This window comes from Ruegeria sp. YTSC230, from assembly GCF_059609665.1.
In genome coordinates, this window is record NZ_JBXWMC010000002.1 from 567,612 (window position 1) to 609,940 (window position 42,329).

The window sequence follows — 42,329 nt, forward strand, 5'->3', positions numbered from 1 at the left end:
CCCGCAAATGGCGATGCGTGCCGGGTTCGCCCCGGGTGAGGCGAAAGAGAATTGGGCCATCTTGCGGGCTTTGTCGGCACAGCTGGGCGCTACGTTGCCTTTCGACTCGCTGGCGCAACTGCGCACAGCGTTGATCGAAGCTGTCCCGCATCTGGCCCAGATCGACCACGTGATCGAGAATGAGGTCCAGCCGTTGGATGCCGGTCCTTTGGGTCAGGCAACGTTCCGCAATGTGATCAAGGATTTCTATCTGACCAACCCGATTGCACGGGCGTCGCAGTTGATGGCCGAGCTTTCTGCTCAGGCGCAGTCTCGGAATACCGGGAAGATTGCGGCAGAATGAACCAGACCCGTTTCATATCGCTTTCAGAAGCCAACATCGCTTGCGGTGCGGGCACCAGGGAACTGCGCATGAAACGCAATGAAAAAGGTAGCGCGATGGCTGTGGATGCTGTTTACACCTATGCGCCGACCCAACCGCAAGATGCGCAGGCACTTGGCCTGACCATCACCCGCGAAAAATTGAATACCCACGGTGTGAGGACCAATGGCTGATTTCTTTAACACCCCAGGCGGAATAGCCATCATCATTCTGGCGCAAGTGCTTGCAGTTGTTGCCTTCGTGATGATTTCGCTGTTGTTCCTTGTTTACGGCGACCGCAAGATCTGGGCCGCCGTCCAAATGCGCCGTGGCCCCAACGTGGTCGGCGTCTATGGACTGCTGCAATCGGTGGCTGACGCCCTGAAATACGTGGTAAAAGAGGTGGTCATACCCGCCGGGGCCGACCGCACTGTGTTCATCCTCGCTCCGCTGACCTCATTCGTATTGGCGATGATCGCCTGGGCCGTGATCCCGTTCAATGATGGCTGGGTGTTGTCGGATATCAATGTCGCAATCCTGTATGTCTTTGCCGTATCCTCACTGGAAGTTTATGGCGTGATTATGGGCGGTTGGGCCTCGAACTCAAAGTACCCTTTCCTTGGATCATTGCGCTCTGCGGCTCAGATGATTTCTTATGAAGTTTCCATCGGTCTGATCATTATCGGCGTAATCATCTCAACCGGTTCGATGAATTTCGGCCACATTGTCGAGGCGCAGGACGGTCGGTTCGGGTTCTTCAGCTGGTACTGGCTGCCGCATTTCCCGATGGTTTTCCTGTTCTTCATCTCGGCGCTGGCGGAAACCAACCGGCCTCCGTTTGACCTGCCCGAGGCGGAGTCGGAATTGGTCGCCGGTTATCAGGTCGAATACTCGGCCACGCCCTTCCTGCTGTTCATGGCCGGCGAGTATATCGCGATCTTCCTGATGTGCGCGCTGACCACGCTGCTGTTCTTCGGCGGCTGGCTGTCACCGATCCCGGGCCTGCCGGATGGCGTGCTGTGGATGGTCGCCAAGATGGCGTTCTTCTTCTTCCTCTTTGCGATGGTCAAGGCGATCACCCCTCGCTACCGCTATGACCAGCTGATGCGTCTGGGCTGGAAAGTATTTCTGCCGTTCTCGCTGGCCTGGGTGGTCTTCGTGGCCTTCGCGGCAAAATTCGATTGGTTCTGGGGCGCGTTTGCGCGTTGGAGCGTAGGAGGCTGATATGGCAAACATAGACTACACCCGCGCTGCCAAATACTTTCTGCTTCAGGACTTCTGGGTCGGCATGAAGCTGGGGCTGAAGTATTTCTTCGGCCCGAAAGCCACCATCAACTACCCGCACGAAAAGGGCCCTCTGTCCCCGCGTTTCCGCGGTGAGCACGCCTTGCGCCGTTATCCCAACGGCGAAGAACGCTGCATTGCCTGCAAGCTGTGCGAGGCGATCTGCCCGGCGCAGGCGATCACCATCGACGCCGAACCACGCGAAGACGGCAGCCGCCGCACCACGCGATATGACATCGACATGACCAAGTGTATCTATTGCGGCTTCTGTCAGGAGGCCTGCCCGGTCGATGCCATTGTCGAAGGTCCGAATTTCGAATTCGCCACCGAAACCCGCGAAGAGCTGTTTTACGACAAGGAAAAACTGCTGGATAACGGCGAACGCTGGGAAGCCGAGATCGCCCGCAATCTGGAAATGGACGCGCCGTACCGATGATGAATGTGCTCTTGTCCAGGCGAAAATTCTATCTTGCAATAATTGCGGGATTTTCGCTGTTCTCTGGTCTTAATTGGTACATGGGTTTCGATAGGCCCTTCGATGCGTTCGTTGGTGGGATTCTCCTTTGCACTTTGTACTTTGCCGCTGATCTAGTGCTTTCGAAATTCAAAAAGCCGGGATTGGACGTCCTTTTATATATTCTCGTCTTTGCGACGTGGACAGCATACTGGTTGCGCCCCCAATGACTGATAATCCTACAAATCCGTTCGACCTAATGATGAAGCAGGCTCAGGACATGGCCAAGGCGATGAACCCGGCGATGGAGAATTTCTCGCCCAAAGGGTTCGAAGCGCTGTGGCCGACCATGCCCAAAGAGGTCATGGAGATGATGTTCGGCAACACCGTCAACAAGGACGGGTTGGATGCCAAGACGCGCCTGCTTCTGACGCTGGCCGGGCTGACCTGTCAGGGCGCGCAGGCGGATGCGGCCGTAAGGCAGACCGTGCGCCATGCACTGGAGGCGGGCGCAAAGAAACAAGAGATCGTGGAAACGATCGGTCAGATGTCGGTCTTTGCCGGCATCCCGGCTATGACCCGCGCGTTGGAACTGGCGCAAGAGGTCATGGGCGACAACGAGGATGAGGATCAATGACCGTCTTTGCCTTCTACCTGTTTGCAATCAGCGCCATCACCGGCGGGCTGTTCACGGTGATCAGCCGTCAGCCGGTGCACTCGGTGCTATGGCTGATCCTGTCGTTCCTGTCAGCGGCGGGGCTGTTCGTGCTGCTGGGGGCCGAGTTCGTGGCGATGCTGCTGATCATCGTCTATGTCGGCGCGGTCGCGGTGCTGTTCCTGTTTGTGGTGATGATGCTGGATGTTGACTTTGCCGAGCTCAAGGCCGAGATGGCGCGCTATATGCCGCTGGCCCTGCTGATTGGTCTGATCATCCTGATGCAGTTCGTCATGGCCTTCGGGGCTTGGGACAGCGCGCAGGGTGCAGCGGCCAACTTAGCGCAACCGGTCCCGGCGGACCGTCACAACACCGAGGCCCTAGGTGTTATCCTTTATGATCAATACTTCCTTCTGTTCCAACTGGCGGGCCTGATCCTGCTGGTGGCCATGATCGGCGCCATCGTTCTGACGCTGCGCCACCGCAAGGACATCAAGCGTCAGGACATCGTCGGCCAGATGATGCGCGACCCGGCCAAGGCGATGGAGTTGAAGGACGTAAAACCGGGGCAGGGGCTTTAAGACGATGATCGGACTTGAACACTATCTTACAGTCGCGGCGACGCTGTTCGTCATCGGCATCTTCGGTCTCTTCCTGAACCGCAAGAACGTCATCATCCTGCTGATGAGCATCGAACTGATGCTGCTGGCGGTGAATATCAACCTTGTGGCGTTCTCAAGCTTCCTCGGCGATCTGGTCGGGCAGGTGTTTACGCTGTTCGTGCTGACCGTGGCGGCGGCCGAGGCGGCGATCGGGCTGGCCATTCTGGTCTGCTTCTTCCGCAACCGTGGCACCATCGCGGTTGAAGACGTCAATATGATGAAGGGGTAAGAGAACATGGAAACCACCATCCTCTTTGCCCCGTTGGTGGGCGCGCTGATCTGCGGGTTCGGCTGGAAGTTCATTGGCGAGAAAGCCGCCATGTGGACCGCCACTGGCCTGCTGTTCCTGGCTTGTCTGCTGTCCTGGATCGTGTTCTTCTCGTTCGACGGTGTGACCCAGCAGATCGAGATCATGCGCTGGATCGAAAGCGGTTCGCTGTCGACAAGCTGGGCCGTTCGACTGGATCGTCTGACCGCGATCATGCTGATCGTGGTGACGACGGTTTCGGCGCTCGTGCACCTCTATTCCTTCGGCTACATGGATCACGATCCACAGTGGCGCGAGGGCGAGAGCTATAAGCCGCGTTTCTTTGCCTATCTGTCGTTCTTCACCTTCGCCATGCTGATGCTGGTGACAGCGGACAATCTGGTTCAGATGTTCTTTGGCTGGGAAGGTGTGGGTGTAGCCTCGTACCTGCTGATTGGGTTCTATTATCGCAAGCCCACGGCCAATGCGGCAGCGATGAAAGCGTTCATCGTGAACCGGGTTGGCGACTTTGGCTTTGCTCTGGGCATTTTCGCGTTGTTCTTCCTGACGGACAGCATCAATTTCTTGGACATTTTTGCCTCGGCCCCTGCGCTGGCCGAAGAAAAGCTACACTTCCTGTGGGGCGAGTGGACCGCCATCGAAGTGATTTGCGTTCTGCTGTTCATCGGCGCGATGGGGAAATCGGCACAGCTGATCCTGCACACCTGGTTGCCGGACGCGATGGAAGGCCCGACGCCTGTGTCGGCGTTGATCCACGCCGCAACCATGGTGACCGCGGGTGTGTTCCTGATCTGCCGGATGTCGCCATTGATGGAATTTGCGCCTGGTGCCACCGGGTTCATCACCTTCCTTGGGGCCTCGACCGCGTTTTTTGCTGCAACCGTTGGTCTGGTTCAGACCGACATCAAGCGCGTCATTGCCTATTCAACCTGTTCTCAGTTGGGCTACATGTTCGTGGCCGCGGGTGTTGGCATGTATTCGGCAGCGATGTTCCACTTGCTGACGCACGCCTTCTTCAAGGCGCTGTTGTTCCTTGGCGCAGGTTCGGTGATCCACGCGATGCATCACGAGCAGGAGATGACCGAATACGGTGGCCTGCGGAAGAAAATCCCCTATACATTCTGGGCGATGATGATCGGCACCCTGGCGATTACAGGCGTCGGCATCCCGCTGACCCAAATTGGGTTCGCCGGGTTCCTGTCCAAAGATGCCATCATCGAAAGCGCTTTTGCCGGCGGCACCGGATATGCCTTCTGGATGCTGGTGATCGCGGCGGCGTTCACGTCATTCTACAGCTGGCGTCTGATTTTCCTGACCTTTTATGGCGAAGAGCGTGGCGACAAGCATACGCATGAGCACGCGCATGAAAGCCCGATGACCATGCTGGTGCCGTTGGGTGTTCTGTCCTTGGGTGCGGTGTTTGCCGGGATGATCTGGTATGGCAACTTCTTTGGTCACACAGACAAGGTCGGCAAGTTCTACGGAATACCGGTGGCTGAGGCGTCCGAGCATGCTGAGACCGGTGATCACGGTACTGCTGATGCGACCCATGGTGACGATACGCATTCGGATGAGGCGCACGCGGATGAAAGCCATGGTGATGACGCCGGACACGAAGAAAAAGCGGCGCACGGCGACGACCACCATTACGTCTTCGCGGGTGAGCCGGGCGAGGGCGCGATTTACATCGCGCCGGACAACCATGTTCTGGACGATGCGCATGCTGCCCCCAAGTGGGTCAAGGTTTCGCCTTTTGTCGCCATGGCTTTGGGCTTTATCGTGGCCTTCTGGTTCTACATCGTGAACACGTCGCTGCCGGCGCGTTTGGCGCAGAACCAGCGTCCTCTGTACCTGTTCCTGCTGAACAAGTGGTACTTTGACGAAATCTATGACGCGGTCTTCGTCAAGCCCACCATCGCCCTTGGCCGGTTCCTGTGGAAACGGGGTGACGGCAACACCATTGACGGTTTCCTCAACGGGGTGGCCATGGGTGTTGTACCCTTCTTTACCCGCCTCGCTGGCAAGGCGCAGACGGGCTACATCTTTACTTACGCCTTCTGGATGGTTCTGGGTATCGCTGCCCTTGTCACCTGGATATCGATCGGCGGAGGCGCACACTAATGGATAATATCCTCTCCATCGTCACCTTCATCCCCGCTGTGGCAGCAGGCATTCTGGCCCTGTTCCTGCATGGCGAGGACGTGGCGGCTCAGCGCAATGCCAAATGGGTCGCACTGGTGGCAACCACGGTGACGTTCCTGGTCTCGATCGGCATTTACACTGGTTTTGATCCGTCCAACACCGGCTTCCAGATGGTGGAAGAAGGCGAATGGCTGCTGGGTCTGAAATACAAGATGGGCGTGGACGGTATCAGCGTTCTGTTTGTCTTGTTGACCACCTTCATCATGCCCCTGACCATTCTGGCCAGCTGGCACATCACGGACCGCGTCAAAGAATACATGATCGCCTTCCTACTGCTGGAAACGCTTATGCTGGGCGTGTTCATGGCGCTGGATCTGGTGCTGTTTTACCTGTTCTTCGAGGCAGGGCTGATCCCGATGTTCCTGATCATCGGCATCTGGGGCGGCGCGAACCGGGTTTATGCCAGCTTCAAGTTCTTCCTCTATACCTTCCTTGGATCAGTGCTGATGCTGGTGGCGATGGTCGCGATGTATGCGGACGCGGGCGCTACGGATATCGAAGCACTGATGAGCCACCACTTCTCGTCCGAAGGGTTCAGCGTGCTTGGTATCTATATTGTCGGCGGCATGCAGACACTGATGTTCTTGGCATTCTTCGCCTCTTTTGCCGTGAAGATGCCGATGTGGCCAGTACACACCTGGCTGCCGGATGCGCACGTTCAGGCGCCGACCGCCGGGTCGGTCGTTCTTGCGGCGATCCTGTTGAAGATGGGCGGCTATGGCTTCTTGCGGTTCAGCCTGCCGATGTTCCCCGTGGGCTCGGCAGTAATGACCGATGTAGTGTTGTGGATGTCGGCGATTGCTGTCGTCTACACCTCGCTTGTGGCGCTGGTGCAGGAAGACATGAAAAAGCTGATCGCGTATTCTTCGGTCGCGCATATGGGCTTTGTGACTATGGGCATCTTTGCTGCGAACCAGCAGGGCATTGACGGCGCGATCTTCCAGATGCTTAGCCACGGGTTCATCTCGGCTGCGCTCTTCCTGTGTGTTGGCGTGATCTATGACCGGATGCATACTCGCGACATCGAGGCTTACGGTGGTCTGGTCATTCGCATGCCAGCCTATGCGCTGGTCTTCATGTTGTTCACCATGGCCAATGTAGGTCTGCCGGGCACCAGTGGATTCATCGGAGAATTCCTGACACTGATGGGAACCTTCCAGGTCAACACATGGGTGACAGCTGTTGCGGCTTCTGGTGTGATCTTCTCGGCAGCATATGCGCTATGGCTGTATCGCCGAGTGGTCTTTGGCGATTTGATCAAGGAAAGCCTCAAGGCGATGACGGATATGAGCTCGCGCGAGCGGCTGATCTTTGCGCCGCTGATCGTGATGACCCTCTTGCTGGGCGTCTACCCGTCGCTTGTGACCGATGTAATCGGCAACTCGACCGCCGCGCTGATTTCGAACTATGACATGGCTCTGGCCGCGGCTGAGGCCGCGACCCAGTCAGCCGCATCGCATTAAGGGGGCTTTGGAGACATGATCCAGGCTGATCTGACGATAATCCTGCCAGAGATTGTTCTGGCCGTATATGCGATGGCGGCGCTGTTGGCGGCTGTCTACACGACGAAAGACGGGCTGGCACCTTTGCTGGTCTGGACAACCGCTGGGTTGATGGCGCTGCTGGCGATTTGGATCGCGACCAACGGCGATGGTACCAATGTCGCGTTCAATGGCATGTTTGTCGATGACGGGTTCGCAAGGTTCTCGAAGGTGGCGATCCTGCTATCAGCGGCTGCCATTCTGGTGATGAGCCAGGAATATATGGTGCGTCGGGATCTGCTGCGATTCGAATTCCCTCTATTGGTTGCGCTGGCCGCTGTCGGCATGATGATGATGGTCAGTGCTGGCGATCTGATGTCGCTGTACATGGGGCTGGAGCTGCAGTCACTGTCGCTGTACGTCGTGGCCGCGCTGCGCCGGGATAGTGCCAAATCGACCGAGGCCGGTTTGAAGTACTTCGTGCTTGGTGCGCTCAGCTCGGGCCTGCTGCTGTACGGTGCCTCGCTGGTTTATGGGTTCACAGGCACCACACTGTTCTCGGGTATCATCCAGACGGTTCAGGATGGTGAGATTTCGGTTGGCCTGCTGTTTGGTCTGGTGTTCCTGATCTCAGGTCTAGCGTTCAAAGTGTCCGCTGTGCCGTTCCACATGTGGACACCGGACGTGTATGAAGGCTCGCCCACGCCAATCACCGCTTTCTTTGCCACAGCGCCGAAAGTGGCGGCCATGGCCCTGTTCGCACGCGTAATGCACGACGCTTTTGGTGGTGTGATCAAGGATTGGCAGCAGGTGATCGTCTTGCTCTCGGTCCTGTCGATGCTGTTGGGTGCGGTCGCGGCGATTGGCCAGCGTGACATCAAGCGGCTGATGGCGTTTTCGTCGATTGCCCATATGGGCTATGCGCTGATCGGACTGGCTGCGGGAACCGAGTTGGGCATCAAGGCTATGCTGATGTATCTGGCCATCTATGTGACGATGAATATCGGCACTTTCGCTTTCATCCTGATGATGGAGAGAGACGGCAAACCGGTCACGGACATCGACGCCCTACGCCAATATTCCAAACGCGAACCGGGCAAGGCGCTGGCGGTGCTGATCCTGATGTTCAGCCTGGCGGGTGTCCCACCAATGCTGGGCTTTTTCGCCAAATTCGGTGTCTGGCAGGCTGGCGTAAGCGCGGGCCTGACCGGGCTGGTGATCGCCTCAGCCATCGCCTCGGTCATCGGCGCGTTTTATTATCTGCGGATCGTGTTCTACATGTATTTCGGAGCTGAAAACGACGACCCGATCGAAACGCATTCTTCGCCGGTTCTGTGGGTTGCTCTAATGGGCTCGGCTGCGTTGATGCTGGTGGGTGTGTTCTATCAGTTCGGTATTGAAGGCGCGGCGGCAGCTGCGGCGGCCACTCTTGTCAATTGATCAGCGTAACACAGCAAACTTGGGGGCTCGGTCAGCAGACCGGGCCTTTTTGACATGACAGACTGGCCACAGGGATACGGCCTGCACGTGCTGCAAGAGGTCGACAGCACATTGAACGAGGCCACCCGCATGGCCCCGACCACGACCGGTCCGGTGTGGATCATGGCGCATCACCAAACGGCGGCGCGTGGGCGACGGGGTCGGGCATGGGCAAATCCCAAGGGAAATCTTGCCGCGACCCTTTTGATGCGGCCACAGGGAAATCCGGAACAGGCCGCACTACGCAGCTTTGTGGCTGCGCTGGCGCTGTTTGACGCCTGCGTTGCGGTGACCGGTCGGGCGACAGGCTTGTCCCTCAAATGGCCCAACGACGTACTGCTTAATGGCGGCAAACTGGCGGGTATCCTGTTGGAAAGCACAGGGCAGGGGCGCGGCGTTTCGCACCTGTCCATCGGCATCGGCGTGAACCTGTCAGAGGCACCCGGAGCAGATCAGGTAGAACCCGGCGCCGTCCGACCGGTTTCCCTATTATCGGAAGCCGGAGCCAACGTAACGCCCGAGGATTTTCTGACCGAACTGGCTGTCGCCTATGCCAGATACGAGAACCAATTCGTGACTTACGGGTTCGAACCGATCCGGACCGCGTGGTTGGCCCGGGCTGCCAAGTTGGGTGAGGTCATCACCGCCCGTACCGCAGCGTCGGAAACGGTTGGAACCTTTGAAACGGTGGACGCAGCGGGCAATCTTGTCCTAAACACCGCCAAAGGCCGCGTCAGCATTCCGGCGGCGGATGTGTTTTTCTGAAGGAGGCCCAGATGCTTCTGGCTATTGATTGCGGCAACACGAACACTGTGTTCTCGATCTGGGACGGTGAAAGGTTTCTGTGCACCCTGCGCACATCGACCCACCATGCGCGCACGGCGGATGCCTATTTCACGTGGTATTCGACGCTGGTGAAACATTATGGGATCGAGGCTGAAATCACTGATGTGATCATCGCCTCGACCGTGCCGCGCGTTGTGTTCAACCTGCGGGTCTTTGCGGATCGGTTCTTTGGGTGTCGGCCGCTTGTCGTGGGCAAACCCGATTGCCTGTTGCCGATGAATCCGCGTGTTGACGAGGGTACAGTGCCCGGCCCGGATCGTCTGGCCAACGCGGTGGCTGCGTTTGACCGGCATGGCGGCAACGTGGTTGTTGTGGATTTTGGCACGGCGACGAACTTTGATGTGGTTGCGGCGGATGGGGCCTATGTCGGCGGGATCATTGCGCCGGGCGTAAATCTCAGCCTCGAGGCGTTGCACCAGGGCGCGGCTGCCCTGCCGCATATCGATATCACCCGCCCTGAAAATGTGATTGGCACGAATACGGTTGGCTGTATCCAATCCGGCGTGTATTGGGGCTATTCCGGATTGATCGAGGGGCTGATTTCCCGGATCAAGGCGGAATATGGAATGCCGATGAAAGTCGTTGGAACCGGTGGGCTCGCGCCGCTGTTCGATCAGGCGGACGTGGGGTTTGACGCAATCGAAGATGATCTGACGATGCACGGGCTTACCGTGATACATCGCTATAACAAGGACAATGGCTCGACATGAGCAGCGAAAGATTGATCTACCTACCGCTGGGCGGTGCCGGCGAAATTGGCATGAACGCCTATGTCTACGGCTATGGCAAACCCGGTCAGGAACGGCTGATCCTTGTGGATCTGGGCGTGACATTTCCGGACATGGACACCACCCCGGGCGTTGACCTGATCCATGCCGACATTTCTTGGCTGCGCGAACGTGCCGACCGGCTGGAAGCCGTGTTCGTTACCCACGCACACGAGGACCACGTGGGCGCTGTGGCGCATTGCTATGAGGCGCTGGGTGCGCCTGTCTACGCACGGGCCTTCACCGCCAACATCGCGCGCCGCAAGATGGAAGAGCACGGACACCCCGAGGATGCCGTACATACTGCATCGGCCTGGCCCGAACAGATTTCAGTTGGTCCGTTTAAGGTGGGTTTCCTGCCGGTCTCGCATTCGATCCCCGAAAGCGCTGCCCTGGTGATCGACACGCCAGAGGGGCGGATCGTACATACCGGCGACTTCAAGCTGGATGAAAATCCGATCGTGGGTGAACCTTTTGACCCCAATCTCTGGGCTGAGGTTGCCAAGTCTGGCGTCAAAGCGCTGGTGTGTGACAGTACGAACGTGTTTTCCCCCCATGCAGGTCGTTCGGAATCCGAGGTCGGCCCCGAGATCACCAGGCTGGTTGAGGAAGCCAGCGGCATGGTTGTTGCCACCACATTTGCGTCGAATGTCGCACGTGTGAAAACACTGGCCGAGGCGGGTGAACGGGCGGGGCGCTCGGTCGTTCTGCTGGGTCGCGCGATGCGCCGGATGATCGAAGCCGCGACCGAAACGGGCATTCTGACCAGCTTTCCACGCGTCGTCAGCGCCGAAGAGGCTGTGGACATGCCGCGCCAGAACCTGATGCTGATCGTCACCGGCAGCCAGGGAGAACGCCGCGCGGCCAGCGCACAACTTGCGCGGGGCAAATACCGCGGGTTGGAACTGAAAGAAGGCGATCTGTTTCTCTTCTCGTCCAAAACCATCCCAGGCAACGAGCGTGGCGTGATTTTCATCATGAACCAGCTCAGTGAAAAGGGCGTGGATGTGGTCGATGACAGTGCGGGCCTGTACCATGTGTCTGGTCACGCCAACCGTCCGGATCTTGAGAAAGTACACGGGCTGGTCGATCCGCAGATGATCATTCCGATGCACGGTGAACATCGTCACCTGCGCGAGCATGCCAAACTGGCCGAAGCTGGTGGGCGTACCGGTATTCTGGCCGTAAACGGAACCATGCTGGATTTGACAGGGAATGCGCCGCGAGTTGTCGACTATGTCGAAACCGGTCGGACCTACCTGGACGGCACGGTCAAAGTTGGCGCCCTGGATGGGGTGGTGCGTGACCGGATTCGTATGGCGCTGAACGGGCACGTCACTGTCACGGTCATTCTGGACGAAGAGGACGAACCACTGGGCGAGCCGTGGTGCGATACGATGGGTCTGTCCGAGATTGGATCGTCCCGGGCTGCATTGGTTGAAGTTCTAGAAGAAGACCTGAATCAGTTCCTGATGCGGGCCGATGCCAAGACCCTGCGCGATGATGACAAACTGGAAGAGGCAATACGCCGGATCGTTCGCCAAACAGCAAAGACCGAGATTGGGAAAAAGCCCGAAGTCACCACGGTAATCAGCCGCATGAAATAACGTGTCTGAGGGCCACCGGCCCTCAGTCTGCTTCTGGCATGGGATAACCGCGAAGTTTGAGGAAAAGGCTTTCCTCCTCACTGTTCAGAAAGAACGGAACAGTTTCAGGTGGCGTTGGGTCTGTCACCCGAGCGGCGATTTCGGCCAGCACGACTTCTGTAATGAACGGCAGGTCGAATTCGCGCGCCCGGTCCAGCGGCACCCATTGCAGATGTGACAGCTCGTCCGAGGCGTGGCTGAAATCATCCAGATCGCCCTGTATTGCGGCGGCGTCTACCAGGAAAAAGCGTGCATCGAACCGGCGGGGTCGCCCAGGCGGGGTGACGGCACGAAAAACGAACTGAAGTGCTTGTGCCGATGGGCGGTATCCTATCTGCGCAAATGTCGCCCAATCTTCGGTCCGCGGGCCCGCCCAATCACCTGGTTGGCCCAAAATCAGTCCGGTTTCTTCCCAAAGCTCTCGGATCGCCGCCGCCGCCAAGGCATTTTGCAGCCCGGCTTGTGACCGCTCCGCAAGGCGATCACAGCACACAGCGGGCAGATCTGTTGACAGTGCAACATCTGCATCAGACGCATCGACAGCGCCGCCTGGAAAGACAAATTTGTTCGGCATGAACGCGGCTTTTGCACCGCGTTGCCCCATCAGGATGGATGGATTGGTCAGACGATCCCGCAAAACGATGACTGTCGCCGCGTCGCGTATGGCTGTTTTGTCCACCGTCATCCGTTGCTCAACTTGCGGTCCAAGATCACGCGGACTGGCCAAAGCCGTGCATGCGACGAGCCCATTGATAGGCGACAACTGCCCCTTTCAATCGTGGCAGCAGGAATAGTGACAGGGCAGTACAGCCAATTGCCAAAACCAGGAACATCGTCAGGGGCTCAGGGCGCCAATGGACATAAGATAAGTGCAGCGCCGGTGCCAGCAGGTGACCCACCAGAAGAATAGTCAGATAGGCCGGCCCATCATCGGCGCGATGGTGAAACAGCTCTTGCCCGCAATTCGAACATTCGTTGTTAACCTTGAGGTAGCTGTGCAGCAGTTTGCCCTCGCCGCAATTTGGGCAACGGCAACGGAACCCTTTGACCAGTGCTGGCTTTGTCGGGCGGTCTTCTACATCGTGGGTTTCGATCGTCTGATCTGTCATGTTGATACTCGCGCGTTCCAATGATGAGGATATAACGCTTGTTTGCAGCTTCGGGAAAGGGGGTGCGTCGCTTTGCATCGCTAAGACGTTTCTAAAAAAGTTTCACTTCCTGCGACGGAATGGGATGCCTGCCCCGTTTGAACCTATGTAAGCAGCGGCAATGGCGCCGCGAAAACAAGGGAAAAACGTTATGAAAAGCGCCAAATTCATTCCGGCAATCATTGTGTCAGCACTGGCAATCACTGGCACATCCGTTTTCGCCGCAGGGGGTAAAGATCGCGAACCTGTGACCTTTCAACAGCTCGATGCGAACGGTGACGGGCAGGTGACCAAGGAAGAAATGCAGGCTCATCGGAATCAGCGTTTCACCAATGCCGACACCGATGGCGACGGCCAGCTGAGCGTCGAAGAGATGCAGGCAGCAGGTCAAAAGAAGGCCAACGACCGTGTTACGAAGATGTTTGAACGCAACGATGCCAACAAGGACGGTTTTCTGAGCGAGGACGAGTTGCCCAAGCCGCGCCGTGCTGACAAGATGTTTGACCGGATCGACGCGAACGAGGACGGCGCTATCACGGAAGAAGAATTTGCCGATGCAAAAGACAGAATGGGAAAGCGCCACAAGAAACATGGGAAAGCGGACTCTGACGACAGCTGATGCGGGATGGAGGACCTGACCTCTGCTCCACAATACGTTCGCGGCGTGGATTACGCCGCGGACGAATTGGGCGACGATGTGTTGCTCAGGCAGTTTGCCGATGGCGATGCTGCGGCGGCGCGCGTTCTCACCGATCGGCTTGCGCCGCGCAGCTTATCAGTGGCCCTTCGGTTTCTGGGCAATCGCGCCGAGGCTGAAGATGTGACACAAGATGCGATGATGCGCCTGTGGCAGATGGCACCCGATTGGGTGCCCGGTCAGGCCAAAGTATCGACATGGCTCTATCGCGTGACGCTAAATCTGTGTGTTGATCTGCGCCGCAAAAAGACGCCGGACCTACTGGCGGATGTGCCAGAGCCAGCAGATGAAAAGGCCAGTGCGGCCGATCGTCTGCAGGACGCAGCCCGAAAGGATGCCCTGCAAATGGCACTATCACAACTGCCGGAGCGTCAACGACAAGCTGTTGTTTTGCGGCATATTGAGGAATTGCCCAACCCTGAAATCGCTGGGATCATGGGTATTTCGGTGGAAGCGGTGGAAAGCCTTACGGCACGAGGAAAACGGTCGTTAGCGGCGATTCTGGCCGGGCGACGTGATGAACTGGGGTACGACGATGACTGACGACAAAGACAATCTGGATCTGTTGTTCGCCCAAGCCCGGCAGGATCGGCAAGACTTGCCGGATGATCTGGCTGTGCGCATTCTCACCGACGCGGAATCTGTTCGGCTGGGTCGCCTGAAGCCAGATGAGCCAAAGACAAACTCTCTGTGGGCGCGCCTGCTGGCCGGGTTTGGCGGCTGGCAGGGAATGGGCGGTTTGGTTGCCGCCAGTATGGCGGGCGTCTGGATCGGCTTTTCAGCACCGGCGTTTTTGCCTGATCCCGCCAATTACATTTACGCGCAGGATGTTAGTTTCGTGGTCGCTGACCTAAGTCTGGATACGAGTTTTCTGGAGGACGCCGAATGAGCGATAGCCCCAAACCCAAAAACCGCTGGATGTCGGTTCTACTGGTCATCTCGCTGGCCCTGAACCTGCTGATCGTCGGCGTTGCCCTGGGGACCGCACTGCGAGTCAAAGGTGGGGATCATGCAAAATCTCCGCCAGGCTTTGGTTCGGCGCTGTATCGTGCGCTGCCAAAGGAAGAGCGTAAAGCCATGCGGGGCGAGCTGTTCGACCGACACAAAAAGGGGACACACAACCGATCCCAGGATTTTGCCCAACTCAGCACTGCTTTGCGGGCAAGCCCCTTTGACGCTGCGGCGGTTCAAGCCCTGCTAGACCAGCAAGCGCAGTCTATGGCGGACCTGCAGAATGCCCTGCAGCAAGAGTGGTTGGCTCGGGTAGAAGCCATGAGCGATGAAGAGCGTCTGGTCTATGCCGACCGGCTGGAAGAGGTCGTTAAACGCGGCCCGCGTGGCCACAAGAAAAAGGACTGAGGGTTTCAGGCAGCGCTCTGTCTGATCCTTACTTGATTGCGACCAGCCTTCTTGGCTGCATAAAGCGCAGTATCGGCGGATTTCAGCAACCGCTCCACCGGGTCACCAGGGGGCAGGGGCGGGATCGGTGCCGTCAGGCCGATGCTGATGGTGACTGGCACGGGGGCTGTGGTATCGGGCAGAGAAAATGGTGTCTTGCTGATACAGTCGCGCAAGGTTTTAGCCAGATCCATCGCCCCAGCCTGAGAGCTGTCAGGCAGACCTATCATAAACTCCTCTCCCCCGATGCGCGCGACAAAACCCGTCGCGCCAACCGTGCGCTTCATGCGCTTTGCGGCCTCGGTCAAAACCTGGTCGCCGCTGACATGCCCAAAACGGTCGTTGATGGTTTTGAAATGATCCAGGTCTGCCAACATGACAACGAAACCGTGACCGGTTTGCGATGGTTGTCGTGCCAACTTATCCATAGCTTGCATAGCATAGCGACGGTTGTGCAACCCAGTCAGGGGGTCGACCCACGACTCGGCCAGCCCGCGCTTTAATGAGGCGCGCATTTGGTCCATTCGGGCCTTTCGCGTGATCTGGTTATCCAGATGTAGTTGCACCTCTTCGACGTAGAACCCCCCCATACACACGGCGTCAGCGCCACGATCCAGCGCCTCGCTCGCCATTGTCGCATTTTCATCGGCCAAGACGGCGATCAATACGGTATGCCGAGTTGCCCCGCGTGACTTCAGGTCCGCCAACGTATTCAGGCCCGCGGCCGTCGTATCTATTTCGATTAGGATCGCGTCTGGCACTGGCCCTGACAGCAAAGCACGCATGTTCGAAGCTGCATGTGTGCTTAGGCTGTGATGCGATTTCTCGGACAACGCGGATTTCCACAATGTCCCGATCCGGGCGCTTTGGGTCAGTATGGCCACATGGGCCGATTTCGACGGCGTAATCAGCACGGTCGCGGGTTCTGCAAATCCGACTGGATGTGATCCGCCGCCCAGCTGAAGCTCTTGCGTATCTGCGCGCGCGCGCAGCAGACTGCGAATTCGCGCCAGAAGCAGGGTGTCCTTGAACGGGGCTGCCAACACGTCGTCCAACCCATCTGACAATGCCTGTAACCTTGCCGCCTTGTCGTTCTGCGGCGCGATTGCAACGACCGGTACATCGGCCAGTTCCGGATTCGCCATCACCAGTCTTTTGACGTCCGCAGCTGAGCCATCGGGCAGCGTTTGTGCCACCAGCACCAGATCGGGGCGCGTACGACTTAGCAACCCGGCCAGCCCCTGCAGCTTTTCAGCCTGAACCACGTGATACCACGCCGCCGTCAGCTGAACTTTTAGCATAATGCGATTGGTCGAAGTCCCGTCGAGGACAAGAATGGTTCCCTGCACGGACATATCTATCACCGTTGATTGCATGCGTTGCCAAAGTGTTTATGAGTCTGGTTAACAAACCCTTTCCAAGTGCATACCCGAGGCCTCTTTATGCCGATCACCGCCCAATCCGCCGAAACGCTTGCCCTGAACGTCCTCGGCTGGCTGGTCGGGAATGACGAATTGCTGCCGATCTTTTTGGGCTCGACGGGTGCATCCACCGAGGATCTGCGGGTTCGCGCATCAGAGCCGGAGTTCCTGAATTCGGTTCTTGAATTCTTGATGCTTGACGATTCGTGGGTGATCGCCTTTTGTGACGCCAATTCCGTGCCCTATGACCTGCCGGGTCAGGCGCGGGCTGTTTTGTCCGGTGGCGACGTTCACTGGACCTGATTTAATTCTCTGACAGGAGCATGTAATGCCCATCGATGCGATCTTGTTCGACAAGGACGGCACACTGTTTGACTTTGCGGACACATGGGGTGGTTTCGGGCGCAGCGTGTTGGAAAAGCTGTCAGATGGCGACCAAAAGCGGGCTGCCGAACTGGGCCAGGCCATAGGGTTTGATCCGGTTTCGGAAGAATATGCTGACGACAGCATCGTGATTGCGGGGACCGTCGAAGAGATCGCCGAAGCCCTTGCACCCTATTTCCCGGATATGCCCAGCGATGAGCTGATCGACATTCTGAACACGGAATCGGCTACGGCGACACAGGCTCCGGCTGTTCCACTGGTTCCCTTCCTCGATGCTTTGCGGCAGGCGGGCCTAAAACTGGGTGTAGCCACGAATGACGGGGAAATGCCTGCGTTGCAACATCTCGCCTCAGTCGGGATTCGCGACCACTTCGATTTTGTTGCTGGCTACGACAGCGGCCATGGGTTCAAACCCGGACCCGGGCAATTGATTGCCTTTGCGACCCATGTTGGCGTCGACCCGTCGCGCGTGGCGATGGTGGGGGACAGCCTGCATGACCTGCAGGCCGGGCGAGCTGCCGGAATGACCACAATCGGTGTGCTGACGGGGTTGGCGCCGGCCGAAGCGCTCGCGCCGATGGCGGATGTCGTGCTGCCGGACATCGGTCACATTCCCGCCTGGCTGGCAGAAAACTGATCCAGCTTCGGCTGAATTCGACTGTCCAAGTAATAAAACCGACAAACCTTGTCGCAGACAGAGCGGCCACTGGGCCGACTTCAGGGCTTGCTTGAAGAAAGCAAGTTCCGGAGGGATCCAATGGCTGACACACAGACTCGCAAACGGCGCGGAGGGGGACGGGCAGGTGCGGCGGCACGCAGGGGCAGCGCGGTGATCGACCAAATGCCGTGGAACCCGCCGATCAATACCGACAAACCCACCGAACCGCTGGACCAGGCTGGAATCGAAGCGATCCACGAGGGGGCCATGCGCATCCTCGAAGAGATCGGGATCGAGTTCTACAACGAAGAAGCCCTCGGCATCCTGAAAGAGGCGGGCTGTACGATCAATGGCGACAACGTTCGCATGGGTCGTGACTTTGTGATGGAGATGGTGGCCAAAGCGCCATCAAAGTTCACGATCACGCCGCGAAACCCTGACAAGACGATTGAAGTTGGTGGCAAAACCCTGTTGTTCGGGAACGTGTCTTCTCCTCCGAACTACTGGGATCTTGAGATTGGTACCAAGGTGGCCGGAAATCGCGAGATGTGCCGGAATTTGCTGAAGCTGACGCAGTACTTCAACTGCATTCACTTTGCGGGGGGCTATCCGGTCGAGCCGGTCGATATCCACGCCAGCGTCCGACATCTGGACGTGCTCTATGACAAGCTGACGCTGACCGACAAGGCGATGCATGCCTATTCGCTGGGTAAGGAACGCGTTGAGGACGTGATGGAGATGGTGCGGATCGCTGGAGGTCACAGCCATGAAGAGTTCGAAGCGACCCCGCGGATGTATACCAACATCAACTCGACCTCACCGTTGAAACACGACCATCCGATGATTGACGGCTGCCTGCGTCTTGCGCGGCGCGGGCAAGCAATTGTCGTGACACCGTTCACATTGGCCGGTGCGATGGCGCCCGTTACGATGGCCGGTGCGGTTGCGCAATCCTTGGCCGAGGCGTTGTGCGCAATTGCGCTGTTCCAATATGTCCGGCCGGGAATTCCCTGTGTTATCGGGACGTTCACGTCCAACGTTGACATGAAATCCGGCGCGCCTGCGTTTGGAACGCCCGAATATATGCGCTCAACCCAGATGACCGGCCAAATGGCAAGATATTATGGTTTGCCGATGCGGTCTTCGGGCGTGTGTGCGGCGAACGTACCCGATGGGCAAGCTGTGTGGGAGACGTCGAACTCGCTCTGGGCTGCTGTGCAGTCGGGCACCAACATGGTGTATCATGCGGCTGGATGGCTTGAGGGCGGGCTGATTGCGAGCCCCGAAAAATTCATTATGGATTGTGAAATTCTGCAGCAAATCCAGCGATACATGCAGCCCGAGATCACAGCAACAGGCCCAGATGAAATCGCGCTGGATGCTATCAAGTCTGTTGGGAACGATGGCCATTTCTTTGGTATTCAGCACACCCAGGACCGCTACACGACCGCGTTCTATCAGCCGTTCCTGAGCGATTGGAAAAACTATGAAGGTTGGGACGTGGCTGGCGGCATCTGGACCGCTGAGCGCGCCCACCACATGTTCAAGGAAATCGTAACCAGCTTTGAGCCCCCGCCGATAGATGACGGGATTCGCGAGGAGTTGGAGGACTTTGTTGCCCGCCGAAAGGCCGAGGGTGGCGCGCCGACGGATTTCTAATGTAACAACAGTGACTTCCAGATTGAGACTCTGTCGGATTGCCATCACCGCAACGTGTTTTTTGGCTATTTGTTAAGGATTATCTGTCCAGATTGGGGCGTAACCAATTTGGGGCATCTCATGCATGGTCTGATCAATCGGGCAATACAATCATTTGTTTGCGCGACTTATGGACAACCCTGCTGGCTGCGGGTGACCGAGGCTGCGGGCCTGGGTTTTGCCGAGTTTGAGGCAATGCTGCTTTATGACGACGCCATGACCGCGCAGGTTTTGGACGTGTTATGTGCTGACCTGAATCGTCCACGGGCCGAGATACTGGAGGATCTTGGGACCTATCTGGTGTCGCACCCCAATATGGAAGATTTGCGCCGACTGCTTCGGTTCGGCGGTGTGACATATGTCGAATTCCTGCACTCGCTGGATGACTTATCGGATCGTGCCCGCCTTGCAGTATCCGATCTGCGTCTGCCAATGCTGGAGTTGTGTGAGGTGTCACCGGCAGAATATCACTTGTACTGCTACCCCGGCCTGCCAGGCTATTTCAGCGTGATGGTCGGCGTATTACGGGCAATTGCAGACGATTATGGAGCATTGGCCATGTTGTCGCATGAAGGGCAGCAGGCCGACGCCGAGGTCATCACGATCGTTCTGATCGAAAGCGCCTTTGCCGAAGGGCGTCATTTCGATCTTGGGGCGCGGAAGTCATGATGCAAGCCTCTGAACTCTCAGCTCTTTTGGACACGTTGTGCCCCATGTTCGTGATGGTGGATGACAAGGGCATGATCGTAAACGCAGGACCAACGCTGCAAAAACTCCGTCCGGACCATCCGATGCAGGGGCGCGATTTTCTGGACGTTTTTGAACTTGTGCGACCGCGAACAATAACAACGATTTCCACGCTGTTATCTCTGACCGGTGGCAAAGTACATCTGAAATTTCACGACGAGCCTCGGACCGCGCTGACCGGGCTAATCGCGCCCTTGCCAAAGGGGAACGGGGCCATCATCAACCTGTCCTTCGGGATTTCGATACTGGATGCAGTTCGTGACTATGCCCTGACTAGCGCGGATTTCTCTGGCACGGATCTGGCGATCGAACTGCTGTACTTGGTTGAGGCGAAAACAGCCGCGATGGAGGCATCGCGCTCACTGAACTTGCGACTGCAGAGAGCTATGCTGGCCGCTGAAGAACAGGCGGTGACAGACATGTTGACGGGGTTGAAAAACCGCCGTGCGATGGATGTGGTTCTCGGCCACCTGATCACGGCCAATTGCGCTTTTGCGCTTATGCATCTGGACTTGGATTTCTTCAAAAGTGTCAACGACCGCCTTGGCCATGCGGCGGGGGACTTTGTGTTGCAACAGGCCGCATGCATTATGGAGGAAGAAACACGAACTGAGGACACGGTCGCCCGGATCGGTGGTGATGAGTTTGTTATCATTTTTAAAGGTCTGGTCGACGAAAGTGTCCTGTCTGACATAGCGGGGCGCCTGATCAGCAGGCTATGCCAACCCATGATGTTTCAGGGTGCCCAGTGTAAGATTTCAGCTAGCATCGGAACGGCCTTGTCCACGCAATTTGGCACGCCGGATGCGGCAGAGCTGCTGAATGCAGCGGATCAGGCGCTGTACGAGGCAAAGCGGCAGGGGCGTTCGCGGCATTGTCTGTACTCGGCACTTGCGACCACTGGGCTGAAGCCGGCCAGTTCTCAATGACTTATGAATCCGCGCGGGGCGGGTATTTAAGCTAATCCAGCGCAATAGCCCGTGTCAGAATTTCCGCAATATGGCGCTTGATCGGGGGAAGCTCTCCGACAACCGGCATCACGTGGCCTTTGAACCGCGCTCGCTCTAGCTCCTGTGGCACGTCATCCAAAACATGCCCGCCGGTGCAGGCAAAGAAGGGTAGGCACAGAGAGTGATCGCCAGCCCCGGTCGCGGCTTCGGCAATGGACGGGGCCTCTTCCACAAACCCGACGCGGATGGATTGGAAGGTCATGCACCGGGCCAGTTCCCTGGAAAACTCAATGGCGACAGCTGATGGATTGCGGCTACGGCCCGATCCATGTGCCGCCAGAACCAGATCCGTTTTGTCCGCGTCCCACCCCTTGCCCGATAGCGCATCCAGCAATGCGCCCGCAGCCAAAGCGGGGAGTTCTGGGTCAACGCCCAACGGGTCCAGAATTTGGATGTTTCTATCACCCAGACGCTTGGGCAGCGCACGTGTCACGAACCACCCCTTGGCCATAAAAAGGGGATAGATGACAGTGTCGTCGGGCAGTTCATCCAAACGAGCCTCCAGCATTCCAGGCGCAGCAAGCGTAGCTGAATGAACGCTGACGCCATCGCAATACGCATCGATCTCTGCCGCATAGGAAGCTAGCGCCGCTTCGGCAGGGGCCGGGTCCGAGGGTTGGCCGTGGGCGACGATCAGGGCGTGCGGCATTTAGGAGTATCCTGTGGCTTTTCAGTTAGGTGTGTCCGGCTGGTGCAAAGTCAATCCGTGGGACGTCACGCTATCCCAATAATGTCAGCCAAAGCCAGACTGTCAGGATCGAGACGCCGGTTCCGACCAGAACGGACGAGGCCGCGACCCGTTTTGCCCGTCCGTACATATTGGCAAAGATGTAAGCATTAAAACCGGGAGCCATCGCTGCCGTCAGCACGCCCGAGCGGAACAGGTCTTGCGGCAGGCCAACTGTTGAACCGAATAACCAGACAAGACTGGGATGCAGCATTAGTGAAATCGCGCAGACAAAGGCGATGGCGCGCAGGTCACCTTCGGGCTTGTACTTCACAAGCACTCCGCCAAGCGCGAACAGCGCCCCGGGCAGGGCGGCGCGGGTCACAAGGCCCAGCGCTTCGTCCACGACCGCAGGTATGCCGATACCTGACAGGTTCACGGCAAAACCCAGCGCGATGCCAAGGATCAGTGCGTTGCGGAACATGGCCGACAAGATGGATTTGACCATGCGGGGGCCACCTTGACCGCGATTTCGAATAACCTCCATCACCGTGATGCCAACGCCGTAGCAAAAGGGTGAATGGAAGGCGATGATCGCATAGTTGCCGGTCAGGTTTTCGGGGCCATAGGCGCGTTCGGTAATAGGCAGTCCCAAAAGGACAGAGTTCGAGAACAGACAGCAAAACCCGATGGCAACGCAATCTTCCCAATCCCGGCCAAATATCAACCGTGCACCGAACAGACCAGCAGTGAAACACAGGCCAGCTGCTGAGTAGAAGCTGACCAGAAGCCGGGGATCAAAACTAGCGCTTAGATCCAGATGCGAGATTGCAAGGAACAGAAGGCATGGGATTGCAAAGCCCTGGGTGAACTTCATCAATCCATCGATGTGAATTTCCTTGAAATACCCCAGCCGTGTCGAGGCATAACCTGCTCCGATCACAAGGAAAACCGGTAGAATGACGTCGATCAGATTTTGAAGCATGGCACCGCTTTGCAGGCTGGGCCGACGCAAAATTGCTGCGTCCCAGGTCGATTGCGTGGGGTCTTATAGCGCCTGATGGATCACCATTCCGTCATAGGCTGGGGTGATGTTGTCGGCAGTTTCTGCATCAACCGTGGCATAGTCCAGATCGATATGCATGTTGGTCAGAACCGCGCGCTTGGGGTTCAGTTGTTCGATCCAGCCCAGGGTCCTTTCCAGATGCGCATGGGTCGGGTGAGGTTTCCGACGTAGCGCGTCGATGACCAGGCAATCCAACCCTTCCATCATCGACCAAGCGTCGTCGTAGATTTCCGCCACATCCGGCAGGTACGCCAGGTTGCCCATCCGGAAACCAAGCGAGTCGATCGAGCCGTGGTTGACCTTGAATGGCTGGAACGGGATCGGGCCGCCGGGGCCGTCCACCTCGAAAGGGCCGTCGATGGACTTCAGGTCAAGGATCGGCGGGTAGGGTGAACCTTCGGGCTGGACAAAGGCGTAGCCGAACCGTCCCAGCAAGGCGTTCTGCGTGTCGCCATCGGCCCACACGGGCACGCGCTCGCGCATATTGAACACAATCATACGCAGGTCATCGATGCCGTGGACGTGATCGGCGTGCGAATGGGTGTAGATAACTCCATCCAGACGTCCGGTTCCGCTATCGAGCAATTGGCTGCGCATGTCGGGGGAGGTGTCGATCAGTACCGAGGTTGTACCGTCCGGGCCGTCCCGTTCCACCAGCATTGAACAGCGGCGACGGATGTTTTTGGGGTTCTTGGGGTCGCAATCGCCCCAATGCCCGCCCAGCCGGGGGACGCCGCCGGATGATCCGCAGCCAAGGATGGTGCATCGCAATTCGGTCATGCAGCCGCCTTGTAGGTCGCTGCTTTGGTGAACAACCGGTCAAAATTTGCCTGCGTATGGGCAGCAAAATCGACGTAGTCCATCCCAAACACCTCGGCCCCTTTGCGCGCTGTGTGGGCGGTATAGGCGGGCTCGTTCCGCTTGCCGCGATACGGGGGTGGGGCCAGGTATGGCGCGTCGGTTTCAACAAGGATGCGGTCAACCGGGGCCCTGGCAAAGATATCGCGCAGCTCCTGGCTTTTGGGGAAGGCCACGATGCCGGACATCGACAAATAAAACCCCAGCTCAAGGGCGGCTTTGGCCAGTTCGGCAGAAGATGAAAAGCAGTGCATCACGCAGGAATAGGGCGCGTTGCGGTGTTCCTCGGCCAGAATGCGGGCCATGTCGTCATCGGCGGCACGGGCGTGAATGATCAAAGGCAGGCCAGTGCGTTGGGCGGCCTCAATATGTACCCGCAAGGATTGCTTCTGCACCGCTGCGCTGCCGGCGGTATAGTGATAATCCAGCCCGGTTTCGCCGATACCTACAAATTTGGGGTGCCGGGACAAGGCGACGAGTTCATCGACCGATGCCATCGGCTCATCAGCGGCACTCATCGGGTGCGTTCCAGCCGCGTAGAAGACCGGCGCGTGGGTTTCGGCGATGGCGCGGACGGTTGGTTCGTTCCGCAAGCGGGTGCAAATTGTTACCATGCGGGTCACGCCAGCCTCGGCAGCATTGGCCACGATCTGATCCAGCTGACCTTCGAAATCGGGGAAGTCCAGATGGCAATGGCTGTCGGTGATTTCGGGCGTATTGCTCATCTGCTCTGACCGGCGGTTTCCTGTATCTTGAACACCGTATCTAGGACCAGAGCGGCAGGGTCAAGGTTCACCGCCTGCCCATGACGCGCACGTGCGGTGATCACTGCAGCGACCTCTGCCCATTTGCGGGCCTGCTGCGGTGAGGCAGACAGGCGGGCAAGGGTTTCTGCCTCGTTCGGAGCGGCCTCGGGCATCGGGGCCGCGCCGGTTGCACCGGTCAGCGCAAGCCGGGACAGGGCGACGTCGATCAACGTCAGTAACAGTTCAAACCGCTCGGCCGCGCCACGTTGGGCAGCAGCCTCGGCCAAGGCCAGCGCGCGCTGACGGTCCATTCGGGGCAGGGTGCCCAGAATGGCGATCAGCTCGGCGTAAATCTCAAGCCCGCCCAGGTTTATCAGGCGCACCGCATCACCCACGGACCCGGCAGCCAGTGCAGCCAAATGATCCGCCTGTCCCGGCATTTCTGTGCCGGTCTGCATCAGCGCGGCTTCCATATTCTCAGATCCCAGCGGAGACAGGCGCAGTGTCCGGCACCGCGACCGGATTGTCGGCAACAGACGCGACGGCTGGTGCGAGATCAGCAGCAGGGTGGTGCGGGCCGGGGGCTCCTCGAGCATTTTCAACAGCGCGTTGGCGGCGCTGACATTCATCTCATCCGCGGCATCCACAATCACAACGCGGCGACCACCGTCAGTCGAGGAAAGGCCGAAGAACTTGCCAAGCTTGCGGATATCATCAACCACAATCTCATTACGCAACCGCCCCTGATCGTTCAGAGATCGGGTAATTGCGGCCAAGCCGGGCTCGGCCCCAGCCTGAATACGGTGCGCGACGGGGTGTTCAGGATCGATCTCAAGGCTATCGGGCGGTGGCGGTGCACCAAATAGCCCGTCATCCTCAGTCGAAGGTGTTGCCAGTAGAAATCGCGCGATCCGCCAGGCCAGCGTCGCCTTGCCGACCCCACGTGGACCAGTAATCAACCAGCCGTGGTGCAGACGCTCAGAGGTATAGGCAGTCAGAAAAGCCTGTTCCGCCGCGTCCTGACCAAACAGGCGCAGTGTCTCGCGCGGGTGTGGGGCACCGGGTGCCTGATCCGGGGTTGGGGTGTCGTCGCTCATATATCGTCTATCGCAAAGCTTGCAGAACGATATCTGTCACATCCTGTGCAACACTGTCCATGTCCCGGTTACCATCAACCACGCGGAAACGGTCGGAATACTCATCCGCAAGGGCCAGAAACCCTGCACGCATCTGTTGTTGCAGATCCAGCCCGAAATCTTCGAACCGTTCTTCTGTTCCCTGACGCCCTTTGGCGCGGGACAGCCCGGTTTCGGGGTCCATGTCGATCAAAACGGTCATGTCGGGTTCGCGCCCGATCATCAGGTCGTGCAATTGATCGACCAATCCCCGCAGATCGCCGCGCGACAGGCCCTGATACATGCGGGTGCTGTCGGCGAAGCGGTCGCAGATCACGACTTTGCCCTCGGCCAGCGCTGGCCTGATCGTGCGTTCTAAATGATCCCGGCGGGCGGCCGTAAACAGTAGGATTTCCGTCTCTGCGGACCAGCGATCCGTGTCACCTTCCAGAACAAGGCTTCGGATCTCTTCAGCGCCTGCAGATCCTCCGGGCTCGCGGGTCAGAACGACATCGTAACCGAGGCCACGCAAATGTTCGGCAAGCATTCGTGCTTGTGATGACTTTCCAGACCCGTCAATACCTTCGAAGGTCAGAAACAACCCTGCCTTCGTCACATCGCCTCCAGCGGATTGCCGATCACGTCTTCCAGAACAATACCGCCAACGGTTTTCATGCGCACGACAAAGCCGCCTACAGGCACGTCTTTGGCCGCGAAAAGTGGGCGACGGATTTCGGGCAATCCTTCGGGTGTGATCACCAGCTCAGCCAGTTTCTGCCCCTTTTCCACAGGCGCGTTGATCGGACCTTCATAGACGACCTCAGCTTTGACATCCTTGTCATTGAGAACTGGGAACAACAAGGTCAGATCCCCTTCGGGCACCAGCCCAACAGTCTTTTCTGCGCCCATCCAAATCTGGGCTTCGGCTATCGGCGTTTCGGCGTCGGCAATTGTCCTCTCGACAAAATTGCGAAACGACCAGTTAACCACGGCCTCAGCCTCCTCTGCGCGACGGGCGGTGCTATCGAGGCCAGTCAGGACAAAGACAACCCGACGGTCGCCTTGCTTGGCCGAGCCGACCAGGCCATAACCCGCCTCTTGCGTATGCCCGGTTTTCAGGCCGTCGGCCCCGATCCCCAGTTTCAGCAGCGGATTGCGGTTACGTTTGTTAGAAGGCGCACGGCCATCAAACTCAAACTCTTCTTCTGCGAACAGAGGGTAGTATTCGGGGAAGTCGCTGATCAGCCGGTTGGCTAATACGGCAAGGTCATGGACCGACATCATGTGGCCCGCCGCCGGCCATCCGTTCGAGTTGGCGAAGTTCGAGTTGTCCATGCCCATCTGCTTAGCGCGCTGTGTCATGTAGCGGGCAAACCCGGCCTCGGTCCCATCGGGGCTTAGCGCCTCGGCAATCACCACACATGCGTCGTTACCAGACAAAACGATGATGCCACGCAGCAGATCTTCGACGCTGACACGATCCTGCGTGTTCAGGAACATGGTCGACCCACCATAGCTCATGGCGTGTTCCGACACGGGCAAGGTTTCCCCCAGGGTCAGGCGGCCATCGCGCAGCGCCTCAAACGCGACGTAGAGCGTCATCAGTTTGGACATCGACGCAGGCGGCAGGGGCTGGTCTGCTTCTTTCGACAGCAGAACCGTTCCGGTCGTCTGATCGATCACATAGGCCGCGCGGGCGGTTGTGTCGAAAGCGTGGGCGGGCAGGGCAAACAGCGCCAGCCCGAGGGTCAAAACAGATGATCGCAGTGAGGACAGCATGGGGGCCTCCTAGGTTTCAATTTTTGACGGTGAACGCGTCGTTAAAGCCCAGGTCTTTGACATCGCGCTGCATGGCATTGCGTTCCGAGCGCGATGTGGCTGGGCCGACTAGGACCCTCCAGACCGTTTTGCCGTCCGAGGTTAGTTCTCGCACCTCGGCAGGCATTCCGTTGCGGCGGATCTTGTTGGCAGCGCTATTGGCGTTGGTTTCAACCCCGAAAGTGCCGACCTGGACGAACGGTTTTGACAAGGACGATACCGAAGCCGCCGTAGCTGCCGATGCGTCCGCTGTTGCGGCAGAGGGGGGGCTGGCCGGTGTGGGTTCTGCCGCGTCAATCGCCGCAGCCGCGCCCGCTATCGGGTCCAGCGGCGTTTCGGTGATTTCATCGGGCTTTTTCTTTTGCCACCATTTACGTTTGGCCGGTTGTTCAGTCGGGGGGGTAACCTCTGGATCCACCAGTGAAGCCGATGATGTTGCTTCTGCCGTCGTTTCGACCACCTCAGTCGCTGTGTCGGTCGCCGTATCGGTCGCGGCATCAGCGGCCACGGCCGCCGTGGCTGGTTTCTTGCGCTGCCACCATTTGGGCTTGGCCGGTACTTCAGTCTCTGTGACGGTTTCGACCGCCTCGGCGGCTGTTTCCGCCGCTGTGTCGGTTGCCGTGTCGGTCGCGGCATCTGCGGCTACAGCAGCCGCAGTCGCGGCGCCGGCCGCCGCTGCAGGTTTTTTGCGTTGCCACCACTTGAGCTTGGCTGGCTGTTCAGCTTCTGCGGCCTCACTTTCGGCGATGTCGGTCTTGGGCTCATCCGCTGCTGCGGTTTGCGTTTCTTCGACAGGGATCTCTTCGGCTGCGGGCTTTTCTTCAACCGGCTCAGGTTTCGGTTCGGGCGCTTTGCGACGCAGGGCGACGACATCAACCTGTGTAGGTGCACCAGCCAGAATGCCCAGTTTTTCGGCTGCAGCAGAGGAAAGCTGCAGTTCAGGACCCGGCAGGTTTCTTTCGCGACGGAACAACGCGGCTGTGATCGTTTTATTGTTCTTGGGGTTTTTGACGCGCACACGTTCGGGCTGTGTCACATCCGGGTGGGCAACCCATATTCCGCCCAATGACGGGCGGCCATCCCATAGTCCGGGCTCAGACAGCTGAAACACCTCGGGCGCTTCGACATCATCTTTCGGGCTTCCGCTTGGAGTGGGGAAAAGGTCGGTCCGACCGTCTGGTGCGGATTCGGCGCTCTGGGTATCTGCCGAGACATTTTCGGGGGAAAGCACCTCATCGCAACCAACCAAAACCACGGACACAACGGCCAAAGCCGCTAACGCTCGCGGATGTGCGCGTGTCTCTGTCGCTCGCTTCATCTTGTCATCCCTTGCCTGATTGGGCCTCGTTTCCCGAGACCCGCCGCCGATTGCTGGTTCTGTATTGCCAGCCTGCTTCGGTCTTTCCTGCAGATCATAACGCGGCCAAAGTGTCATGGAAAGACCGCAGCGGGCGCTTCGGCAAGAATTCCCTATTTGGTCTTGCCACCGGTTCGCGATGGCCTTAGACCCGGCCCCACGCGGGGAGGTGGCAGAGTGGTCGAATGCGGCGGTCTTGAAAACCGTTGAACGTGAGAGCGTTCCCAGGGTTCGAATCCCTGTCTCCCCGCCACTCATACCTGTCTCACTTCAGTTGTGTTTTCTGACCCGGAATTGTGCCGCAATTCCCGCGAGTTGGCGCATGCGCTTTCAATCAGAGACAGAGCGGTTCGTACATTCAGAGGACAATTCAGGCCCCAGTCTCAGTGCAGCATTTTGGCGGGGTCGCTTTGGGCTGGATTTACCTGATAACCTGCAATTTACAGGGAATATTCGCAAACCGGGACTGATTTCCGTCATTTCTCCTATCAGAACCGTATGTTTTTCAGAGGTTTATGCTGCAAATTCCCTAAGAGGTGGAACGGGGATTTTCTCGTGGGAACAGGGAATTGTGTCTACGGATCAGGGAAGGAGAATCCTGTATCAGAAAGGCGGAATCTGGAGATGTCAGAAGCCGAACAGGCGTTCCTGTTCGGCCCAATCAAGTGGGTGGGTCATGCTGACCAGACGCTTGAGTGTGAGTTCGGGCGGCTGTGTGCCGTCGAGAATCGCAGCCTGAATCTTCGGGGAAAGAAAGGCGAGCTGGGCGCGGGTGCGGATGAAGGCGCCGGGGACGCTTTCGCGGCGTGCGATCTCCATCAGTTGAACTCCGGCTTTTAGATCGCGCGCCCAGCAATGGGCGCGGATCAGCATGGACCGGAGGTGGGGATCAGGTTGGGGTGCCATATCTCCGGCGATGACCTTGGCCTCGACGCCGCGGCGGCGCAGACCGAAAGATGCGGTGACGTGGGTGAGATCCGGGCGCAGATGGTCCGCAGCAATGCCAACTGCGCTTGCCAGAGTTTTGGGGTTCAATTCGAGGTCGATCTGACCTGGTGCAAATTTACCTTTGGCCAGAAGAGCAGCGCCGACCTGACCGCCTTGGCGTTGAAGCCGGGTTACTAAATCTGCAACTGAGGTCTGGACTGCCTCGGCTGACCCGGCCTCCGGCTGCGCCAGTACCTGATGCGCGGCGGCGGCGTCTTGCAGATGTCTGACGATGACATCAATGACCGCGTTTTCCAGCGCAGGGCCGGGCAGTCGCCAGCCGGAAGTATCCTTGCCGCCCGAGATCAGTCTGTTGGAGATATAGTAGCGTAACCGTCGGCCTGTGCGCGTGGTGTGGGTTGGCGTCAACCGATCACCAGTTTCGTCCTGCAGCAGACCGGTGAGCCAGGCGCCGGGGTCATTGGAATGTTGGCGCGTATCGGAGCCGCCGCGTGCCCGAGAACGATTGGAGGCCTGCCGCATCTTCTCTTGCACCCGGTCCCAATCGCCTTGGTCGATGATCGCCGGGTGTTGCCCGTCCCAGATCTTATCCTTGTGGCGAATTTTTCCGAGATAAACCGGGTTGCGCAGCAGGTAATAGATTTGACCCCGTGACAGTGGACAATCCCCTTTTATGCTTCCATCCGCCCGAACAACCCGCTTCGACCGCAGGTTGTCTGCCGTTGCCCGTTCTTCTACTTTGCGCAGGCATCCCAGCCCGCCATAAAGCCCAAAGAGATGCCGGACCGTTCTGGCCTCCTCCTCATTCACCACCAGCGTTCTTGCTTTTGGATCGGGGTGGCGGTCATAGCCGAGAGGCAGGTTGCCACCCATCCAAAGCCCCTTTTTCTTAGACGCTGCAATCTTGTCACGAATACGTTCGGCGGTGACTTCCCGTTCAAACTGAGCAAAGGACAGCAGTACATTCAGGGTCAACCGACCCATGGAGGAAGAGGTGTTGAATGCTTGTGTGACGGACACAAAAGAACAGTTCGCCTGTTCCAGCCGTTCGACTAGCTTGGAGAAGTCGGCGAGCGATCGGGTCAGCCGGTCGATCTTGTAGACCACAACCATGTCGATGCGCCCTGCATCGATCTCTTCAAGAAGGCGCTGAAGTGCAGGGCGCTCTAGGGTGCCGCCCGACAGGCCACCGTCATCGTAGCGCTCGGCCAACAGGGTCCAGCCTTCATGTCGCTGGCTGGCGACATAGGCTGCGCAGGCCTCATACTGCGCATCCAGCGAATTGAAACCCTGGTCCAGCCCATCTTCTGAGGACTTGCGCGTGTAGATCGCGCATCTGATTTTGCGGCGCGGGCTCATTTGGCCCCCTTGCCGGTGAGTCCGAAGAAACGCGGCCCCGACCAATGCGCGCCGGTAATCTCTCGGGCGATGGCCGAGAGCGAGCGATAGGACCGACTGTTCCAACTGAAGCCGTCTTCTGTCACATCGACAACATGGGTCACGCGATTCCACTCGCGCAACAGGCGTCCGCCGGGCTTTAGGGCAGGGCATGTGGGCCGGAGCTTCTTCTCAGAGCCCTTTTCCAGCGTAGCTTTGACCTGCCGGGGTAGCCCGCCATGACAGCGGGACTGCATCTCAAAAGCGATAAAACGGCGCAGGAAGGGTTGGCTGAGCATGGCGGGCGCCGGTTGATCAAACAGTTGCTGCCAAAGCGTGACCAGATCCGATCGACCCATGGCGGCAAGATCGGCGACATCGCTCGTCTTGGTCATGGCTCGCCGCCTTTGTTTGCTGTGAGGTGATATGAGGAAAAACCATGTGACTTGTCGGATTCGCGCCGTTCGATTGTGACGCCTTTTTTCCGCAGACCGCTTATAGCTGCTCGGACCGAATGAGGCTGCCGCCCCGTTGCTTTGCAGAGCGCCTCAAGGCTGGCGCCGCTCGGGCGACGCAACAAGGCTTGCACCTTGTCGATTTTGGTTTGTTTGGATTTGGACATGTATTGTCTCCTCTGATCCGGGGCTGGCGGAATGCCGAACCCTGGTACTGAGGAGCGCCCGAATGGCTCGGGCGTGGGTTCAGTGATGCGTGGTTCACAGCAACAGTCCAGCTCTTTCTGGGGCGAGCTCTGGAGGGGTGTGTTTTGCAGGGCGTTGCTGTCGTACCCCCGATTATTCGTCAACAATCTTAATTGGTTACTTTTTGTTTGGGGGTTGCGTCTCGTAGTGATGGCACCTACATTTAACCCAATCGCCCGGACTATCAGGGCGGGAAACTGCTCCCGCAGGCAGCACTCATTGGAAACACAGGTTTCCGCAGAGAGCATTCAAAGGAGCAACGTCTCGGATCGATAGGTCCGGGGAGTTGCGATTTGTGCTCTCTCCGATTTTCCAACGCGATCCCTCCATCTCGACGTCCTCGCGGCGTCACGCAAAAGGAGGCGGTTATGCCTGCCAAGAAAACACAAAGTGACGTTCAGGCGTCCAACACGCCGATCTGGATGGCGGACAAAGTTATCCAATCCCAGGTCAGCCAGATCAAGCCCTACGCCAACAATAACCGCGTGCATGCGGCCAAGAACATCGACAAGCTTAAGGCGTCGGTGGCTCAGTTTGGGTTTGTCACCCCGATCCTTTTGGATGGTTCGGGGACAATTATCGCGGGTCATGGCCGCTATGAAGCCGCAAAGGCCCTGGGGTTGATGTCCGTGCCGACTGTTGTCGCGGATCACTTGTCAGAAGTGGAAGTGCGCGCTCTGCGCATTGCGGATAAAAAGCTGGCGGAATTGTCCGACTGGAACGAAGCTGCGCTGCAGATTGAATTTGCCGAGCTGATGGATCTCAGCCTTGATGGCGAGCTGGACTTTGATCTGGACATCACCGGGTTCGAAACACCGGAGATCGACATTATCATCGACGGCACGGGCGAGGTCACGGAGACTGAAGCGGAATCTGTTGAAACGCCGAACCCTGCGGCACCCGTAATCACGGAGCCTGGCGATCTCTGGGTTCTCGGAGATCATCGCATCTTCTGTGGGGATGCCCTGCAAGCCCAGAGCTACGACACCTTGCTGGATGGCGAGAGCCCGCAGATGGTCTTCACCGATCCTCCATACAACGTACCGGTCAATGGGCATGTCCGCTGTGGCATCAGTGGCGAACATCGCGAGTTCGCCATGGCGTCGGGTGAAATGTCTAACAGTGAGTTCCGCGTCTTTCTTTCAGGCGTGGTCACCCGGCTGTTTCACTGCTTGCCGGACGGAAGCATCGCGATGATCTGCATGGACTGGCGTCACATTGAAGAACTGATTGCGGCGGGAAAGATCGGCGGCTTCGATCTCATCAACCTCTGCGTCTGGAATAAGACCAACGGCGGGATGGGCAGCCTCTACCGCTCCAAGCATGAGCTGGCTTGCATCTTCAAGAAGCCCGGTGCTGCGCATATCAACAATGTCGAGCTGGGAAAGCATGGTCGCAACCGGACCAACGTCTGGGATTATGCCGGTGTGAACAGCTTTGGGGCAGGGCGCGAAGCGGACCTTGCGGATCATCCCACGGTGAAGCCGACAGCTTTGGTGGCAGATGCCATCATGGATGTGAGCCATCGCGGCGATGTTGTGCTGGACGTCTTTGGCGGGTCCGGCGCGACCTTGTTGGCAGCTGAGAAAACCGGGCGCCGGGCGCGGCTGATTGAACTCGACCCGACCTATGTCGATGTCGCCATCCGCCGTTGGCAGGAGATGACCGGTGAGAGCGCCGTGCATTCGGTGACAGGCCAGACGTTCGATGCGCATTCTGCGGCAACCAATGCCACCTCAGAGCTGGAGGCGGATCATGTCTGACGATACGAAAGAGTTTGAGGTTGGCTACGGCAAACCGCCCAAAGCGACCCAATTCAAGAAAGGCCAATCAGGCAATCCGAAAGGACGACCGAAAGCCTCGAAGAATGTTGGGTCGATGCTTGAGGAAGTCTTCTTTCGGAAAATCCCGATCACCGAGAATGGATCACGCCGCGAGGTCACTATGCTGGAAGCAATCCTGCGCCAGCTGGTGAATGGGGCAGTTAAGGGCGAGATGCGTTCGATTGACCGGGTTCTCAAACTGTTGCCTGCGGTTCAGGAGGCACGTGCTGCAGAGTTGGCGGGTGGCGAAGGTGCATCAGCGGCCGACCCCGGTTCAGATCTGGCCGCCCTGGAAGTGCTGGCGGATATGTTTGGCAGCGATCCGGATCAGCTTTTTGCAAGCATCCAGGGAGGCATCGACGATGAATGCCCTGAATTCTGATGATAGCAAAAGACTGGCAGAGGCTGCGATGCGTGAAAACCTCTACGCATTCCTTGCGGGCAGTTTTGGCATCTTGTGTCCGGGTGAGACGCTTGCTCGGGCCCCTTATCTGGAGGCTATGTGTTGCGCCCTTCAGCGCGTGGCCTCCGGTGAATGCCAACGGTTGATGATCTCGATAGCCCCTCGCCATCTGAAGTCGATCTGTGGATCTGTTTTGTTGCCAGCCTTTGAGCTTGGACGAGATCCGACAAAGAAAGTGGTTGTTGTCAGTTACGGCAAAGATCTGGCGCGCGAACATGCCGAACAGTTTCGACGGCTGGTGACTAGCCCATTTTACCAGCGCCTGTTTCCAAAGATGAAGGTCGATCCGAAACACAACCGGTTCGAACATATGAAAACTACTAAAGGAGGCGGGCGCAAATCTGTCTCTCTTGGCGGCGGCATAACTGGCTTCGGTGCAAACCTCATTATCATCGATGATCTGGGTAAACCCTCCGAAATGCGCCACGATACGTACCGGCAGGAGTTGCGTGACTTCTTCGACCAGACCCTATTCTCACGGCTGAACGACAAGCGCACGGACCGTATTGTCTCGATCCAGCAGCGATTGCACCCGGATGACTTCTCCGCCTACCTTTTGGAAAAGGACACGTTTGACCATCTATGTTTGCCGTCGATCGCGGAGATCCCTGAAGAGATCTCGCTCTACAACAATCGTGTGCTGAAGCGTCGGCCAGGGGACTTGTTGAACCCAGAGCGGGAACCGCAGGAGGTTCTTGATCGGATCAAGGCCGACATAGGCAATTTTGCTTTCCAGGCACAGTATCAACAGAACCCCACAGACGGTGAAAACGAATTTCTCTCAATGTCAGATTTGCATCTGGTGGAAACCTTGCCGGACGAAGGCGTGTTTGTCCGGCGGGTCCAGAGCTGGGATACAGCGGCGAAGGATAGTCCGCGTTCGGACTTTACGGTGGGGCTGACCTTTGGTTGGCATGCGTATGAAGAAAGATGGTACTTACTCGACGTCTTTCGGGCTCGAACGAACTATACGGAGGTGCGGAACGCTGTTCTTCGATTGCGCAAGCAATGGCGCGCTGACAGAGTCCTGATCGAGTCCTCGGCGATGGGCATCCACCTTCTGGATGAGTTGAAACGCACCGCAGCAGGTGTTTACATGCCCGTCAACGTTGTCACCGGCAAACTGGACCGCTTCATCCCACAGACCGACTGGATTAAATCTGGCAAGTTAGTCATCCCTACGGACAAGCCCTGGTTTGATGAGTTCCGCAGGGAACTGCTGGCGTTTCCGGATGCTCTCAAAGATGATCAGGTGGATGCTCTGACCCAGTTCGCCGAATACATGCGTCGAAGCCAAGGCACATACCTCGATACTGATCCTTACACCGGTCGCCGCCAAGGCAACTATCGACCCGAACGACCAAGAAGGGAAGACCGCATGCGGTTCTGACGCCACGCGAGAGCGCTTTCCAGCGACCTGGGATTGGGTATCACGGCTTCGAACTCATACGTCAGCGATGAAGCGCAAAGCTGACGTTGGTGCTAATTGCAGCGAAGGTCTGCTCTGAGCCCAAAGTACCCTTTACCAAAGGCCAATGCGTTCGGCTACTTTGCCGACCTTGCCGTCATTCGCGGCGCAAGCAAAATCCCATTGCTTGCTGGCTCGACAACCGCCTATTTCGATCAAGGCCAGACGTTTGTGGCGGCCCGGATCAAAGGCACATCAGCAGACAAAGTGCATTGGGAAATCGCCCACGAGCACCAGAAATATTAGACCTGATGGACCAGAGACCATCGGTGCATTATTCATCAATTTGGATCTGTCAAATTGACACAACCATAGTCAGGGAGAAACTAAATGAGATTTGTTTTGATTTCGGTGGTCGCGACCACGTTGACCACGTCAGCAATCGCTGCCAACGACCCAGTCGAGCTGATGAACAACTGCGAGCGGATCGCGTCCGGGCGCCTGGGAATGCCAATAGAAGATGTTCGAGTCGAGCTGCAAACGGCGCGTGTCGACGGCTCGATCCCAGTCAACGGTTCAGTCATGGGCAGCGAATTAACATTCCAATGCAATTTTAACAAAGATGGCAGCGTTGGAGACTTCTGGAACTCAAAGGATATAAAGGGCTGCCCAGGGGACCTTTCTGAGGCAGAGCGTTGGTTGTTTCCCGGATGTTGACCAGTCCGAGCTCAACAACTCTCGTTTTGGCCCTACTAAGGGTTTTCTTGAAACCGGGGCCCGTACAGAAGGCGGTTTCGGAATACTCACCCGCTTCAGGTTCTAAAACGGTTCGCCGTGTCGAATGTCAACTTCCGCTTCTGGTTCAGGGGTGATGTTGTACATGCGAGACGCTCAGTCAAAACGAGCGGCTGTTGAGCGTAGAAAGCAGCCCAACAGGATGTCGACTTCGGCTGGCAGCCTTGTCCGCATCTCGGAAGTCACTATGCTTGGAATTGAAGGTCTACTTTGGGCTACGAGCGGTCGGCAGCAATCATTGAGCCTAGGGCCGTTTTGTCCTGCAACTCAGACACTCCTGCAAGGTGCAGCGAATGTCCGGTACCGGTAAAAGCAGCCATTCAAGTTCGGATTTTTGAACCACGCCTCGCAATGTCTGCTTTACGTGATCAACCGGTCATCTGAGTAAAACCGTCGGATGACCGCAACGAGCCCAAAGCAGACATGTTAGTCCCGCGTAAGGTTTGTTTTGGTGACCCCCAAAGAGGTGATAGTGCCATCCAACTAGTGGATCAGTTTCAATCCAACGGGAGACCGGTACTGTCGAAATAGCGCCTAAATCTTTGCCTTCGAGCCTCTAACTTTACGTTCAGCCGTTACTTGCAAATTCGTCTTCCGCCTCTCCACCCGGGGTTTGATCTACTTCCTCCGGTTCTCCATCAACATCATCGTCCTCCTGGCCGTCGGCATAAACGCTTCCGTCATCCGAAATGCCAAGTGTGGATTTTACCGATTCTTCATCGGGATTGGAGGCACGGACCGCGCCGAGGACGCGGTCTTGCTGTTCCTCCGCGACGATTTTGTCCTCAGAAAAATCGCCTTTGTAATGTCCCAACAAACTGGCCTCCGCGTCATGCACCGCCTCCGCAGCCGCCAACTGATCGTCCGTCGGTTGCGCTATCGAATTTCCGTCCTCATCTGTTGTTACGTCGTGCGCATCTTTCACCGCTTGTGCGGTTTCCAAATCTTCAGGCGCAATCGTACCGGGAGTGGACGCCTCATCGGCAAGAACCTGTTCAGCTTCCTCCAGCGTCATTGGAGCCGTGTCCAAATAATCATACGCCGCAGCAATTTCCTTCACTTCTTCAGGGCTCAAGTCGTAATCTTCACCCATGACATGATTGAAATTTGCGTCGGCTGCGGCAAGGCCAGCGGCCAGGCTCACCGGCCCTGTACCTTTCGCATACTGTCCGTTCGCGATATGCGCGAGTTTTGCATTTACACTGGAGTTAATGGCACCATTCAGTTTGCCGAGGTTACGCGGGGCAAGCGTGCCATCATCAAGGAGTTTTGCTTTTCTGCTTGGTGGTCTCGGGGATTGCGCGACACTCGCTTTACTTGTTCGTGTTGTGGTGGTCCGTGCCTTGTTCCCTTTGAATAGACCTTTGACACCGTTTTGCTTCAGGTTACGGCCCAAGGCCTGAAAGTCTTCCTTCACAGCCCGACCCAAACGACTGCCGCTCTTTGACTTACGACTTTTGCTGGCAGACTTCGTATTTACCCCGTTCAGCGTTTTGTCGGAACCCCATCCCCTTTTGGCACCTTTTTCACCGTTGTTGCCGCCCTTTCCGCCACCGTTGCCACCTCCATTATCCCCTTTTCCGCCGCCGTTACCTCCACCTTTGCCGTTACCATTTTTTGCGTATGCGTAATCGGTAGCGAGAACGGTCACGACTGGCGCGACTACAAATGTAGACAGTACGATTGCGGAGACGCTCACTTTAAGGAAGTTCAACACGGTAGAAATCCTTTTCGTTTAGAGAAATACTGGTTAGCGGTGGCGAACGAATGCCATCCTTAAAAACGTTGTTCAAACACGGCCAGAATGAGGCAGCTATTCGACTTTCAGGAGTTGTTATCTTTAATGGAATATTAACAACTTGGCCTTTATTTCCAAAAGAATCACTTGGGGAAATTAAACTGTTAACAAAAGCAGTAGTTTTCAAGTTTCTGTTTCCAGCAGCGGTCAAAAAAAACCGCTAAATCGGAAATAATAGGTGTGTTAACACTCGGTTAATGTGAGGTCTGAAAAATAGCAAATAGTTTATTTTTACGAGTTGACTATGGTTAAGCAAAGCAAAAGGGAGCTATTCCCGCCTTTAAACGACGCCGAGGCCGAAACATTTGGCCCGGACAAGAATAGCTCCCTAAAACCTACGATAAGAAGGGCTATATTTGCTGCCCCAATATTGTTGTATTTTCTTCTAATGGCCTTTTTTCTAAATAGAGCGTCTGCCGAAAGCTATATATCGATCCCGTGGTAGATGAAGGCTTTTGCCCTGAGATAGACAATGAGGGTCCGCGCTATCAGACGAGACAGCGAAAGATAGTTCTGTTCGTCCACTCCGCCTGCTGAGCAATCATTCAATTGGTTCCATAGCTCTGCGCCGCAGCAAACGGCAGAAATGTCCGCAAAGCAGACATCGGGCTGAAACTACCGAACGTCCGCTGCGAGCCCGACCTGCTCATTCGACATAGCGCAGCGAAGGTCGGCTTTTTCATGGGTTGGCCACAAATGCGGCTCGAATCGCGGCCTTCATCGCGTCCTGAGGCCCTTGTTCTTGCGCCTTGCTGGATGCCATCACCAGCTTGGAGGCAGGCGTGTTTCTATGTTTGTTTGCATAGTCTACCATCTGCGCGTTGCCCTTGGTGCTGACCGCAGCGCTGCAGGGTGCTCTGCCAGATGGGATGAATGGCCGTTTTCAAGAAGGCAGCCCCATTTTTGAAGTCTCTATATTAACCAGACATGAATGAATCGTTCTTTTCCATAAAAGATAATCCCTCCAAATGACCAGTAGGCCGCCACGTTTTTGACATATTCAAATCACAGATTTTATAGAGGTGCTCTCAGTTAAGAAATAAACCTAATTCCAAATTCTTAGAGGGATTCTGAGTCAATGCCCTAGTAAATGTTTCCGTAATTGCAATACCTGCAATTGCGAGCTTTTCCCTAATAGAAATGAACTTATGGCAGCTTTCCGCCGCTAAAGGAGGTTATAAATGCCTACGAATTTTGTAAAATCAACAAGCTCTAGCGTTTCTCCTGCATTCGGTGTGTGGAAAGGTGCTCGACGTCTTGCCAGCGACGAGGATGGCGCGCTTACTATATTCGCCCTCTTTATGTTTGTGGCTATTGTCGCCTTTGTGGGAATTGGTATCGATTTCATGCGCTACGAGAGCGAACGTGCAAATTTGCAGTACACGCTGGATCGGTCTGTTTTGGCTGCGGCGGATCTTGATCAAAAGGCGGAACCAGAATCTGTCGTTCGTTCGTACCTGGAAAAGGCGGGCCTTCTGGAAAATCTGACCAATATCAATGTAGTCAACGACACTGGTTATCGTGAGGTATCGGCGACAGCCATGTCCGAGATTCCGACCCAATTCATGCACCTTTCCGGCGTCGAAACACTGAACGCCCCTGCCGCAAGCACTGCCGAGGAAAGCGTCGGTTTGGCCGAAATCTCAATTGTGTTGGACGTCTCGACCTCTATTGACCTGCCTGCACTGCAAAAAGCTACGAAAAGCATCATCACACAGATTGGAACGAAAAACGGGGCTTGGAGCAACGAGATTTCATTCTCCCTGATTCCATATTCCAGCCAGGTTAACGCCGGCAAAGAGTTGCTGAAGTACTACAATCTCGACCGTTTTCATGACTACTCGCACTGCGTCAACTTTATCGACAACGAATTCAGCAAGCCTGATCTTTCTCTGACCAGAGTGCTGGAACAAACGGCTCATTTTGACCCTTACACCGAGACAAAAGAGCCGATTCAGCATCCTGTCTGCCCAATCCGCGACGGATCGGCGATCCTGCCATTCCAAAACAATGAAACCGTGCTTCATAACTACGTCGACGGCCTCACCAAGCTCGCCAGTCCAGTGGCGGACGAGGACTCAGGCCTGGATAATGGCGCGAATTGGGGCCTCATACTGCTGGATCCCGGTACACAGCCGGTCATCGCAAAACTTGCCACCACTGTAGCAAATGGTGGCGACGATATCGTTCCGGAATCCTTCGACGACCGCCCTCTAGCTTACAACGGCAACGTCCTGAAGGTTCTGATCCTCGTTTCTGACGGGGACAATACCGACCAGCACATGCTCAACCCGTCGATGCGCACCACTATGTCGGATATTTGGTACAACGAGGACGCTGATCGCTTCTCTGTCTACCAGTCCAATGGCTCCCCCATGTACTGGTGGCCGCACGACAATAGTTGGCAGGATCACGCCTACGGCCAAGGAAACTCGCGTTGCACGACCAAAGGCAGTAAAGCCGAATGCGTGAATGAGGAGGAACCCGGCAACGCGGTACAATTGTCCCACGTTGACCTGCTGAACCTCGTGTCTCTGGAACACATCGAAAACAACATTTTCACGCAGTCGCCAAGTGCTTATGGTCAATGGGAAGCCAGTGCGTTCAGCAAGAAAACCGCGGTCGCCAAGGATCAGCGCACCAAACACGTATGCAAGGCCGCCAAGGATGAGGGGGTGATTGTATTCAGTGTCAGCGTCGACGCCCCGACGAACGGCCAAAAGGTACTGCAAGGTTGCGCAAGCTCCGCCAGTCATTATTATGATGCATCGGCCCCTGACCTCACAGATGCCTTTACCTCGATCGCGTCTTCCGTCCGTATGTTGAGGTTGACACAATGATCCGTAGGTTGATTTCCGCTCTAGCTAAGCTCCGCCGCCATGAAGACGGAAATGCGACCGTCGAGTTTGCAATCGTCTTCCCAGCCATCTTTTTCTTGGTTCTTGCGGGGCTGGAGCTTGGCATAGTAACCTTGAAACACGCGCAGTTAGAGCGTGCCGTCGACTTGACAGTGCGCGACATCCGGCTAAACACCGGCATCAACCCACAACACGACGACATCAAGGCGCTCATTTGTAGCCGCGCCAGTTTTATCAAAAATTGCGAAACCAGCGTGCGCTTGGAAATGATCCGGCAGGATCCTTTTGAGGCTATGAAAGTACCAACTGTCCCTGACTGCACTGACCTCTCCGAAGTGGCTCGCCCCGTGCGGACCTTCCACAACGGCCTTGAGAACGAGTTGATGGTTCTTCGGGCCTGCGCCAAGATCAACCCCGTTTTTCCAACATCCGCAATGAGCAAGGCATTGGTCAACGAAGAAGGCCAGTACGCCCTGACCGCTACAACTGTCTTCGTACAGGAGCCTGGTTAGTACCATGATTAAGCGACTTCTATATAACTGCCCGAAAAGTTTCCGAGCACGGGAAGATGGCTCGATTGCCGTAGAGGCAGTCCTCCTTGCCCCTATGCTCTTTTGGGCGATCATGGCGGGATATACGTATTTCGAAGCCTACAGGCAAAGTGCTTCGAACATCAAAGCGGCGCATACGATTGGTGACCTGATTTCTCGCGAAACCCGGGAAATCAACAGCGCCTACATTGACGTGATGGAAGAAATGTTCAGTTTGATGGTGGCCAATCAATCTGATCTGAAAATCCGAATTTCGTTAGTTCTTTACGATGTGGCCGCCGACAGCCACTCGGTGAATTGGTCTGCAATTCGCGGTGGATTTACTGAAAAGCTGACCGACGCAAATATTGGCCAATATAAAGATGCCCTGCCTCCGATGTCGGATCAGAACACGCTCATCCTGGTCGAGACGTCCAACACGTTTGTCCCGCTCTTTAGGGTAGGCTTGGGCAACATAGAACTGGAAAACTTTATTTTTACCCGTCCGCGCTTTGCAAACAATATCAAAGGGAACGTCTAAGTGCCTGAGCTCGGCAACGAAGGGTCCCCGTAGGTGCCACCAAGGCCCAAGCGGGCACTGTCAGAAGAAACTTATTGAGGCGGGCAGGGCGAGCACTTAGCGTCGCAGGATGACAAGACGCAGCCCTTTTCGCTACTTCAAGACGAGCCCCGAGATCATCCGTCTGGCCGTCATGATGTATGTTCGGTTTCCGC

Annotated in this window: 46 protein-coding genes, 1 tRNA gene and 1 pseudogene (1 of these 48 only partly in view); 32 read left to right on the forward strand and 16 right to left on the reverse strand. The window is 56.9% G+C overall.

Annotated features, from left to right (window positions below):
* From nuoG to AC2FD9_RS06895, 13 genes are all read left to right on the forward strand, one after another.
* Window positions 1-343: the final stretch of an NADH-quinone oxidoreductase subunit NuoG gene (gene nuoG, locus AC2FD9_RS06835; protein WP_496836024.1), read on the forward strand. The gene continues 1,679 nt to the left of window position 1, outside the view; the window shows 343 of its 2,022 coding nt (coding positions 1,680-2,022); its start codon lies beyond the left edge, outside the window; the stop codon is at window positions 341-343.
* 68 nt (window positions 344-411) lie between these two features.
* The gene (locus tag AC2FD9_RS06840; RefSeq protein ID WP_496836026.1) at window positions 412-555 is read left to right on the forward strand and encodes a hypothetical protein; all 144 of its coding nucleotides are present in this window, start codon (window positions 412-414) and stop codon (window positions 553-555) included.
* Window positions 548-1,585: an NADH-quinone oxidoreductase subunit NuoH gene (gene nuoH / locus AC2FD9_RS06845; RefSeq protein WP_058274400.1), complete on the forward strand. Its 1,038-nt coding sequence runs from the start codon at window positions 548-550 to the stop codon at window positions 1,583-1,585. The genes AC2FD9_RS06840 and nuoH overlap by 8 nt, the downstream gene beginning before the upstream one ends.
* A gap of 1 nt (window position 1,586) precedes the next feature.
* Entirely contained in the window at window positions 1,587-2,081 is a 495-nt protein-coding gene (gene nuoI, locus AC2FD9_RS06850) for an NADH-quinone oxidoreductase subunit NuoI (RefSeq protein ID WP_496695812.1), read from the forward strand.
* A 244-nt stretch (window positions 2,082-2,325) separates the two neighbouring features.
* The gene (locus AC2FD9_RS06855; RefSeq protein ID WP_496695810.1) at window positions 2,326-2,736 is read left to right on the forward strand and encodes a carboxymuconolactone decarboxylase family protein; all 411 of its coding nucleotides are present in this window, start codon (window positions 2,326-2,328) and stop codon (window positions 2,734-2,736) included.
* Complete coding sequence (locus AC2FD9_RS06860) at window positions 2,733-3,335, forward strand: NADH-quinone oxidoreductase subunit J (protein WP_282168776.1); 603 nt, start codon at window positions 2,733-2,735, stop codon at window positions 3,333-3,335. Before AC2FD9_RS06855 ends, AC2FD9_RS06860 begins: the two co-directional genes overlap by 4 nt.
* A gap of 4 nt (window positions 3,336-3,339) precedes the next feature.
* Window positions 3,340-3,645, forward strand: coding sequence for an NADH-quinone oxidoreductase subunit NuoK (gene nuoK, locus AC2FD9_RS06865; RefSeq protein WP_005984024.1), 306 nt, complete (start codon window positions 3,340-3,342; stop codon window positions 3,643-3,645).
* Window positions 3,646-3,651: 6 nt separating this feature from the next.
* Complete coding sequence (gene nuoL, locus AC2FD9_RS06870; protein WP_282168775.1) at window positions 3,652-5,805, forward strand: NADH-quinone oxidoreductase subunit L; 2,154 nt, start codon at window positions 3,652-3,654, stop codon at window positions 5,803-5,805.
* A complete protein-coding gene (locus AC2FD9_RS06875; RefSeq protein WP_496836029.1) occupies window positions 5,805-7,349 on the forward strand; it encodes an NADH-quinone oxidoreductase subunit M in 1,545 nt (514 codons plus the stop codon). The genes nuoL and AC2FD9_RS06875 overlap by 1 nt, the downstream gene beginning before the upstream one ends.
* A gap of 15 nt (window positions 7,350-7,364) precedes the next feature.
* Window positions 7,365-8,807, forward strand: coding sequence for an NADH-quinone oxidoreductase subunit NuoN (gene nuoN, locus AC2FD9_RS06880; RefSeq protein ID WP_496836031.1), 1,443 nt, complete (start codon window positions 7,365-7,367; stop codon window positions 8,805-8,807).
* Window positions 8,808-8,861: 54 nt separating this feature from the next.
* Entirely contained in the window at window positions 8,862-9,611 is a 750-nt protein-coding gene (locus AC2FD9_RS06885; protein WP_282119193.1) for a biotin--[acetyl-CoA-carboxylase] ligase, read from the forward strand.
* An 11-nt stretch (window positions 9,612-9,622) separates the two neighbouring features.
* A complete protein-coding gene (locus AC2FD9_RS06890) occupies window positions 9,623-10,402 on the forward strand; it encodes a type III pantothenate kinase (RefSeq protein ID WP_058274409.1) in 780 nt (259 codons plus the stop codon).
* Window positions 10,399-12,066, forward strand: a complete 1,668-nt coding sequence (locus AC2FD9_RS06895; protein WP_058274410.1) for a ribonuclease J — start codon at window positions 10,399-10,401, stop codon at window positions 12,064-12,066. The genes AC2FD9_RS06890 and AC2FD9_RS06895 overlap by 4 nt, the downstream gene beginning before the upstream one ends.
* 22 nt (window positions 12,067-12,088) lie before the next feature.
* Here the strand turns inward: AC2FD9_RS06895 and AC2FD9_RS06900 are convergent, their stop codons facing one another.
* Together AC2FD9_RS06900 and AC2FD9_RS06905 are read right to left on the reverse strand one after the other, a co-directional pair.
* On the reverse strand, window positions 12,089-12,790 hold the full coding sequence (locus AC2FD9_RS06900) for an NUDIX hydrolase (RefSeq protein ID WP_496836034.1): 702 nt from the start codon (window positions 12,788-12,790) through the stop codon (window positions 12,089-12,091).
* Window positions 12,791-12,815: 25 nt separating this feature from the next.
* On the reverse strand, window positions 12,816-13,214 hold the full coding sequence (locus AC2FD9_RS06905) for a DUF983 domain-containing protein (RefSeq protein ID WP_058279642.1): 399 nt from the start codon (window positions 13,212-13,214) through the stop codon (window positions 12,816-12,818).
* Window positions 13,215-13,404: 190 nt separating this feature from the next.
* Between AC2FD9_RS06905 and AC2FD9_RS06910 the strand changes: the two genes are divergently transcribed.
* From AC2FD9_RS06910 to AC2FD9_RS06925, 4 genes are read left to right on the forward strand one after another with little or no spacing between them, the layout of a single operon-like run.
* Window positions 13,405-13,872 carry an EF-hand domain-containing protein gene (locus AC2FD9_RS06910; protein ID WP_496760793.1) on the forward strand — a complete coding sequence of 156 codons (468 nt, stop codon included), beginning with the start codon at window positions 13,405-13,407 and terminating at the stop codon, window positions 13,870-13,872.
* 6 nt (window positions 13,873-13,878) lie between these two features.
* Window positions 13,879-14,493, forward strand: a complete 615-nt coding sequence (locus AC2FD9_RS06915) for an RNA polymerase sigma factor (protein ID WP_496760792.1) — start codon at window positions 13,879-13,881, stop codon at window positions 14,491-14,493.
* The gene (locus AC2FD9_RS06920) at window positions 14,486-14,839 is read left to right on the forward strand and encodes a hypothetical protein (RefSeq protein WP_496704544.1); all 354 of its coding nucleotides are present in this window, start codon (window positions 14,486-14,488) and stop codon (window positions 14,837-14,839) included. The genes AC2FD9_RS06915 and AC2FD9_RS06920 overlap by 8 nt, the downstream gene beginning before the upstream one ends.
* Window positions 14,836-15,309: a periplasmic heavy metal sensor gene (locus tag AC2FD9_RS06925; RefSeq protein ID WP_496704542.1), complete on the forward strand. Its 474-nt coding sequence runs from the start codon at window positions 14,836-14,838 to the stop codon at window positions 15,307-15,309. Before AC2FD9_RS06920 ends, AC2FD9_RS06925 begins: the two co-directional genes overlap by 4 nt.
* A 5-nt stretch (window positions 15,310-15,314) precedes the next feature.
* Here AC2FD9_RS06925 and AC2FD9_RS06930 read toward each other — a convergent pair whose 3' ends face one another.
* Complete coding sequence (locus AC2FD9_RS06930) at window positions 15,315-16,703, reverse strand: diguanylate cyclase (RefSeq protein WP_496836036.1); 1,389 nt, start codon at window positions 16,701-16,703, stop codon at window positions 15,315-15,317.
* Window positions 16,704-16,790: 87 nt separating this feature from the next.
* Here AC2FD9_RS06930 and AC2FD9_RS06935 point away from each other — a divergent pair, with 87 nt between their 5' ends.
* From AC2FD9_RS06935 to AC2FD9_RS06955, 5 genes are all read left to right on the forward strand, one after another.
* On the forward strand, window positions 16,791-17,072 hold the full coding sequence (locus tag AC2FD9_RS06935) for a DUF3572 domain-containing protein (RefSeq protein ID WP_109310423.1): 282 nt from the start codon (window positions 16,791-16,793) through the stop codon (window positions 17,070-17,072).
* Between the two features lie 25 nt (window positions 17,073-17,097).
* Window positions 17,098-17,790: an HAD family hydrolase gene (locus tag AC2FD9_RS06940; RefSeq protein ID WP_496768078.1), complete on the forward strand. Its 693-nt coding sequence runs from the start codon at window positions 17,098-17,100 to the stop codon at window positions 17,788-17,790.
* 120 nt (window positions 17,791-17,910) lie between these two features.
* The gene (locus tag AC2FD9_RS06945) at window positions 17,911-19,470 is read left to right on the forward strand and encodes a trimethylamine methyltransferase family protein (protein WP_282119200.1); all 1,560 of its coding nucleotides are present in this window, start codon (window positions 17,911-17,913) and stop codon (window positions 19,468-19,470) included.
* A gap of 120 nt (window positions 19,471-19,590) precedes the next feature.
* Complete coding sequence (locus AC2FD9_RS06950) at window positions 19,591-20,178, forward strand: heme NO-binding domain-containing protein (RefSeq protein WP_496836039.1); 588 nt, start codon at window positions 19,591-19,593, stop codon at window positions 20,176-20,178.
* Window positions 20,175-21,185, forward strand: a complete 1,011-nt coding sequence (locus AC2FD9_RS06955; RefSeq protein WP_282119202.1) for a diguanylate cyclase domain-containing protein — start codon at window positions 20,175-20,177, stop codon at window positions 21,183-21,185. Before AC2FD9_RS06950 ends, AC2FD9_RS06955 begins: the two co-directional genes overlap by 4 nt.
* A gap of 31 nt (window positions 21,186-21,216) precedes the next feature.
* Here AC2FD9_RS06955 and AC2FD9_RS06960 read toward each other — a convergent pair whose 3' ends face one another.
* From AC2FD9_RS06960 to AC2FD9_RS06995, 8 genes are all read right to left on the reverse strand, one after another.
* Window positions 21,217-21,915: a CbiX/SirB N-terminal domain-containing protein gene (locus AC2FD9_RS06960; RefSeq protein WP_496836041.1), complete on the reverse strand. Its 699-nt coding sequence runs from the start codon at window positions 21,913-21,915 to the stop codon at window positions 21,217-21,219.
* Between the two features lie 70 nt (window positions 21,916-21,985).
* Entirely contained in the window at window positions 21,986-22,918 is a 933-nt protein-coding gene (locus AC2FD9_RS06965; protein ID WP_496836043.1) for an AEC family transporter, read from the reverse strand.
* A 63-nt stretch (window positions 22,919-22,981) separates the two neighbouring features.
* Window positions 22,982-23,779, reverse strand: a complete 798-nt coding sequence (locus AC2FD9_RS06970) for an MBL fold metallo-hydrolase (RefSeq protein ID WP_496736443.1) — start codon at window positions 23,777-23,779, stop codon at window positions 22,982-22,984.
* Window positions 23,776-24,582 (reverse strand): TatD family hydrolase, encoded by an 807-nt coding sequence (locus AC2FD9_RS06975; RefSeq protein ID WP_496836045.1) that lies wholly within the window; start codon window positions 24,580-24,582, stop codon window positions 23,776-23,778. Before AC2FD9_RS06975 ends, AC2FD9_RS06970 begins: the two co-directional genes overlap by 4 nt.
* On the reverse strand, window positions 24,579-25,700 hold the full coding sequence (locus AC2FD9_RS06980; RefSeq protein WP_496836047.1) for a DNA polymerase III subunit delta': 1,122 nt from the start codon (window positions 25,698-25,700) through the stop codon (window positions 24,579-24,581). Before AC2FD9_RS06980 ends, AC2FD9_RS06975 begins: the two co-directional genes overlap by 4 nt.
* Window positions 25,701-25,707: 7 nt before the next feature.
* Window positions 25,708-26,334, reverse strand: a complete 627-nt coding sequence (tmk, locus tag AC2FD9_RS06985; protein WP_496760788.1) for a dTMP kinase — start codon at window positions 26,332-26,334, stop codon at window positions 25,708-25,710.
* Window positions 26,331-27,497: a D-alanyl-D-alanine carboxypeptidase family protein gene (locus AC2FD9_RS06990; RefSeq protein WP_108861555.1), complete on the reverse strand. Its 1,167-nt coding sequence runs from the start codon at window positions 27,495-27,497 to the stop codon at window positions 26,331-26,333. Before AC2FD9_RS06990 ends, tmk begins: the two co-directional genes overlap by 4 nt.
* A 16-nt stretch (window positions 27,498-27,513) precedes the next feature.
* On the reverse strand, window positions 27,514-28,854 hold the full coding sequence (locus AC2FD9_RS06995) for an SPOR domain-containing protein (protein ID WP_348774896.1): 1,341 nt from the start codon (window positions 28,852-28,854) through the stop codon (window positions 27,514-27,516).
* Window positions 28,855-29,056: 202 nt separating this feature from the next.
* Here AC2FD9_RS06995 and AC2FD9_RS07000 point away from each other — a divergent pair.
* Window positions 29,057-29,146 (forward strand) — tRNA-Ser (locus tag AC2FD9_RS07000).
* Between the two features lie 374 nt (window positions 29,147-29,520).
* Here AC2FD9_RS07000 and AC2FD9_RS07005 read toward each other — a convergent pair.
* Genes AC2FD9_RS07005 through AC2FD9_RS07015 form a run of 3 tightly spaced genes read right to left on the reverse strand, consistent with a single transcriptional unit; the run spans window position 29,521 to window position 31,840 of the window.
* A complete protein-coding gene (locus AC2FD9_RS07005; RefSeq protein WP_496836048.1) occupies window positions 29,521-31,200 on the reverse strand; it encodes a recombinase family protein in 1,680 nt (559 codons plus the stop codon).
* On the reverse strand, window positions 31,197-31,613 hold the full coding sequence (locus tag AC2FD9_RS07010; RefSeq protein ID WP_496836050.1) for a DUF2924 domain-containing protein: 417 nt from the start codon (window positions 31,611-31,613) through the stop codon (window positions 31,197-31,199). The genes AC2FD9_RS07005 and AC2FD9_RS07010 overlap by 4 nt, the downstream gene beginning before the upstream one ends.
* Window positions 31,610-31,840 carry a DUF3489 domain-containing protein gene (locus AC2FD9_RS07015; protein ID WP_496836052.1) on the reverse strand — a complete coding sequence of 77 codons (231 nt, stop codon included), beginning with the start codon at window positions 31,838-31,840 and terminating at the stop codon, window positions 31,610-31,612. The genes AC2FD9_RS07010 and AC2FD9_RS07015 overlap by 4 nt, the downstream gene beginning before the upstream one ends.
* 447 nt (window positions 31,841-32,287) lie before the next feature.
* On the opposite strand from AC2FD9_RS07015, the gene AC2FD9_RS07020 reads away from it, so the two are divergent.
* The 5 genes from AC2FD9_RS07020 to AC2FD9_RS07040 all read left to right on the forward strand — a co-directional run bounded on the left by AC2FD9_RS07020 (window position 32,288) and on the right by AC2FD9_RS07040 (window position 36,330).
* Window positions 32,288-33,682: a site-specific DNA-methyltransferase gene (locus tag AC2FD9_RS07020; protein WP_496836053.1), complete on the forward strand. Its 1,395-nt coding sequence runs from the start codon at window positions 32,288-32,290 to the stop codon at window positions 33,680-33,682.
* On the forward strand, window positions 33,675-34,124 hold the full coding sequence (locus tag AC2FD9_RS07025) for a DUF5681 domain-containing protein (protein WP_496836054.1): 450 nt from the start codon (window positions 33,675-33,677) through the stop codon (window positions 34,122-34,124). Before AC2FD9_RS07020 ends, AC2FD9_RS07025 begins: the two co-directional genes overlap by 8 nt.
* Window positions 34,125-34,152: 28 nt before the next feature.
* Complete coding sequence (terL, locus tag AC2FD9_RS07030) at window positions 34,153-35,595, forward strand: phage terminase large subunit (protein ID WP_496836055.1); 1,443 nt, start codon at window positions 34,153-34,155, stop codon at window positions 35,593-35,595.
* A 96-nt stretch (window positions 35,596-35,691) separates the two neighbouring features.
* Window positions 35,692-35,919: a hypothetical protein gene (locus tag AC2FD9_RS07035; RefSeq protein WP_496836057.1), complete on the forward strand. Its 228-nt coding sequence runs from the start codon at window positions 35,692-35,694 to the stop codon at window positions 35,917-35,919.
* An 84-nt stretch (window positions 35,920-36,003) separates the two neighbouring features.
* Complete coding sequence (locus AC2FD9_RS07040) at window positions 36,004-36,330, forward strand: hypothetical protein (protein ID WP_496725562.1); 327 nt, start codon at window positions 36,004-36,006, stop codon at window positions 36,328-36,330.
* Between the two features lie 646 nt (window positions 36,331-36,976).
* On the opposite strand, the gene AC2FD9_RS07045 is transcribed toward AC2FD9_RS07040, so the two are convergent.
* Window positions 36,977-38,059: a hypothetical protein gene (locus AC2FD9_RS07045; protein WP_496836059.1), complete on the reverse strand. Its 1,083-nt coding sequence runs from the start codon at window positions 38,057-38,059 to the stop codon at window positions 36,977-36,979.
* An 826-nt stretch (window positions 38,060-38,885) separates the two neighbouring features.
* The gene (locus AC2FD9_RS07050; RefSeq protein ID WP_255415467.1) at window positions 38,886-39,020 is read right to left on the reverse strand and encodes a hypothetical protein; all 135 of its coding nucleotides are present in this window, start codon (window positions 39,018-39,020) and stop codon (window positions 38,886-38,888) included.
* A 367-nt stretch (window positions 39,021-39,387) separates the two neighbouring features.
* Between AC2FD9_RS07050 and AC2FD9_RS07055 the strand changes: the two genes are divergently transcribed.
* The 4 genes and pseudogenes from AC2FD9_RS07055 to AC2FD9_RS07070 all read left to right on the forward strand — a co-directional run.
* Window positions 39,388-41,046 carry a TadE/TadG family type IV pilus assembly protein gene (locus tag AC2FD9_RS07055; protein ID WP_496836061.1) on the forward strand — a complete coding sequence of 553 codons (1,659 nt, stop codon included), beginning with the start codon at window positions 39,388-39,390 and terminating at the stop codon, window positions 41,044-41,046.
* The gene (locus AC2FD9_RS07060) at window positions 41,043-41,576 is read left to right on the forward strand and encodes a TadE/TadG family type IV pilus assembly protein (RefSeq protein ID WP_496836063.1); all 534 of its coding nucleotides are present in this window, start codon (window positions 41,043-41,045) and stop codon (window positions 41,574-41,576) included. Before AC2FD9_RS07055 ends, AC2FD9_RS07060 begins: the two co-directional genes overlap by 4 nt.
* A gap of 4 nt (window positions 41,577-41,580) precedes the next feature.
* Window positions 41,581-42,135, forward strand: coding sequence for a TadE/TadG family type IV pilus assembly protein (locus AC2FD9_RS07065; protein WP_496836065.1), 555 nt, complete (start codon window positions 41,581-41,583; stop codon window positions 42,133-42,135).
* Window positions 42,136-42,244: 109 nt separating this feature from the next.
* A pseudogene (locus AC2FD9_RS07070) lies at window positions 42,245-42,329 on the forward strand (IS6 family transposase); the annotation flags it as partial.

Excerpts from the sequence above, each read along its gene's own strand:
- AC2FD9_RS06840 (WP_496836026.1), top strand. The coding sequence starts at position 412 with ATGAAACGCAATGAAAAAGGTAGCGCGATGGCTGTGGATGCTGTTTAC.
- nuoH (WP_058274400.1), top strand. The coding sequence starts at position 548 with ATGGCTGATTTCTTTAACACCCCAGGCGGAATAGCCATCATCATTCTG.
- nuoI (WP_496695812.1), top strand. The coding sequence starts at position 1,587 with ATGGCAAACATAGACTACACCCGCGCTGCCAAATACTTTCTGCTTCAG.
- AC2FD9_RS06855 (WP_496695810.1), top strand. The coding sequence starts at position 2,326 with ATGACTGATAATCCTACAAATCCGTTCGACCTAATGATGAAGCAGGCT.
- AC2FD9_RS06860 (WP_282168776.1), top strand. The coding sequence starts at position 2,733 with ATGACCGTCTTTGCCTTCTACCTGTTTGCAATCAGCGCCATCACCGGC.
- nuoK (WP_005984024.1), top strand. The coding sequence starts at position 3,340 with ATGATCGGACTTGAACACTATCTTACAGTCGCGGCGACGCTGTTCGTC.
- nuoL (WP_282168775.1), top strand. The coding sequence starts at position 3,652 with ATGGAAACCACCATCCTCTTTGCCCCGTTGGTGGGCGCGCTGATCTGC.
- AC2FD9_RS06875 (WP_496836029.1), top strand. The coding sequence starts at position 5,805 with ATGGATAATATCCTCTCCATCGTCACCTTCATCCCCGCTGTGGCAGCA.
- nuoN (WP_496836031.1), top strand. The coding sequence starts at position 7,365 with ATGATCCAGGCTGATCTGACGATAATCCTGCCAGAGATTGTTCTGGCC.
- AC2FD9_RS06885 (WP_282119193.1), top strand. The coding sequence starts at position 8,862 with ATGACAGACTGGCCACAGGGATACGGCCTGCACGTGCTGCAAGAGGTC.
- AC2FD9_RS06890 (WP_058274409.1), top strand. The coding sequence starts at position 9,623 with ATGCTTCTGGCTATTGATTGCGGCAACACGAACACTGTGTTCTCGATC.
- AC2FD9_RS06895 (WP_058274410.1), top strand. The coding sequence starts at position 10,399 with ATGAGCAGCGAAAGATTGATCTACCTACCGCTGGGCGGTGCCGGCGAA.
- AC2FD9_RS06900 (WP_496836034.1), bottom strand. The coding sequence starts at position 12,790 with ATGACGGTGGACAAAACAGCCATACGCGACGCGGCGACAGTCATCGTT.
- AC2FD9_RS06905 (WP_058279642.1), bottom strand. The coding sequence starts at position 13,214 with ATGACAGATCAGACGATCGAAACCCACGATGTAGAAGACCGCCCGACA.
- AC2FD9_RS06910 (WP_496760793.1), top strand. The coding sequence starts at position 13,405 with ATGAAAAGCGCCAAATTCATTCCGGCAATCATTGTGTCAGCACTGGCA.
- AC2FD9_RS06915 (WP_496760792.1), top strand. The coding sequence starts at position 13,879 with ATGGAGGACCTGACCTCTGCTCCACAATACGTTCGCGGCGTGGATTAC.
- AC2FD9_RS06920 (WP_496704544.1), top strand. The coding sequence starts at position 14,486 with ATGACTGACGACAAAGACAATCTGGATCTGTTGTTCGCCCAAGCCCGG.
- AC2FD9_RS06925 (WP_496704542.1), top strand. The coding sequence starts at position 14,836 with ATGAGCGATAGCCCCAAACCCAAAAACCGCTGGATGTCGGTTCTACTG.
- AC2FD9_RS06930 (WP_496836036.1), bottom strand. The coding sequence starts at position 16,703 with ATGTCCGTGCAGGGAACCATTCTTGTCCTCGACGGGACTTCGACCAAT.
- AC2FD9_RS06935 (WP_109310423.1), top strand. The coding sequence starts at position 16,791 with ATGCCGATCACCGCCCAATCCGCCGAAACGCTTGCCCTGAACGTCCTC.
- AC2FD9_RS06940 (WP_496768078.1), top strand. The coding sequence starts at position 17,098 with ATGCCCATCGATGCGATCTTGTTCGACAAGGACGGCACACTGTTTGAC.
- AC2FD9_RS06945 (WP_282119200.1), top strand. The coding sequence starts at position 17,911 with ATGGCTGACACACAGACTCGCAAACGGCGCGGAGGGGGACGGGCAGGT.
- AC2FD9_RS06950 (WP_496836039.1), top strand. The coding sequence starts at position 19,591 with ATGCATGGTCTGATCAATCGGGCAATACAATCATTTGTTTGCGCGACT.
- AC2FD9_RS06955 (WP_282119202.1), top strand. The coding sequence starts at position 20,175 with ATGATGCAAGCCTCTGAACTCTCAGCTCTTTTGGACACGTTGTGCCCC.
- AC2FD9_RS06960 (WP_496836041.1), bottom strand. The coding sequence starts at position 21,915 with ATGCCGCACGCCCTGATCGTCGCCCACGGCCAACCCTCGGACCCGGCC.
- AC2FD9_RS06965 (WP_496836043.1), bottom strand. The coding sequence starts at position 22,918 with ATGCTTCAAAATCTGATCGACGTCATTCTACCGGTTTTCCTTGTGATC.
- AC2FD9_RS06970 (WP_496736443.1), bottom strand. The coding sequence starts at position 23,779 with ATGACCGAATTGCGATGCACCATCCTTGGCTGCGGATCATCCGGCGGC.
- AC2FD9_RS06975 (WP_496836045.1), bottom strand. The coding sequence starts at position 24,582 with ATGAGCAATACGCCCGAAATCACCGACAGCCATTGCCATCTGGACTTC.
- AC2FD9_RS06980 (WP_496836047.1), bottom strand. The coding sequence starts at position 25,700 with ATGAGCGACGACACCCCAACCCCGGATCAGGCACCCGGTGCCCCACAC.
- AC2FD9_RS06990 (WP_108861555.1), bottom strand. The coding sequence starts at position 27,497 with ATGCTGTCCTCACTGCGATCATCTGTTTTGACCCTCGGGCTGGCGCTG.
- AC2FD9_RS06995 (WP_348774896.1), bottom strand. The coding sequence starts at position 28,854 with ATGAAGCGAGCGACAGAGACACGCGCACATCCGCGAGCGTTAGCGGCT.
- AC2FD9_RS07005 (WP_496836048.1), bottom strand. The coding sequence starts at position 31,200 with ATGAGCCCGCGCCGCAAAATCAGATGCGCGATCTACACGCGCAAGTCC.
- AC2FD9_RS07010 (WP_496836050.1), bottom strand. The coding sequence starts at position 31,613 with ATGACCAAGACGAGCGATGTCGCCGATCTTGCCGCCATGGGTCGATCG.
- AC2FD9_RS07015 (WP_496836052.1), bottom strand. The coding sequence starts at position 31,840 with ATGTCCAAATCCAAACAAACCAAAATCGACAAGGTGCAAGCCTTGTTG.
- AC2FD9_RS07020 (WP_496836053.1), top strand. The coding sequence starts at position 32,288 with ATGCCTGCCAAGAAAACACAAAGTGACGTTCAGGCGTCCAACACGCCG.
- AC2FD9_RS07025 (WP_496836054.1), top strand. The coding sequence starts at position 33,675 with ATGTCTGACGATACGAAAGAGTTTGAGGTTGGCTACGGCAAACCGCCC.
- terL (WP_496836055.1), top strand. The coding sequence starts at position 34,153 with ATGCGTGAAAACCTCTACGCATTCCTTGCGGGCAGTTTTGGCATCTTG.
- AC2FD9_RS07040 (WP_496725562.1), top strand. The coding sequence starts at position 36,004 with ATGAGATTTGTTTTGATTTCGGTGGTCGCGACCACGTTGACCACGTCA.
- AC2FD9_RS07050 (WP_255415467.1), bottom strand. The coding sequence starts at position 39,020 with ATGGTAGACTATGCAAACAAACATAGAAACACGCCTGCCTCCAAGCTG.
- AC2FD9_RS07055 (WP_496836061.1), top strand. The coding sequence starts at position 39,388 with ATGCCTACGAATTTTGTAAAATCAACAAGCTCTAGCGTTTCTCCTGCA.
- AC2FD9_RS07060 (WP_496836063.1), top strand. The coding sequence starts at position 41,043 with ATGATCCGTAGGTTGATTTCCGCTCTAGCTAAGCTCCGCCGCCATGAA.
- AC2FD9_RS07065 (WP_496836065.1), top strand. The coding sequence starts at position 41,581 with ATGATTAAGCGACTTCTATATAACTGCCCGAAAAGTTTCCGAGCACGG.